This is a genomic window from Klebsiella sp. K47, assembly GCF_051858335.1.
Classification (GTDB): domain Bacteria; phylum Pseudomonadota; class Gammaproteobacteria; order Enterobacterales; family Enterobacteriaceae; genus Klebsiella; species Klebsiella pneumoniae.
The window spans coordinates 113,947-170,672 of sequence record NZ_JBPYUI010000011.1 but is presented as its reverse complement, the minus strand read 5'-3'; the positions used below and the strand labels follow the sequence as shown (position 1 = coordinate 170,672).

At 57.8% G+C, this 56,726-nt stretch carries 54 protein-coding genes (2 of these 54 only partly in view); 40 read left to right on the top strand and 14 right to left on the bottom strand.

The annotated features are described in order from the left end of the window. From RRF55_RS13285 to trxC, 3 genes are all read right to left on the bottom strand, one after another. On the bottom strand, positions 1–2,414 hold the 5' portion of the coding sequence (locus RRF55_RS13285; RefSeq protein WP_004888432.1) for a bifunctional acetate--CoA ligase family protein/GNAT family N-acetyltransferase. Its footprint begins 238 nt before the window's first position; the window shows 2,414 of its 2,652 coding nt (coding positions 1–2,414); the start codon lies at positions 2,412–2,414; the stop codon falls past the left edge of the window. A gap of 34 nt (positions 2,415–2,448) precedes the next feature. Continuing rightward, positions 2,449–3,147 (bottom strand): tRNA-uridine aminocarboxypropyltransferase, encoded by a 699-nt coding sequence (gene tapT, locus RRF55_RS13280; protein ID WP_002914092.1) that lies wholly within the window; start codon positions 3,145–3,147, stop codon positions 2,449–2,451. A 69-nt stretch (positions 3,148–3,216) separates the two neighbouring features. Continuing rightward, positions 3,217–3,642, bottom strand: a complete 426-nt coding sequence (gene trxC, locus RRF55_RS13275) for a thioredoxin TrxC (protein WP_002914091.1) — start codon at positions 3,640–3,642, stop codon at positions 3,217–3,219. Between the two features lie 203 nt (positions 3,643–3,845). Here trxC and RRF55_RS13270 point away from each other — a divergent pair, with 203 nt between their 5' ends. After that, entirely contained in the window at positions 3,846–4,931 is a 1,086-nt protein-coding gene (locus tag RRF55_RS13270; RefSeq protein WP_002914089.1) for a tRNA/rRNA methyltransferase, read from the top strand. A gap of 58 nt (positions 4,932–4,989) precedes the next feature. Here RRF55_RS13270 and ung read toward each other — a convergent pair whose 3' ends face one another. Beyond that, the gene (gene ung, locus RRF55_RS13265; protein WP_002914088.1) at positions 4,990–5,679 is read right to left on the bottom strand and encodes a uracil-DNA glycosylase; all 690 of its coding nucleotides are present in this window, start codon (positions 5,677–5,679) and stop codon (positions 4,990–4,992) included. Between the two features lie 312 nt (positions 5,680–5,991). Here ung and grcA point away from each other — a divergent pair, with 312 nt between their 5' ends. Next, positions 5,992–6,375, top strand: coding sequence for an autonomous glycyl radical cofactor GrcA (gene grcA, locus RRF55_RS13260; protein WP_002914084.1), 384 nt, complete (start codon positions 5,992–5,994; stop codon positions 6,373–6,375). A 45-nt stretch (positions 6,376–6,420) separates the two neighbouring features. Here the strand turns inward: grcA and srmB are convergent, their stop codons facing one another. Continuing rightward, a complete protein-coding gene (srmB, locus tag RRF55_RS13255) occupies positions 6,421–7,752 on the bottom strand; it encodes an ATP-dependent RNA helicase SrmB (protein ID WP_002914082.1) in 1,332 nt (443 codons plus the stop codon). Between the two features lie 131 nt (positions 7,753–7,883). Between srmB and trmN the strand changes: the two genes are divergently transcribed. Next, positions 7,884–8,621 carry a tRNA(1)(Val) (adenine(37)-N(6))-methyltransferase TrmN gene (gene trmN, locus RRF55_RS13250; protein WP_002914079.1) on the top strand — a complete coding sequence of 246 codons (738 nt, stop codon included), beginning with the start codon at positions 7,884–7,886 and terminating at the stop codon, positions 8,619–8,621. On the opposite strand, the gene nadB is transcribed toward trmN, so the two are convergent. Beyond that, entirely contained in the window at positions 8,606–10,225 is a 1,620-nt protein-coding gene (nadB, locus tag RRF55_RS13245) for an L-aspartate oxidase (RefSeq protein WP_064153658.1), read from the bottom strand. The genes trmN and nadB overlap by 16 nt on opposite strands. A 328-nt stretch (positions 10,226–10,553) precedes the next feature. On the opposite strand from nadB, the gene rseD reads away from it, so the two are divergent. The 12 genes from rseD to acpS all read left to right on the top strand — a co-directional run bounded on the left by rseD (position 10,554) and on the right by acpS (position 20,015). Continuing rightward, on the top strand, positions 10,554–10,649 hold the full coding sequence (gene rseD, locus RRF55_RS13240) for a rpoE leader peptide RseD (RefSeq protein ID WP_121980491.1): 96 nt from the start codon (positions 10,554–10,556) through the stop codon (positions 10,647–10,649). Beyond that, complete coding sequence (rpoE, locus tag RRF55_RS13235; protein WP_002914074.1) at positions 10,646–11,221, top strand: RNA polymerase sigma factor RpoE; 576 nt, start codon at positions 10,646–10,648, stop codon at positions 11,219–11,221. The genes rseD and rpoE overlap by 4 nt, the downstream gene beginning before the upstream one ends. Before the next feature lie 32 nt (positions 11,222–11,253). Then, positions 11,254–11,904, top strand: coding sequence for an anti-sigma-E factor RseA (gene rseA, locus RRF55_RS13230; protein WP_002914072.1), 651 nt, complete (start codon positions 11,254–11,256; stop codon positions 11,902–11,904). After that, positions 11,904–12,860: a sigma-E factor regulatory protein RseB gene (gene rseB / locus RRF55_RS13225; protein ID WP_002914070.1), complete on the top strand. Its 957-nt coding sequence runs from the start codon at positions 11,904–11,906 to the stop codon at positions 12,858–12,860. The genes rseA and rseB overlap by 1 nt, the downstream gene beginning before the upstream one ends. Then, positions 12,857–13,336, top strand: coding sequence for a SoxR-reducing system protein RseC (gene rseC, locus RRF55_RS13220; protein ID WP_004144354.1), 480 nt, complete (start codon positions 12,857–12,859; stop codon positions 13,334–13,336). The genes rseB and rseC overlap by 4 nt, the downstream gene beginning before the upstream one ends. Positions 13,337–13,521: 185 nt before the next feature. Next, positions 13,522–15,321 (top strand): translation elongation factor 4, encoded by a 1,800-nt coding sequence (gene lepA / locus RRF55_RS13215; protein ID WP_002914069.1) that lies wholly within the window; start codon positions 13,522–13,524, stop codon positions 15,319–15,321. Positions 15,322–15,336: 15 nt separating this feature from the next. After that, positions 15,337–16,311, top strand: coding sequence for a signal peptidase I (lepB, locus tag RRF55_RS13210; protein WP_002914067.1), 975 nt, complete (start codon positions 15,337–15,339; stop codon positions 16,309–16,311). A gap of 249 nt (positions 16,312–16,560) precedes the next feature. Further along, the gene (rnc, locus tag RRF55_RS13205; RefSeq protein ID WP_002914065.1) at positions 16,561–17,241 is read left to right on the top strand and encodes a ribonuclease III; all 681 of its coding nucleotides are present in this window, start codon (positions 16,561–16,563) and stop codon (positions 17,239–17,241) included. Further along, positions 17,238–18,143 (top strand): GTPase Era, encoded by a 906-nt coding sequence (era, locus tag RRF55_RS13200; protein WP_002914063.1) that lies wholly within the window; start codon positions 17,238–17,240, stop codon positions 18,141–18,143. The genes rnc and era overlap by 4 nt, the downstream gene beginning before the upstream one ends. Before the next feature lie 11 nt (positions 18,144–18,154). Beyond that, complete coding sequence (gene recO, locus RRF55_RS13195; RefSeq protein ID WP_002914062.1) at positions 18,155–18,892, top strand: DNA repair protein RecO; 738 nt, start codon at positions 18,155–18,157, stop codon at positions 18,890–18,892. Between the two features lie 11 nt (positions 18,893–18,903). Next, positions 18,904–19,635, top strand: a complete 732-nt coding sequence (gene pdxJ / locus RRF55_RS13190; protein WP_004180923.1) for a pyridoxine 5'-phosphate synthase — start codon at positions 18,904–18,906, stop codon at positions 19,633–19,635. Then, on the top strand, positions 19,635–20,015 hold the full coding sequence (gene acpS, locus RRF55_RS13185; RefSeq protein WP_004144351.1) for a holo-ACP synthase: 381 nt from the start codon (positions 19,635–19,637) through the stop codon (positions 20,013–20,015). The genes pdxJ and acpS overlap by 1 nt, the downstream gene beginning before the upstream one ends. Positions 20,016–20,027: 12 nt before the next feature. On the opposite strand, the gene RRF55_RS13180 is transcribed toward acpS, so the two are convergent. Beyond that, positions 20,028–20,288 carry a YfhL family 4Fe-4S dicluster ferredoxin gene (locus RRF55_RS13180; protein ID WP_004144350.1) on the bottom strand — a complete coding sequence of 87 codons (261 nt, stop codon included), beginning with the start codon at positions 20,286–20,288 and terminating at the stop codon, positions 20,028–20,030. A 56-nt stretch (positions 20,289–20,344) separates the two neighbouring features. Next, the gene (locus RRF55_RS13175; protein ID WP_064153657.1) at positions 20,345–21,193 is read right to left on the bottom strand and encodes a MurR/RpiR family transcriptional regulator; all 849 of its coding nucleotides are present in this window, start codon (positions 21,191–21,193) and stop codon (positions 20,345–20,347) included. Positions 21,194–21,406: 213 nt separating this feature from the next. Here RRF55_RS13175 and yfhb point away from each other — a divergent pair, with 213 nt between their 5' ends. Both yfhb and tadA read left to right on the top strand, forming a co-directional pair. Next, positions 21,407–22,042: a phosphatidylglycerophosphatase C gene (gene yfhb / locus RRF55_RS13170; protein ID WP_004180922.1), complete on the top strand. Its 636-nt coding sequence runs from the start codon at positions 21,407–21,409 to the stop codon at positions 22,040–22,042. Positions 22,043–22,104: 62 nt separating this feature from the next. Then, positions 22,105–22,614, top strand: a complete 510-nt coding sequence (gene tadA / locus RRF55_RS13165) for a tRNA adenosine(34) deaminase TadA (RefSeq protein ID WP_004185144.1) — start codon at positions 22,105–22,107, stop codon at positions 22,612–22,614. On the opposite strand, the gene mltF is transcribed toward tadA, so the two are convergent. Beyond that, positions 22,611–24,227, bottom strand: coding sequence for a membrane-bound lytic murein transglycosylase MltF (gene mltF / locus RRF55_RS13160; protein WP_004144346.1), 1,617 nt, complete (start codon positions 24,225–24,227; stop codon positions 22,611–22,613). The genes tadA and mltF overlap by 4 nt on opposite strands. Positions 24,228–24,402: 175 nt before the next feature. Between mltF and purL the strand changes: the two genes are divergently transcribed. The 5 genes from purL (at position 24,403) to glnB (ending at position 32,746) form a co-directional block, all read left to right on the top strand. Beyond that, positions 24,403–28,290, top strand: a complete 3,888-nt coding sequence (gene purL, locus RRF55_RS13155) for a phosphoribosylformylglycinamidine synthase (RefSeq protein ID WP_048332258.1) — start codon at positions 24,403–24,405, stop codon at positions 28,288–28,290. 590 nt (positions 28,291–28,880) lie between these two features. After that, positions 28,881–30,302: a sensor histidine kinase gene (locus RRF55_RS13150; protein ID WP_004888415.1), complete on the top strand. Its 1,422-nt coding sequence runs from the start codon at positions 28,881–28,883 to the stop codon at positions 30,300–30,302. 29 nt (positions 30,303–30,331) lie between these two features. After that, a complete protein-coding gene (qseG, locus tag RRF55_RS13145; RefSeq protein ID WP_002914033.1) occupies positions 30,332–31,018 on the top strand; it encodes a two-component system QseEF-associated lipoprotein QseG in 687 nt (228 codons plus the stop codon). Further along, complete coding sequence (gene glrR / locus RRF55_RS13140; RefSeq protein ID WP_064153656.1) at positions 31,005–32,342, top strand: two-component system response regulator GlrR; 1,338 nt, start codon at positions 31,005–31,007, stop codon at positions 32,340–32,342. The genes qseG and glrR overlap by 14 nt, the downstream gene beginning before the upstream one ends. A 65-nt stretch (positions 32,343–32,407) precedes the next feature. Further along, positions 32,408–32,746: a nitrogen regulatory protein P-II gene (gene glnB, locus RRF55_RS13135; protein WP_002914032.1), complete on the top strand. Its 339-nt coding sequence runs from the start codon at positions 32,408–32,410 to the stop codon at positions 32,744–32,746. Between the two features lie 74 nt (positions 32,747–32,820). Here glnB and hmpA read toward each other — a convergent pair whose 3' ends face one another. Continuing rightward, entirely contained in the window at positions 32,821–34,011 is a 1,191-nt protein-coding gene (gene hmpA / locus RRF55_RS13130; RefSeq protein WP_023313485.1) for an NO-inducible flavohemoprotein, read from the bottom strand. Between the two features lie 325 nt (positions 34,012–34,336). Between hmpA and glyA the strand changes: the two genes are divergently transcribed. Further along, a complete protein-coding gene (gene glyA, locus RRF55_RS13125) occupies positions 34,337–35,590 on the top strand; it encodes a serine hydroxymethyltransferase (RefSeq protein ID WP_002914027.1) in 1,254 nt (417 codons plus the stop codon). Between the two features lie 55 nt (positions 35,591–35,645). Here glyA and RRF55_RS13120 read toward each other — a convergent pair whose 3' ends face one another. Together RRF55_RS13120 and RRF55_RS13115 are read right to left on the bottom strand one after the other, a co-directional pair. Continuing rightward, the gene (locus RRF55_RS13120) at positions 35,646–36,068 is read right to left on the bottom strand and encodes a DoxX family protein (RefSeq protein ID WP_020801883.1); all 423 of its coding nucleotides are present in this window, start codon (positions 36,066–36,068) and stop codon (positions 35,646–35,648) included. 73 nt (positions 36,069–36,141) lie between these two features. Continuing rightward, positions 36,142–37,338, bottom strand: coding sequence for an ROK family transcriptional regulator (locus RRF55_RS13115; RefSeq protein ID WP_025367968.1), 1,197 nt, complete (start codon positions 37,336–37,338; stop codon positions 36,142–36,144). A 112-nt stretch (positions 37,339–37,450) separates the two neighbouring features. Here RRF55_RS13115 and RRF55_RS13110 point away from each other — a divergent pair, with 112 nt between their 5' ends. From RRF55_RS13110 to RRF55_RS13095, 4 genes are all read left to right on the top strand, one after another. Then, complete coding sequence (locus RRF55_RS13110; protein ID WP_064153655.1) at positions 37,451–40,726, top strand: DUF5107 domain-containing protein; 3,276 nt, start codon at positions 37,451–37,453, stop codon at positions 40,724–40,726. A 69-nt stretch (positions 40,727–40,795) separates the two neighbouring features. Further along, positions 40,796–42,232: a sugar porter family MFS transporter gene (locus tag RRF55_RS13105; protein ID WP_439419135.1), complete on the top strand. Its 1,437-nt coding sequence runs from the start codon at positions 40,796–40,798 to the stop codon at positions 42,230–42,232. After that, positions 42,232–43,065 carry an aldose 1-epimerase gene (locus RRF55_RS13100; RefSeq protein ID WP_009485449.1) on the top strand — a complete coding sequence of 278 codons (834 nt, stop codon included), beginning with the start codon at positions 42,232–42,234 and terminating at the stop codon, positions 43,063–43,065. Before RRF55_RS13105 ends, RRF55_RS13100 begins: the two co-directional genes overlap by 1 nt. 82 nt (positions 43,066–43,147) lie before the next feature. Beyond that, on the top strand, positions 43,148–44,284 hold the full coding sequence (locus RRF55_RS13095; protein WP_004149349.1) for a 3-phenylpropionate MFS transporter: 1,137 nt from the start codon (positions 43,148–43,150) through the stop codon (positions 44,282–44,284). Here RRF55_RS13095 and csiE read toward each other — a convergent pair. Next, a complete protein-coding gene (csiE, locus tag RRF55_RS13090; RefSeq protein ID WP_002914002.1) occupies positions 44,281–45,558 on the bottom strand; it encodes a stationary phase inducible protein CsiE in 1,278 nt (425 codons plus the stop codon). The two genes, RRF55_RS13095 and csiE, sit on opposite strands and share 4 nt — an antisense overlap. A gap of 124 nt (positions 45,559–45,682) precedes the next feature. Here csiE and RRF55_RS13085 point away from each other — a divergent pair, with 124 nt between their 5' ends. The 3 genes from RRF55_RS13085 (at position 45,683) to RRF55_RS13075 (ending at position 48,228) form a co-directional block, all read left to right on the top strand. Then, positions 45,683–46,321, top strand: coding sequence for a DUF1007 family protein (locus RRF55_RS13085; protein WP_004185124.1), 639 nt, complete (start codon positions 45,683–45,685; stop codon positions 46,319–46,321). Then, positions 46,312–47,292, top strand: a complete 981-nt coding sequence (locus RRF55_RS13080; protein ID WP_064153654.1) for a nickel/cobalt transporter — start codon at positions 46,312–46,314, stop codon at positions 47,290–47,292. The genes RRF55_RS13085 and RRF55_RS13080 overlap by 10 nt, the downstream gene beginning before the upstream one ends. Before the next feature lie 99 nt (positions 47,293–47,391). Beyond that, a complete protein-coding gene (locus tag RRF55_RS13075) occupies positions 47,392–48,228 on the top strand; it encodes a hypothetical protein (protein ID WP_004174831.1) in 837 nt (278 codons plus the stop codon). 46 nt (positions 48,229–48,274) lie between these two features. On the opposite strand, the gene suhB is transcribed toward RRF55_RS13075, so the two are convergent. Further along, a complete protein-coding gene (gene suhB / locus RRF55_RS13070) occupies positions 48,275–49,078 on the bottom strand; it encodes an inositol-1-monophosphatase (RefSeq protein ID WP_002913995.1) in 804 nt (267 codons plus the stop codon). 120 nt (positions 49,079–49,198) lie between these two features. Here suhB and trmJ point away from each other — a divergent pair, with 120 nt between their 5' ends. The 10 genes from trmJ to pepB form a co-directional block, all read left to right on the top strand. Then, a complete protein-coding gene (gene trmJ / locus RRF55_RS13065; RefSeq protein ID WP_002913994.1) occupies positions 49,199–49,933 on the top strand; it encodes a tRNA (cytosine(32)/uridine(32)-2'-O)-methyltransferase TrmJ in 735 nt (244 codons plus the stop codon). Positions 49,934–50,167: 234 nt separating this feature from the next. Then, positions 50,168–50,659, top strand: coding sequence for a Fe-S cluster assembly transcriptional regulator IscR (iscR, locus tag RRF55_RS13060; RefSeq protein WP_002913993.1), 492 nt, complete (start codon positions 50,168–50,170; stop codon positions 50,657–50,659). 178 nt (positions 50,660–50,837) lie between these two features. After that, positions 50,838–52,052, top strand: coding sequence for a cysteine desulfurase (gene iscS / locus RRF55_RS13055; protein ID WP_002913992.1), 1,215 nt, complete (start codon positions 50,838–50,840; stop codon positions 52,050–52,052). Positions 52,053–52,078: 26 nt separating this feature from the next. Continuing rightward, positions 52,079–52,465, top strand: coding sequence for a Fe-S cluster assembly scaffold IscU (iscU, locus tag RRF55_RS13050; RefSeq protein WP_002913991.1), 387 nt, complete (start codon positions 52,079–52,081; stop codon positions 52,463–52,465). 17 nt (positions 52,466–52,482) lie between these two features. Further along, positions 52,483–52,806, top strand: coding sequence for an iron-sulfur cluster assembly protein IscA (gene iscA / locus RRF55_RS13045; RefSeq protein WP_002913979.1), 324 nt, complete (start codon positions 52,483–52,485; stop codon positions 52,804–52,806). Positions 52,807–52,880: 74 nt separating this feature from the next. After that, complete coding sequence (hscB, locus tag RRF55_RS13040) at positions 52,881–53,396, top strand: co-chaperone HscB (protein WP_004174835.1); 516 nt, start codon at positions 52,881–52,883, stop codon at positions 53,394–53,396. A 15-nt stretch (positions 53,397–53,411) separates the two neighbouring features. Beyond that, on the top strand, positions 53,412–55,262 hold the full coding sequence (hscA, locus tag RRF55_RS13035; RefSeq protein ID WP_004149343.1) for a Fe-S protein assembly chaperone HscA: 1,851 nt from the start codon (positions 53,412–53,414) through the stop codon (positions 55,260–55,262). Position 55,263: 1 nt separating this feature from the next. Continuing rightward, a complete protein-coding gene (gene fdx / locus RRF55_RS13030; RefSeq protein ID WP_002913956.1) occupies positions 55,264–55,599 on the top strand; it encodes an ISC system 2Fe-2S type ferredoxin in 336 nt (111 codons plus the stop codon). Between the two features lies 1 nt (position 55,600). Further along, complete coding sequence (gene iscX, locus RRF55_RS13025; RefSeq protein WP_002913954.1) at positions 55,601–55,801, top strand: Fe-S cluster assembly protein IscX; 201 nt, start codon at positions 55,601–55,603, stop codon at positions 55,799–55,801. Positions 55,802–55,871: 70 nt separating this feature from the next. After that, positions 55,872–56,726 carry the 5' portion of an aminopeptidase PepB gene (pepB, locus tag RRF55_RS13020; protein WP_004185110.1) on the top strand. Its footprint extends 432 nt past the window's final position, so the window shows 855 of its 1,287 coding nt (coding positions 1–855); its start codon is at positions 55,872–55,874; its stop codon lies beyond the right edge, outside the window.

Below are 56,726 nucleotides of genomic sequence, written 5' to 3'. Positions count from 1 at the left end.
TTATCGGGATCGGAGATCGCCCGCGTCACGCCGAGGATCTCGCTCTTCTCTGCGCTGGTCCTGACGGCAACGAACGCCATTTCTCGATCGTAGTCGATCTGGGTCATATTGGCTAAGTCGTCATGGGTAAATTCGTTGATCTCACTAAAATAGCGATAATAGAGATCTTCTTTGGTGACCTGGGCGATAAATGCGAGCAACTGTGGCTCATCTTCCGGGAGGATCGGCCGGAACAGACAGCGATCGCCATTTTTCATCACCACCCACTCCTCCAGTTGGTGCGGATAGGGACGAATAGCGAGACGGCTTTCACTGTCGCCGCTGAAGGGAGCAAGCCCCAGGGTAACGTCCAGCGCCGTAAACTCGTTGCCGGAGGCGAGCAGGGGATGAATATCCAGGCGCTGGATCTCCGGGCAGTCGACGATCAGGTTCGAGACCTGAACCAGCAGCTGGCTTAAGCCAGCGATATCCAGCGGGCGCAAGGCGCTGCGGCCGCGGATCTTCTTATTTTTGATCGCCTGGATCACCAGATAACGCGCCAGGTTCATATTCAGCGGCGGCAGCGCCACGGCGGCCTGGTCCTCGGCCCGCCACTCCACGCCGCCCTCGCCCAGCATAATCAACGGGCCGAAGACGGGATCGTGCTCAACCACTACTCTTAGCTCCTGGGCGCCAGCGCGATTGGCCATGCTTTGCACCAGCAATCCATGAATGCGCGCCTGGGGCCAGGCCAGTTTGACGCGATCGATCATCGCATCTGCAGCCTGCTGCACCTCGGCGGCGGTACGCAAATAGAGCATGACCCCCTGTACTTCTGATTTGTGCGGGATATCCGGAGAACGCAGCTTCAGCGCAACCGGATAGCCTATCTGCTCAGCGATATGCACCGCTTCCGCGCTGTCAGCGGCAATCCAGGTTGGCAGCGTGTGGATGCCATAGGCCCGAAGCACCGGGCTGACCTCGTGAGTATCCAGCGTGGTGGCGCCGTCATCTATCGCTTGCTGCAGCAGAGCATGCGCCTCGCTGGTATTGGCGGTTAAGGAGTCTGGTAGCACCGGCGTCTCGCGCAGTTGTTTCTGGTTGCGACGGTATTCCACCATATGCATAAAAGCGGTGATCGTGCCCTCCGGCGTACGGTAGGTAGGGAGGCCGGCATCGCTGAATAAACGTCGCGCTTCCTGCGAGGAAAATTCGCCGCACCAGTTGGTCAGCACGGTGACATATTTACCGCGCGGGTGATGCTTCAGAGCGTCAATCAGGGCCAGGGCACTCTCGGTGCCCGGCGCGGCGGCGCTGGGAGAGTGGATCACCAGCAGCGCGTCATAATCCTGACTGTTGAGCAAAACATTCACCGCCCGCTGATAGTGTTCGCTACTGGCGTCATCGCGTAGATCCAGCGGGTTGGCGATCTCCACGCCAACCGGCAACGCCTGACGCAGGGCGTCGCGCGTCTCCTCGCTGAGAGCCGCCAGCTTACCGTTTCGCAACCAAAGCTCATCCAGCGCCAGCGCTGCCGGCGCCGCACCGTTGCTGACGATCATCAGTTTTTCACCGCGCAGCGGGCGCATGTGGCTGAGCGTTTCCACCGCAGAGAACAGCTCATGGGTATCCTGCACCCGCAGCAGACCAGCGCGCTGAATGGCCGCATCCCATGCCGGGTCCATCCCGGAATTGGCGTGCAATAGCTTCTGCGCCGCCGGACTACGGCCGCTTTTAATCACCAGGATAGGTTTGTTTCGCGAAGCGCTGCGCGCGGCGGAGACAAAGCGGCGCGCGTCGCTGAGATGCTCGAGGTACAGCAAAATGGCGCTGGTCTTGCTATCGCGGGCCAGAAAGTCCAGCAGGTCATCGACATCAATATCCAGGCTATCGCCCAGGGCGATGAAGTAGGAAAAACCCATCTCGCGCTGTTGCGCCCAGTCAAGGATAGTATTGGAGACGGCGGCCGACTGCGAGATAAAGGCCAGTTTACCGCGATGGATCGGCACCGGTGAAAAGCTGGCGTTCAGCCCTTGCCATGGGGCCAGCAGTCCGAGACTGTTGGGGCCGAGCAGACGCATCTGATAGCGCGCGGCGCATTCGAGCAGCGCCGGGTACTGTTCCGGCTGCGAAGAGAGGATGATGCAGGTCTTGCAGCCTTTTTGCCCTAAGGCTTCGAGCAATTCGAGATTACGCCTGGCGTTAGTACAGAGCACCGCCAGATCCGGGGTAAACGGCAGGCTCTCGATGGTAGGCCATGCCAGTACCCCAAGAACCGCCTTCCAGGCGGGGGTGACCGGCATCACCGGGCCATTGAAGCCGCCGGCTAACAGGTTGCGCATCATGAGATAGCCAGCGCGCTGCGGCTTCATTGATGCGCCAATAACGGCGATGGACTTTGGTCGCAGCAGCGCTTCCAGGCCTCGTTGGCTCATACCGGTCTCCTTTCATCCCAGTGACCGAATGATTTTAAACGTTTTCCACCTGGCCCGCTGTGATACTGCCCTTATGCTGGGTTTTTCCCGCCAGATAGCGGGTCCGGAAGCGGGTGAAGTGCTCGCCAAGCGCAGCGGCGGCCGGGGCATCGCCCGCCAGATCCAGCAGGGCGATGGCCACTTCCGCGGTACAATATTGTCCGTCGGCGTGCGCCTCGCGCAGATGGTAGGCAGAGATGCGCGACAGATCGACGGAGATAATCGGCAGCGCGTCGAGATAAGGACTCTTACGGAACATTTTGCGCGCTTCGGTCCAGGTGCCGTCGAGCATGATAAACAGCGGGGGTTTACCGGACGGCGGCGCGCTCAGGACCTGGCGATCCGGCCCGGCATAGGAGGCCGGAAATACGACCATGGGCTGATAATCAGGATGGGCGACCAGATCGAGCAGCGCCTGCGGCGGTTCGGTACGCGACCACTGAAACGCTTCGGTATCTGGCAGAATATCGGCGATGAGCCGGCCAGTGTTGCTGGGCTTCATCGGTTCCGTATCAAACATCACCAGGCAGAAGCGGCTGGCGGCCTGCGCTGAGGTTAACGTGGCGCACAGGCACTGCTTGAGCGGCAGCAGACAGCGCTGGCAGCGGCGGATGCGATTACCGCGCGCAAGGAAAGGGCGGGTAGCTCGCGCGAGACGTTCGGCGCGCAGGCGAAGGACAGCGTTATCAGTCATGGGAGTCGCTAGTGAAAAACGCTATTGTCGCAGAGGTGAAAACGGGGCACAAGCGGTGCCCCGGAAGGGTTATTGTTGGCCGGCTTCGTTAAGCCAGCTATCGAATGGCGCTTTTGGCACTGCGCCATTGAGCATGTCGATCACTTCGCCATTTTTGAACATCATAATGGTCGGGATGCTGCGGATACGAAACCGGGCGCTAAGCTCACGTTCCGCTTCGGTGTTGACTTTCACAAAACGCATCTTCCCGCTACGCTCTTCCGCGACGTCTTCAAAGATCGGCGCGAAGCTACGGCAGGGTCCGCACCATGGCGCCCAGAAATCGACAACGACCGGCAGATCGTCCTTCAAGAGTTTATCCAGCGTTGCCCCGGTCGCGTTGATGACGTCGCCATCAAAAAGATCGTGACCGCAGCGTCCGCACTTTGCGCCATCCGCGCTACGATCGTCCGGGAGGCGGTTCAGAGCCTGACAACTGGCACAAACGGTATTCATAACTAACCTCTGGTTATGGGTTGCAACGTGGCACGTGGCCGATATGTTTCTGTGATGTTACATATTATCGATGAAGTGTTATTTGAGGACAATGCGTTTTGTTCGATGAGTGCAATAGAGGCCGGCTTTTAAACGAAATCATGGCGAAGCGATGGCACATCGGGTAATCTGCGCGCTTCGCGCAGCGCAGGTGGAGAAAATTGATGAGCGACGAACTGAAAAATAAAAGCGGCAAGGTCAAAGTGATGTATGTCCGCAGTGATGATGATTCTGACAAACGCACCCATAACCCACGTACCGGGAAAGGGGGAGGTCGTCCAGGAAAATCTCGTGTTGACGGCCGCAGCCGCCCTGCGCGTGACGAACGAAACAGCCGCGGCGACGATCGCAAACGTGACGACCGTAAGCGTGACGATCGCAAACGCGATGATTTTCATCGCGACGATGCGTCTCCGTGGCGTACCGTTTCCCGCGCTCCTGGCGATGAGACGCCGGTAAAAGAAGATCACGGCGGGATCAGCGGGAAGAGCTTTATCGATCCGGAAGTGCTGCGTCGTCAGCGTGCGGAAGAGACCCGCGTATATGGCGAAAACGCCTGCCAGGCTCTGTTCCAGAGCCGTCCGGAAGCTATCGTTCGCGCCTGGTTTATTCAGAGCGTGACGCCGCGCTTTAAAGAGGCGCTGCGCTGGATGGCGGCCAACCGTAAGGCCTATCACGTGGTGGACGAAGCCGAGCTGGCGAAAGCCTCCGGCACCGAGCACCACGGCGGCGTCTGCTTCCTGATCAAAAAACGCCACGGCACTTCTGTTGCTCAATGGGTCGCGAAGGCCGGGGAAGAAGATTGCGTTCTGGCGCTGGAAGATGTGGGTAACCCACATAATCTCGGGGCGATCATGCGTAGCTGCGCGCACTTTGGCGTGAAGGGCGTGGTGGTTCAGGATGCTGGCGTGCTGGAGTCCGGGGCGGCGATCCGTACGGCGGAGGGCGGTGCGGAGCATGTTGAACCGATCACTGGCGACAGCTTTATCGATACCCTCGATCAGTTCCGCAAAGCGGGCTACGCGATTGTCTCAACGTCCAGCCATAATGGTACCCCGCTGTTTAAAGCCGAGCTGCCGAAGAAAATGGTGCTGGCGTTAGGCCAGGAACGTGATGGTCTGTCCGATGCGGCGATTTCCAGCGCCGATCTCAGCGTTGCCATCGACGGTACCGGTAATGTCGAAAGCCTGAACGTCTCTGTGGCGACCGGCGTCCTGCTGGCGGAATGGTGGCGTCAGAACAAGGCGTGATTCGCCTGCCTGAATGCAAAAAAGCCAGCTGATGCTGGCTTTTTTTTATGGCTGTCAATCACTCGCTTTCAGCGGGAAGGACCGGCATCCAGTCGATCGGCGTTTCGCCGCGGTCAACCAGCCACTGGTTGGTCTGTACGAAATGATTGCAGCCAAAGAAGCCGCGATGCGCAGAGAGCGGTGATGGATGCGGCGCCTTCAGCACGCAGTGGCGCTGACGATCGATAATCGCGCCTTTCTTCTGCGCATGAGAGCCCCACAGCAGAAAAACTACTCCCTCGCAATGCTCATTGATTAAAGCGATAACCTTATCGGTAAAGGTCTCCCAGCCCAGACTGGCGTGCGAGTGCGCCTGTCCGGCGCGAACGGTCAGGACCGTATTCAGCAGCAGCACGCCCTGTCGTGCCCAGCTTTCGAGATAACCGTGGGTGGGGCGGGTAAAGCCGGGGATCGTGGCCTCCAGCTCTTTATACATATTCAGCAACGAAGGCGGGATCGCGACGCCCGGACGAACTGAGAACGCCAGACCGTGGGCCTGACCCGGGCCGTGATAGGGGTCCTGGCCGAGAATGACGACTTTGACATCGCCCAGTTCAGTAAAGCGAAACGCATTGAAGACGTCTTTTTGCGGCGGATAGATGGTGATCCCCGACTGGCGCTCTTCGGCGACGGTCTTCAGAGTATTGAGAAAATAGGGTTGTTGCTTTTCATCCGCCAGCACGTCATGCCAGGTTAAAGGGGTGGTCATCTTGCTCTCCTGCAAAAGGGTCATCGCTATAGCTTAACGGCTTCTTTCTATAGAACAAAATCGGCACGGCCTGATGCCGGCTTTTATGCAAAAAAAATTGAAAATTTACAAAATTATTTATAGCTCACAATGGCGTAACTTGATGTAAAACAATAAAAACCTCCTATACCCACGTTGGGTGAGTGGTTTTTATTGATTTATATCAAGGAATGCCGAGGGGGCGGCTGATATATATACACTTATACAACAATGGTTTTACCAATTGGCCGCGAAGAGGCCAAAATCGAATAAACACTGCCTGGGAGGCATCAAATGATTACTGGTATCCAAATTACTAAAGCGGCAAACGACGACCTGCTCAACTCTTTCTGGCTGCTGGATAGCGAAAAAGGCGAAGCGCGCTGCCTGTGCGCCAAAGGTGGTTTTGCGGAAGATGATGTGGTTGCGGTAAGTAAACTGGGTGAAATCGAATACCGTGAAATCCCGGTGGACGTGAAACCGGAAGTGCGCGTCGAAGGCGGTCAGCACCTGAACGTTAACGTGCTGCGTCGCGAAACCCTGCTGGACGCGGTTGAGCATCCGGAAAAATATCCGCAGCTGACCATTCGTGTTTCCGGCTACGCGGTACGCTTCAACTCTCTGACGCCGGAACAGCAGCGCGACGTTATCGCCCGTACCTTTACCGAAAGCCTGTAAGGCTAACGCCAGATGTGAAAACGCCGGGATATCCCGGCGTTTTTTTTACTCATCGCTGGACGCTGATGGCGTCCCGGCCGCGCTTGGCTTCCGGCGCTTACCGATATTTTTCGTATCGCGGTGGCGCTTCTTCACCCGCGGTTTCTCTTTTTCATCTTTTTTCTTCTGCGCACGCTTCGCCAGCACTTTCTTCGATGGCTTACCCGTCAGCTTCTCGCTCGGCGCACGGGTCGTCGGGCGCAGTTCATCGATAACTCTGGCTTTCAACGGCTCTTCAATATAGCGACCAATCTTACCCAGCAGCAGGTGGTCATGAGCCTCGACCAGAGAAATGGCGGTCCCTTTTTTACCGGCGCGGCCGGTACGACCGATACGGTGCAGGTAGGTATCCGCGGTACGCGGCATATCGAAGTTAAAGACGTGGCTGACGTCCGGAATATCGATACCGCGGGCAGCGACGTCGGTGGCGATCAACACGTTGACGCGGCCGTCGGTCAGGCGCTTGATAGCTTCGTTTCGCTTGGCCTGCACCATCTCGCCTTCCAGCCAGCAGGTGTTAATCCCGGCCTCACGCAGCCAGTTAGCCAGCTCATGCACGCGCTCACGCTTACGCACAAACACGATAGCGCGGGTGGCTTCCGGCTGTTGCAGCAGATTCACCAGCAGTTTGGTTTTATGTTCGATATCGTCGGCACGGTAGTACCACTGATGGATTTTCTTACGCTCGCGGGTTGACGGATTGGCGGAAACTTCAACCGGCTCCTCCAGCAGACGCTCAGCAAAGTCTTTGATCGCATCGCCTTCCAGCGTCGCGGAGAACAGCATAGTCTGCTTGCGCCAGCGAGTTTCACCGGCGATGGTTTCGATATCCTGGGCAAAACCCATATCCAGCATGCGGTCGGCTTCATCGAGGATTAGGGTCTCGACGGCGCGGCAGTCGAAATTCTCTTCTTTAATATATTGCAGCAGGCGACCGGTGGTGGCGACTACGATGTCCTGGTTTTCGCTGAACACTTCCGCGTGGTTCATGTACGCCACGCCGCCGGTAATGGTAGCGATGTCCAGATGGGTATGCTTCGCCAGCTCGCGGGCGTGGTCGGCTACCTGCATCGCCAGCTCACGGGTCGGCGTCAGGATAAGAATGCGCGGCGGGCCGGATTTCTTACGCGGGAAATCGAGCAGGTGCTGCAACGCTGGCAGCAGATACGCCGCCGTTTTACCGGTGCCGGTCGGCGCTGAACCGAGAATGTCACGGCCATCGAGCGCAGGCGGAATAGCGGCGGCCTGAATGGCTGTCGGGCGAGTGAAACCTTTATCCTGGAGGGCTTCCAGCAGGTTTTCGTCGAGTTCAAGTTCGGAAAAAGTCGTTACAGTCATGTTCTACCTCTGAGTGGGCCGCCGATTATAGACGTTACTGACGTAATGTTCATCTGTTTGTAAGGCTATCTGTTCTCCGGTATTGTGCATAGCCTTAGGTTCAGGAGTTTTTGTCGGCAAGGTTATTGAGGATGTCTCAGTCGAAGTTTGCGCTGCCGCGCAATGGTTTTACCTTCAAACGGTTCTTTGTCGCTCACGATCGCTGCGCCATGAAGGTGGGTACCGACGGCATTTTGCTGGGCGCCTGGGCGCCGATTGCCGGAGTGAAGCATGTGCTGGATATTGGCGCGGGCAGCGGCTTGCTGGCGCTGATGCTCGCGCAGCGTACCGGAGATGATGTGCATGTCGAGGCGGTCGAACTGGACGAAGAGGCCGCCGCTCAGGCGCGGGAAAACGCCCTCGCGTCGCCGTGGGCTTCGCGGATTGAGGTCTGGCAGGCCGATATTCATCAGTGGCAGCCGTCGCAAACTCGACGCTATGAACTGATAATCAGTAATCCGCCCTTTTTTGCCGAAGGCGTGCCATGCGCGACCTCGCAGCGAGAGCAGGCGCGGTACACCACGACGCTCGATCACGCCTCCCTGCTGACCTGTGCCGCAGAGCATATTACCGAAGAAGGTTTTTTTTGCGTGGTGTTGCCGGTGGATATTGGTAATGCGTTCATCGAACGGGCAAGGGCGATGGGCTGGCATCTGCGACTGCGTACTGACGTGGCGGAGACCGAGCTGCGACCGCCGCATCGGGTGCTGCTGGCTTTCTCCCCGACGGCAGGGGAGTGTTTCAGCGACAGGCTGGCGATCCGCGGGCCAGAGCAGCAATATTCGGAAGGCTTTACCGCTCTGACCGAGGACTTTTATCTCTTTATGTGAGCCAGGGGCGAGAGTATCGACGGGCCGCTGTCAGGCAGCGGCTGCGGATAGTCGAGGGTATAATGCAGACCGCGGCTCTCCTTACGCAACATCGCGCAGCGTACGATAAGCTCCGCCACCTGCACCAGATTGCGCAGTTCCAGCAAATTATTCGAGACGCGGAAGCGGGCGTAATACTCATCCAGCTCCTGTTGGAGCATGGTAATGCGCCGCAGGGCGCGCTCCAGCCTGCGGGTGGTGCGCACAATCCCCACGTAATCCCACATCAGCAGGCGCAGTTCGTGCCAGTTGTGCTGGATAACCACCAGTTCATCCGGGATCTCCACCTGACTTTCATCCCAAGCTGGCAGCGTGGCGACCTTCTGGGCGAGCGGCAGGCGCCGGGTAATATCCTCCGCGGCGGACCAGCCATAGACCAGGCACTCCAGCAACGAGTTCGACGCCATACGATTCGCGCCGTGCAGCCCGGTGTAGCTGACTTCGCCGATGGCGTATAAACCATCGACGTCGGTGCGGCCATTATCATCCACCATCACGCCGCCGCAGGTGTAATGCGCGGCGGGGACGACCGGCACCGGATCTTTGGTTAAATCAATTCCCAGGCCGAGCAGCTTTTCATAAATCATCGGGAAATGCTGGCGAACAAACGCCTCGGGTTTATGGCTGATATCAAGGAACATACAGTCTACGCCCAGGCGCTTCATTTCATGGTCGATGGCGCGGGCGACGATATCGCGCGGGGCCAGCTCGCCGCGCTCGTCAAAGTCCGGCATAAAGCGGGTGCCATCCGGGCGTTTAAGGTGGGCGCCTTCGCCGCGCAGCGCTTCAGTAAGCAGGAAATTACGCGCCTGGGGGTGATATAGCGCGGTGGGGTGGAACTGGTTAAACTCCAGATTCGCCACCCGACATCCCGCCCGCCAGGCCATTGCAATCCCGTCTCCGGAAGAGACGTCGGGGTTAGTGGTATATTGATAAACCTTCGCGGCCCCGCCGGTAGCGAGTACTACGGCTTTCGCGCTGCAGGTTTCCACCCGCTCTTTATTACGATTCCAGATCCATGCCCCGACCACCCGGCGGGTGCCCGGCAGGCCAATCTTATCCGATACGATTAAATCGACGGCATTGCTGCGCTCAATGATGCGGATATTAGGATGGGCAAGCGCTTTATCGACCAGCGTCGTCTCTACCGCTTTGCCGGTGGCGTCGGCGGCGTGAAGAATGCGCCGATGGCTGTGCCCCCCTTCGCGCGTGAGATGATAGCTCTCTTCGCCATTGGCCTGGACCTGGGTGTCAAACAACACTCCCTGATCGATAAGCCACTGGACGCATGATCGGGCGTTGCTGGCGACGAAGGTGACCGCATGACGATCGCAGAGCCCCGCGCCGGCGATGAGGGTATCTTCGACATGGGATTCAATACTGTCCGTCTCATCGAAGACGGCGGCAATCCCACCCTGGGCGTAGAACGTCGAACCTTCGCTGATCGGCCCTTTACTCAGCACTGTCACCGAACTGTGCTCAGCCAGGCGCAGGGCAAGGGAAAGACCGGCAGCGCCGCTGCCGATAATCAACACATCACAAGAGAAGTCAGGAGTGGTATTCATTGTCTTTGTTTAATTTACTAAACACATTTAGCTCACAATAGCACCGGTCCGTGAGGAATCGTACAATTTTTTTGTCTGCTGTTGTGACGGCTAAACAAAAGGCGAACGGAAACGGCGTCTTGCGCGCTGAAAATGAGACGCGGGGCAGGTTGATGGCATTGGATTTTATAGTGAAATAAACGGCGTGTTACGATACCCTTCAGACGGGCCTGCGCTTTTTCTTATTGACTTACCTATCGTTTAGCAACCTGGGCATATAATGATTGATAACGATCTGCCGCCGTTGCCAGACAAAAAACAAAAAGCGTAACGGAACTTTATTGTTTTCATGCACTCCAACAGTCAGCTTGCTCATAATGCAGATTTTGGGTGGTGTTTTGAAGACGCATGGGAATTGGGTTTGGGGAGACATTACCTCGGATGAGCGAGCAGTTAACGGATCAGGTCCTTGTTGAACGGGTCCAGAAAGGAGATCAGAAAGCGTTTAATTTGCTGGTAGTGCGCTATCAGCATAAGGTCGCGAGCCTGGTTTCCCGCTATGTACCGCCGGGCGATATCGCTGACGTTGTTCAGGAATCGTTCGTTAAGGCATGGCGTGCGCTGGACTCTTTCCGGGGAGATAGCGCTTTTTACACCTGGTTATACCGTATCGCCGTCAACACGGCGAAGAATTATCTGGTTGCTCAGGGGCGCCGTCCGCCGTCCAGCGATGTTGACGCCAACGAGGCGGAAAACTTCGAAAGCGGCGGGGCGTTGAAAGAAATTTCGAACCCTGAGAACTTAATGTTGTCAGAAGAACTGAGACAAATAGTTTTTCGTACCATTGAATCGCTCCCGGAAGATTTACGCATGGCAATTACGTTACGGGAGCTGGATGGCCTGAGCTATGAAGAGATAGCCGCTATCATGGATTGTCCGGTTGGGACGGTGCGTTCGCGTATCTTCCGGGCGCGAGAAGCTATTGATAATAAAGTTCAACCGCTTATCAGGCGTTGACGATAGCGGAATACTGGAAAAGGGTATCAGGCATGCAGAAAGAAAAACTTTCGGCTTTAATGGATGGTGAAACGCTGGATAACGAACTGCTCAACGAGCTGAGTCGTTCTTCTGAGATGCAAAAAACCTGGGAGAGTTATCACCTTATCCGCGATACGCTGCGTGGCGATACCGCTGAGGTGCTGCAATTTGATATCTCCGCCCGGGTGATGGCCGCCATTGAAAATGAGCCCGTTCGTCAGACGGCTCCGCTTATTCCTGAATCTCAGCCCGCACCGCATCAGTGGCGGCAGATGCCGTTCTGGAACAAGGTGCGTCCGTGGGCCAGCTCCCTGACTCAAATGGGCGTTGCCGCCTGCGTATCGCTTGCGGTTATCGTCGGCGTCCAGCACTATAATGGTCAGTCTGATTCCGCTCAGCAGCCAGAAGCGCCGGTGTTCAATACGCTGCCCATGATGGGTAAAGCAAGCCCGGTAAGTCTTGGCGTGCCGGCTGACGCGTCAGCGGGAAGCGGCCAGCAGGCGCAGGTCCAGGAACAGCGCCGCCGAATTAACGCCATGCTGCAGGACTACGAACTGCAGCGCCGCCTGCACGCTGAGCAGCTTCAGTTTGGCCAGGCCCAGACTCAGCAGGCCGCAGTCCAGGTACCGGGCTATCAAACTTTAGGAACGCAATCGCAGTAATGAAGCAACTTTGGTGTGCCATGTCGCTCATGGCAGGCAGCCTGTTGTTCTCTGTCAACGCCTCGGCTGATACATCGTCCGGGGCGTTGTTGCAGCAGATGAACCTGGCCAGCCAGTCTCTCAATTATGAGCTGTCTTTTGTTAGCATCAGCAAACAAGGCGTTGAGTCGCTGCGCTATCGTCACGCGCGACTGAACAACCAACCGCTGGCGCAGTTGCTGCAGCTGGACGGTCCGCGCCGGGAAGTGGTCCTGCGCGGCACGGAAATCAGCTATTTTGAACCCGGTCTCGATCCGTTCACCCTGAACGGCGACTATATCGTCGATTCGCTGCCATCGCTGGTATATAGCGATTTCAAACGCCTCTCCGCGGCGTATGATTTTATCTCCGTGGGCCGTACCCGTATCGCTGACCGCCTCTGCGACGTGATCCGCGTCGTGGCTCGCGACGGCACGCGCTACAGCTTTATCGCCTGGCTGGATGCTGAAACCAAGCTGCCGCTGCGCGTCGATTTGCTCGACCGCGACGGGGAAACGCTGGAGCAGTTCCGGGTCGTCTCCTTCAACGTTGGCGATAACGTCAGCGCCAGCATGGAGACGCTGGCAAAAGCGAATTTGCCGCCGCAGCTGTCGGTGCCTGAAGGAGGCGACAAAGCCAACTTCAACTGGGCGCCGACGTGGCTCCCGCAAGGCGTGACTGAGGTTTCCAGCAGTCAGCGCCGTCTTCCCACCTTTGACGGTCCGGTAGAATCACGTCTCTATTCCGACGGCTTGTTTAGCTTCTCGATCAATATCAACCGCGCCACGGCGGCCAGCAGCGACCAGCTGTTGCGCACCGGCCGACGCACCGTCAGCACGACGGTGCGCGATAACGCGGAGATAACCGTAGTGGGCGAGCTGCCGCCGCAGACGGCGAAGCGTATCTCTGACAGTATTAAATTCAAGGCAGTACAATGATTAAAGAGTGGGCTACCGTGGTTTCCTGGCATAACGGCGTGGCGCAGGTGCACTGCGACGTTAAAGCCTCCTGCAGCAGCTGCGCCTCCCGTGCCGGCTGTGGTAGCCGGGTGCTAAACAAGCTGGGGCCGCAGACCAGCCATACCATTAGCGTGCCCTGCGAGCAGCCGTTGGCCGCGGGGCAAAAAGTGGAGCTGGGGATCGCTGAAAGCAGCCTGCTGGGCTCAGCGATGCTGGTGTATATGGCGCCGCTGGCGGGGCTGTTTGTAATGGCGTCTATTTTTCAGGTGCTGTTTGCCAGCGATATTGCGTCACTTTGCGGCGCGCTGCTGGGCGGCGTCGGCGGCTTCCTGGTGGCGCGCGGTCTGTCGCCGCGACTGGCGGCACGTCAGTCCTGGCAGCCGGTGATTTTGAACGTCGCACTGCCGCCGGATCTGCTGCGTGTTGATACGCCTTCCTCCGACATGGGCCAGTGATTTCACTGGCCCTTATCTTTATTTACCTTTCCTGTTACAACGCCACAATTTCTGCGGGTATGCTGGATCTAACAGCATTTCCTGGTTTCGCGGATGTAGTGTAGAATGCGGCGTTTTCGGATTAAAAAACGTCAGGCACAGTACAGCGGCCTCATGATACTCGTAAGGCATAATTAACTCTAAATATGAAGAATATACGTAACTTTTCGATCATCGCTCACATCGACCACGGTAAGTCGACGCTGTCTGACCGTATCATCCAGATTTGCGGTGGCCTTTCTGATCGTGAAATGGAAGCCCAGGTTCTGGACTCCATGGATCTTGAGCGAGAACGCGGGATCACCATCAAGGCGCAGAGCGTCACCCTGGACTATAAGGCCAGCGACGGTGAGACCTACCAGCTGAACTTTATCGACACCCCGGGCCACGTGGACTTCTCTTATGAAGTTTCCCGTTCTCTTGCCGCGTGCGAAGGCGCGCTGCTGGTGGTAGACGCCGGGCAGGGGGTAGAAGCCCAGACCCTGGCCAACTGCTACACCGCCATGGAGATGGATCTCGAAGTGGTTCCGGTACTCAACAAGATCGACCTGCCTGCGGCCGACCCTGAGCGCGTAGCGGACGAGATTGAAGATATCGTCGGGATCGACGCCCACGACGCGGTGCGCTGCTCAGCGAAAACCGGCGTCGGCGTGACCGACGTGCTGGAGCGTCTGGTGCGCGATATCCCACCGCCGGAAGGCGATCCGGACGCGCCGCTGCAGGCGCTGATTATCGACTCCTGGTTCGATAACTACCTCGGCGTGGTTTCGCTGGTGCGGATTAAAAACGGCACCATGCGCAAGGGCGACAAGATCAAGGTCATGAGCACCGGCCAGGTCTATAACGCTGATCGTCTGGGCATCTTCACCCCGAAACAGGTTGACCGTACCGAGCTGAAATGCGGCGAGGTAGGCTGGCTGGTCTGCGCGATCAAAGACATCCTCGGCGCGCCGGTGGGCGATACCCTGACCGCCGCCCGCAACCCGGCAGACAAAGCGCTGCCTGGCTTTAAGAAGGTGAAACCGCAGGTGTATGCCGGCCTGTTCCCGGTGAGCTCCGATGATTATGAAGCTTTCCGCGACGCGCTGGGCAAACTGAGCCTTAACGATGCCTCTCTGTTCTACGAGCCGGAAAGCTCTACCGCGCTGGGCTTCGGCTTCCGCTGCGGCTTCCTCGGCCTGCTGCACATGGAGATCATTCAGGAGCGTCTGGAGCGTGAATACGATCTCGACCTGATCACCACCGCGCCGACGGTAGTCTACGAAGTAGAGACCACCTCCAAAGAAGTTATCTACGTCGACAGCCCGTCCAAGCTGCCGCCGCTGAATAATATTCAGGAGCTGCGCGAGCCGATCGCCGAGTGTCACATGCTGCTGCCGCAGGAGTTCCTCGGCAACGTGATTACCTTGTGTGTCGAGAAGCGTGGGGTGCAGACCAACATGGTTTACCACGGTAAACAGGTGGCGCTGACCTATGAAATTCCGATGGCGGAAGTGGTTCTCGACTTCTTCGACCGCCTGAAGTCCACCTCCCGCGGCTATGCGTCGCTGGACTACAACTTCAAACGCTTCCAGGCGTCGAACATGGTACGCGTCGATGTGCTGATCAACGGTGAGCGCGTCGATGCGCTGGCGCTGATCACCCACAACGATAACGCGCCGTATCGCGGCCGCGAGCTGGTGGAAAAGATGAAAGATCTGATTCCGCGTCAGCAGTTCGATATCGCGATTCAGGCGGCCATCGGTAACCACATTATCGCGCGCTCTACGGTGAAACAGCTGCGTAAAAACGTCCTGGCGAAATGCTACGGCGGCGACGTCAGCCGTAAGAAAAAGCTGCTGCAGAAGCAGAAAGAAGGTAAGAAGCGTATGAAGCAGGTCGGTAACGTTGAGCTGCCGCAGGAAGCGTTCCTCGCCATTCTGCACGTTGGTAAAGACGGCAAATAACCCTAAGGAGTTGGCATGGCGAACATGTTTGCCCTGATCCTGGTGATTGCAACCCTGGTGACGGGCGTTTTATGGTGCCTGGACAAGTTCATTTTTGCACCGAAACGTCGTGAACGTCAGGCCGCTGCTCAGGCAGCGACCGGCGAGCAACTGGACAAGAAGACGCTGAAGAAAGTCGGCCCGAAACCGGGCTGGCTGGAAACCGGCGCATCGGTTTTCCCGGTGCTGGCGATCGTTCTGGTGGTACGTTCATTTATTTATGAGCCTTTCCAGATCCCTTCAGGTTCGATGATGCCAACGCTGCTCATCGGCGATTTTATTCTGGTGGAGAAATTTGCCTACGGCATTAAAGATCCTATCTACCAGAAAACGCTGATCGAGACCGGCCATCCGAAGCGCGGCGACATCGTGGTGTTTAAATATCCGGAAGACCCGCGTCTGGACTACATTAAGCGCGCGGTGGGGTTACCGGGTGATAAGGTCACCTACGATCCGGTTGCCAAACAGGTCACTATTCAGCCGGGCTGCAGTTCCGGACAGGCCTGCGGCAACGCGCTGCCGGTGACCTATTCCAACGTGGAGCCGAGCGATTTTGTTCAGACCTTCTCCCGCAGCAACGGCGGCGAAGCGAGCAGCGGTTTCTGGCAGTTGCCGAAGGGCGAAACCAAAGCCGACGGCATTCGTCTTACCGAGCGTCAGGAGACATTGGGCGACGTGACGCACCGAATTCTGATGGTGCCGATTGCCCAGGATCAGGTTGGGATGTACTACCATCAGTCCGGTCTGCCGCTGGCCACCTGGATTGTGCCGCCCGGTCAGTACTTCATGATGGGCGACAACCGGGATAACAGCGCCGACAGCCGGTACTGGGGCTTTGTGCCGGAAGCCAACCTGGTCGGAAAAGCAACCGCTATCTGGATGAGTTTTGAAAAGCAGGAAGGTGAATGGCCGACCGGCGTGCGGTTATCGCGCATTGGTGGAATTCATTAATTTCCTCTGCTGAATTCACGTCGCTGCTGTTATCGCAGCGGCGTGAATTATTTAGTATTTAAATCCATTCAAACTAACGACATCCCGTGTCGTTGCGTATAGAATATCCCCCCGAAGTTTTTGGTTGTCGCTCTGCCGGGTGACACTGCACACGAAAGCGTATTGGTCTGTTTCAAATTACTGTTTGAAGCGAATGCTCAGGTCGGTTTCGTGTGCTGCATCTTTGACGCATTCATTTATTGGTAACGCATGAACCCCATCGTAATTAATCGGCTTCAACGAAAGCTGGGCTACACTTTTCATCATCAGGAGCTGTTGCAACAGGCATTAACTCACCGCAGTGCCAGCAGCAAACATAATGAGCGCCTGGAATTTTTAGGTGACTCCATTTTAAGTTTCGTGATCGCGAATGCGCTGTATCATCGCTTTCCTCGTGTCGATGAAGGCGATATGAGCCGTATGCGCGCGACGCTGGTGCGCGGCAACACGCTGGCGGAGATCGCCCGCGAGTTTGAGCTGGGCGAGTGTCTGCGCCTCGGGCCGGGAGAGCTGAAAAGCGGCGGTTTCCGTCGCGAATCGATTCTCGCGGATACCGTTGAAGCGTTAATTGGCGGGGTTTTCCTCGACAGTGATATTCAGAACGTTGAACGCTTAATCCTCTCCTGGTACCAGACCCGTCTGGACGAAATCAGTCCGGGCGATAAGCAAAAGGATCCGAAGACGCGTCTGCAGGAATATCTGCAGGGACGTCATCTGCCGCTGCCGTCTTACCTGGTGGTCCAGGTTCGCGGCGAAGCGCACGATCAGGAATTTACTATCCACTGCCAGGTCAGTGGCCTGAGTGAACCGGTGGTTGGCACAGGTTCCAGCCGTCGTAAGGCGGAGCAGGCTGCCGCCGAACAGGCGCTGAAAAAGCTGGAGCTGGAATGAGCGAAGAAAAAAGTTATTGTGGGTTTGTCGCCATCGTGGGTCGTCCAAACGTTGGCAAATCCACGCTGTTGAACAAGCTGCTTGGGCAGAAGATCTCGATCACCTCCCGTAAAGCGCAGACCACCCGTCACCGCATCGTCGGTATCCATACCGAAGGGCCGTATCAGGCGATTTACGTTGATACTCCGGGCCTGCATATGGAAGAGAAGCGTGCCATTAACCGCTTAATGAACAAAGCGGCCAGCAGTTCGATTGGCGACGTGGAACTGGTCATCTTCGTGGTGGAAGGCACTCGCTGGACGCAGGACGACGAGATGGTGCTCAACAAGCTGCGCGACGCGAAAGCGCCGGTGATCCTCGCGGTCAACAAGGTGGATAACGTGCAGGAAAAAGCGGATCTGTTACCGCACCTGCAGTTCCTCGCCAGCCAGATGAATTTCCTCGATATCGTACCGATCTCAGCGGAAACCGGCACCAACGTTGATACCATCGCGGCGATCGTGCGTAAGCATCTGCCGGAAGCGATCCATCACTTCCCGGAAGATTATATTACCGATCGCTCACAACGCTTTATGGCCTCCGAAATCATCCGTGAAAAACTGATGCGTTTCCTCGGCGCTGAGCTGCCGTACTCCGTCACCGTGGAAATCGAACGTTTCGTCAGCAACGAGCGCGGCGGTTACGATATCAACGGCCTGATCCTCGTCGAGCGCGAAGGGCAGAAAAAGATGGTGATTGGCAACAAAGGCGCCAAAATTAAAACCATCGGTATCGAAGCGCGTAAGGACATGCAGGAGATGTTTGAAGCGCCGGTGCACCTCGAGCTGTGGGTGAAAGTGAAATCCGGCTGGGCCGATGACGAGCGCGCCCTGCGCAGTCTCGGTTACGTTGACGACCTCTGAGTTAACGCAACGTGGATGGATGGCAGCGCGCCTTTGTCCTGCATAGCCGTCCGTGGAGCGAAACCAGCCTGATGCTGGACGTCTTCACGGAAGAATCCGGTCGCGTGCGCCTGGTTGCCAAGGGCGCACGCTCTAAACGCTCTAATCTCAAAGGCGCTTTACAGCCCTTTACCCCCTTGCTGGTTCGCTTCGGCGGGCGCGGCGAAGTCAAAACCCTGCGCAGCGCGGAAGCCGTTTCGCTGGCGCTGCCGCTCAGCGGCATCACCCTCTACAGCGGTCTCTACGTTAACGAGCTTATCTCCCGCGTGCTGGAGCACGAAACACGCTTCTCCGAACTCTTTTTCGACTACCTGCACTGCATTCAGGCGCTCGCCGGGGCCAGCGGCTCGCCGGAGCCCGCGCTGCGGCGTTTTGAGCTGGCGCTGCTCGGGCACCTGGGGTATGGCGTGGATTTTCTCCACTGCGCCGGGAGCGGCGAGCCGGTAGACGACACCATGACCTACCGCTATCGTGAAGAAAAAGGCTTTATTGCCAGCCTGGTGATTGATAACAACACGTTTACCGGGCACCATTTGAAAGCATTGGCGAGTCGCGAGTTTCCTGATGTTGATACGCTGCGCGCCGCGAAGCGCTTTACCCGTATCGCCCTGAAGCCCTATCTCGGCGGCAAACCGCTCAAGAGCCGGGAGTTGTTTCGCCAGTTTATGCCCGCGCGAAAGGCGCGAGCCGATAATACGAATAATGATTAACGAGGATTGTCATGGCTGAATTATTGTTAGGGGTCAATATTGACCATATCGCGACCTTGCGTAACGCCCGCGGCACCGCTTACCCGGATCCGGTTCAGGCGGCTTTCATTGCCGAACAGGCCGGCGCCGACGGCATTACCGTGCATCTGCGCGAAGACCGTCGCCATATCACCGATCGCGATGTGCGTATCCTGCGCCAGACGCTGCACACCCGCATGAATCTTGAAATGGCGGTCACTGAAGAGATGCTGACGATCGCCTGCGAAACCAAACCGCACTTCTGCTGCCTGGTGCCGGAGAAGCGTCAGGAAGTGACCACCGAAGGCGGGCTGGACGTCGCCGGCCAGCGCGACAAGATGCGCGATGCCTGTCAACGCCTGGCGGATGCCGGCATCCTGGTCTCCCTGTTTATCGATGCGGATGAAGCGCAGATCAAAGCGGCGGCGGACGTTGGCGCGCCCTATATCGAAATCCACACCGGCTGCTATGCCGATGCCAAAACCGACGCCGAGCAGGCCAGGGAGCTGGAACGTATTGCCAAAGCGGCCACCTACGCCGCCAGCCTCGGGCTGAAGGTGAATGCCGGCCACGGTCTGACCTACCACAACGTGAAAGCGATTGCTGCGCTGCCGGAAATGCATGAGCTGAATATCGGTCACGCGATTATTGGCCGTGCGGTGATGAGCGGCCTGAAAGAGGCGGTGGCGGAAATGAAGCGTCTGATGCTGGAAGCGCGCGGCTAATGGCCATTCTCGGGTTGGGTACCGACATCGTCGAGATCGCCCGCATCGAAGCGGTGATCGCCCGCAGCGGCGATCGCCTTGCCCGCCGGGTGCTGAGCGACCATGAATGGAGCATCTGGGAGCAGCACCAGCAGCCGGTGCGTTTCCTGGCGAAACGCTTTGCGGTCAAGGAAGCGGCGGCGAAAGCGCTGGGAACCGGGATCCGTAACGGGCTGGCGTTTAACCAGTTCGAGGTTTACAACGACGAGCTGGGCAAGCCGAAGCTGCGGCTATGGGGTGAAGCAAACCTTTTAGCTGAACGCATGGGAGTAAGCGCTATTCACGTTACTCTCGCTGATGAACGCCACTACGCCTGCGCCACGGTGATTGTCGAAAGCTAGCCAGGAGGGCGGTTAAATTTTATCCGCGTGGTGCATCAGCACGAATTTATCCCACAGCTGTTCTTCACTCTCGACGTGTGCCGGATCTTTCAGGATCGTATTCGGGATCGGGCACACTTTCTGGCAGGTTGGCGTGTCGTAATGACCCACGCACTCGGTGCAGCGGTCGCTGTTAATCTCATAAATGCTGTCACCCATCGAAATGGCCTCATTCGGGCACTCCGGCTCGCACATATCGCAGTTGATGCATTTTTTGGTAATTAACAGCGCCATCAGGAAAGTCTCAGAAACAACACAAACAGGGCGGGCATTATACGCCCATTTTCTGCTCAGACCAGCTTTTTCACCAGCGCTTCGCTATGGCGAATGCGCTCCGGCGCCCGCTCCAGATCCTGCTGCACCAGCCCCATAAACAGCAGATCGGTGAGCATCATTTGCGCGCTGGTGGAGGAGATGGCGGCGCTGCGCGTCGCCTGCTCTTCGGCGATAGTATACAGGCAGTGGGTCGCCTGCTGTTGCAGGGCGTTCGGGCTAAACCCGGTGATCGCCAGGATCTTACAGCCGACGCGCAGCGCTTCACCGGCCGCCATATTGATTTCCCGGCGCTCGCCGGAGTAAGAGATCGCCAGCAGAAGATCGTCGCTGGACATGGCCTGCACCGTCGCCAGCAGGGCATGCATATCCTGCTCAGAAACAGCGTTGATGCCGATCTTCATCAGCTTCCAGCTAAAGTTACGCGCCACCAGGCCGGAGGCGCCAATCCCGGTGACGATCACTCGCCGGGCGTTGCGCAGCAGCGTGACGGCTTCCCGTAGCGTCTCTTCAGTGTTGACGTCCAGCGAGGCATGCATGGCGGCGACATTGTCTTTAATGAGTTTCTCGCCGACCAGACGCAGCGGATCGTCACCGCGAATGTGGTTATGCACCGGGACGGAGTGCGGATCCGGGCTACTCGCCAGCGCTTCACTAAGGGCCAGCTTCAGCGCCGGAAAGCCTTTGAATCCCAGCTTCTGGGCAAACTTAACCACGCTGGACTGACTCACACCGGCTTCCGCTGCCAGCTGCTGCGAGCTGAGGTGCCGGGTCTCATCGGGCTGGCTTAGAATATAATCAGCCAACCTTTTGTCGCTCGCCGCCAGGGTGGGATAGCGCTGACGAATACGCGTTAAACAGTTCATTGGAGCTCCGCTGGAGCCGTCCGGCTCGTGACTGACAGAATTTTTATTCGATTATAAGGGGTATACCATGAATTAAAAATTCTTAAGGCACAATTTTTCCTTCGCCTGCTACTTTAATTCTTTCTTAACGGCAGGGGATGTTTTCCCTCGACATGGCGTCAGGCTGTTAAGCTTACCCTAACGAGAAGCGAGTTCTGAGATAAAGGAGGCAGTTTGCAGCACACTGAACGGAGAGTGGTGTTTTTCGATCTGGACGGAACCTTACACCAACAGGATATGTTCGGCAGTTTTCTGCGCTATCTGCTGCGCCATTTGCCGCTGAACCTGTTGCTGGTGGTGGCGATGGGGCCGGTGATCCTTGCCGGACTGGCAGTGAGCGGACGGGCGGCGCGCTGGCCGATGAGCCTCCTGCTGTGGGCGACAACCTTTGGCCGCCGCGAGGCGGTGCTGAAGCGGCTGGAAGCGGAGTTTGTCGGCTGGTTTCGCCATCATGTGACGGCGTTTCCGGTAGTTCATGCGCGGCTTACCGCCTACCTGACCAGCACCGATGCCGACGTCTGGTTGATCACCGGCTCGCCGCAGTCGCTGGTGGAGCAGGTCTATCGCGATACCCTCTGGTTGCCGCGGGTGAATCTGATAGCCAGCCGCACCGCGCGCCGCTGGGGCGGCTGGGTATTGACCCTGCGCTGCCTGGGGCATGAAAAGGTTGTACAGCTGGAGAAAAAGATTGGCGCCCCGCTGCGGCTGTATAGCGGCTATAGCGATAGTGAGCAGGATAATCCATTGCTCGGCTTTTGCCAGCATCGCTGGCGGGTAACCCCTCAGGGAGAGCTTCAGCAGCTGGAGTAATAGTGTGTAATTGATAGCGCCCATGTATAATGCGCCCCGCTTTTTCTGCTGGAGTGGCCGCTGTGTCTGACCTCGAACTCAATGATGAATACTGGATGCGTCATGCCCTGACGCTGGCGAAACGCGCCTGGGAAGAGGGCGAGGTGCCGGTGGGCGCGGTGCTGGTGCATAACAATCAGGTCATTGGCGAGGGCTGGAACCGGCCGATAGGCCGTCACGACCCCACCGCCCATGCGGAGATCATGGCCTTACGCCAGGGCGGACTGGTGCTGCAAAACTACCGCCTGATCGACGCCACGCTGTACGTGACCCTCGAGCCCTGCGTCATGTGCGCGGGCGCGATGGTGCACAGCCGTATCGCCCGCCTGGTGTTTGGCGCCAGGGATGCCAAGACCGGCGCCGCCGGCTCGCTGATGGATGTTCTGCACCACCCGGGAATGAACCATCGGGTTGCGATAAGCGAAGGCGTGCTGGCAGAGTCCTGCTCTGCCATGCTGAGCGACTTCTTTCGCTGGCGGCGGGAAGAGAAAAAAGCGCTGAAGAAAGCCCGGGAGCAGACCGGGGAAAGTTAATACAGGTGGCCGGGGAGTTTCATCCGGGCATTATCCATCTGCTTATCGGCGCGAAACTTGAAAAAGGGCAGGGTGGTCTCCTGCGGCTGTTCGAGCTCATTGGGGAGCACGGCCGGGTAATCCTCCGCCAGGGCCAGCGTTTGCTGCTGCTGGCGCTCCTTCTCTGACAAATAGCCGACAAGGCTTATCTGATATTTGCGGATGTTTTCCACATAGGCGTAGGCCTCATGGCCGCGGGCATAGCCGTATTTTAGTTTGCTGTAATAGGGTTTCTGGCTCAGCAACGGTAAACGCAGCTTAACGTCCGCCCAGCTGTTAGGATTGCCTTTCTGTTTGCGGGTGAGCGCCATGGCGTCCAGCATATGGGCATAACCCATATTATAAGCGGCCAGCGCAAACCAGATGCGTTCATCTTTCGGGATCGAATCCGGCACTTTATCCATCATATCCTGCAGGTAGCGCATGCCGCCGTCGATACTCTGCGCCGCATCGGTGCGGTCGGTTAGACCCAGGCTTTGCGCCGTATTGCGTGTGAGCATCATCATACCGCGCACGCCGGTGGGGGAGGTGGCCTGCGGATCCCAGTGGGATTCCTGCCAGGCGATGGCGGCCAGCAGGCGCCAGTCAATCTCGCGGGCGTATTTTTCAAACAGCGGCTGCACCTCCGGAAGAATATTTTCCACCGCGCGCAGGAAGGTGCGGGTATCGACATAATCGAAATCGTTGCCGTGGCCGAGGTACTTCTCCTCGAGGCGCGCCAGCGTCCCGTCTTCATTGATGTTGTTGAAGAAATCAAGCATTGCCGCCGACAGCGAATTATCGTCGTCCCGGGCGCTAAACCAGGTGACCGGCTGTTCGTCGGTGATATCGAGGGCCACCGCCAGCTCCGGATGGACGCGCTGAAACAGGCTGACGGCCACCGAGTCAGCGATGGTGTAATCAAGTTTACCGTCAATCACCGCCTGCATCAGCGCCGTGGTACCGCGTTTTTCGTCCACGCGCCAGGCAAGATCCGGGTATTTCTCGGCTTTTAAGGTCTGCAGGTCGTTGATCGCCACGTGGCCCGGAGCGATAGTGAGCTGCTCGGCGGTCAGCGCCGCGAGGGTGCGCGGCCGGGTATTGCCGACGCGGTAGACCAGCTGTTGCGAAACAGAATAGTAGGTGGGGCCGGCCTGATAGTTTTTCACTCGCTCCTGGTTATAGACCAGTCCGGCGGCCAGCATATCGGCCTGACCGTCGTCGAGGTCGTCAAACAGCTGGCTGATGTTTTGCCGGACGGTTATCTTAAGCGTTACGCCAAGGTAGTCGGCAAACTGCTTCGCCAGTTCATAATCCAGACCGAACGCTTTATTGTTCATGGTGGCGAAGGTCATTGGCGAGTTGATAGTGCTGATGCGCAGCTCGCCGCGAGCGATAATGCCCGCCACCCGGTTCTCGGGTTTACCAGACCAGGGGATCGACGGCCACAGGGCCGCCGCCAGCAAAAGGGTGACAATGCCGATCAGCAGATAATTAATCTTTAATTTTTTCAGAGAGTTAATCTTCTGCAGCTTCAGGTTCCTCAGCAGGCGATGTCCGGAAAAAACGCAAGGTTGTCGTCGAATGTGCGGCATTCTGCTTAATAATGCGCCAGTTGGCAACTTATTCGCGATGGTCGTCACATTTATTGATAAACAGCATCAATGATTTTATTTCTACGCAAACGGTTTCGTCGGGGCGCAGGATTCACTATAATGACGCCCGTTTCCCCCCCTGGCTCACCCTGAAAGCTTCGAAGACGAGAGACTTATGATGGAAATTTTGCGTGGTTCACCTGCACTGTCGGCATTTCGTATTAATAAACTGCTGGCACGATTTCAGGCGGCCAACCTTCCGGTAAGCGCCATATATGCCGAATATATTCATTTTGCCGATCTGAACGCCCCGCTGAGCGCTGACGATCGCGAGCGCCTGGCGCGACTGCTTCAGTATGGCCCGAGCTTAAGCAGCCATACCCCGAACGGTAAATTACTGCTCGTGACCCCTCGCCCTGGCACCATCTCTCCCTGGTCTTCTAAAGCTACCGATATCGCTCACAACTGCGGTCTGGCGCAGGTTGTGCGTCTTGAGCGCGGCGTGGCGTATTACGTTGAAGCCTCAACCCTGACCGAAGCGCAGTGGGCCGCGGTGGCGGCGGAGCTGCACGACCGCATGATGGAGAGCGTCTTCGACGAGCTGGAAGCGGGCGAGAAGCTGTTTGCTCACCATCAGCCGACGCCGGTCACCAGCGTCGACCTGCTGGGCGAAGGGCGTCAGGCGCTGATTGACGCCAACCTCCGTCTGGGTCTGGCGCTGGCCGACGACGAAATTGACTACCTGCAGGATGCGTTTACCCGCCTGGGACGCAACCCGAACGATATCGAGCTGTATATGTTCGCCCAGGCGAACTCAGAGCACTGTCGCCACAAGATTTTCAACGCCGACTGGATCATCGACGGCGAACAGCAGCCGAAGTCGCTGTTCAAAATGATCAAAAACACCTTTGAAAAAACGCCGGACTACGTGCTGTCGGCCTATAAAGATAATGCCGCGGTGATGGAAGGGTCTGAAGTCGGGCGCTATTTCGCCGACCATCAGACCGGGCGCTACGACTTCCATCAGGAGCCGGCGCACATTCTGATGAAGGTGGAAACCCATAACCACCCGACGGCCATCTCTCCATGGCCGGGCGCGGCAACTGGCTCCGGCGGCGAAATCCGCGATGAAGGCGCCACCGGCCGCGGCGCGAAGCCGAAAGCGGGCCTGGTGGGCTTCTCGGTTTCCAACCTGCGTATCCCGGGCTTCGAACAGCCGTGGGAAGAAGATTTCGGTAAACCGGATCGTATTGTCACCGCCCTGGACATCATGACCGAAGGCCCGCTGGGCGGCGCGGCGTTTAACAACGAATTTGGTCGTCCGGCGCTGAACGGCTACTTCCGCACCTATGAAGAGAAAGTCACCAGCCACAATGGCGAAGAGCTGCGTGGCTACCACAAACCGATCATGCTGGCCGGCGGTATCGGCAACATCCGCGGTGAGCACGTGCAGAAGGGCGAGATTACCGTCGGCGCGAAGCTGATCGTGCTGGGCGGCCCGGCGATGAACATCGGCCTCGGCGGCGGCGCAGCGTCTTCTATGGCCTCCGGCCAGTCCGATGCCGATCTCGATTTCGCCTCCGTACAGCGTGACAACCCGGAAATGGAGCGCCGCTGTCAGGAAGTGATCGACCGCTGCTGGCAGTTGGGCGACGCCAACCCGATCCTCTTTATCCACGACGTTGGCGCCGGCGGTCTCTCCAACGCTATGCCGGAGCTGGTGAGCGACGGCGGCCGCGGCGGTAAATTCCAGCTGCGCGATATTCTCAGCGATGAGCCAGGGATGAGTCCGCTGGAGATCTGGTGTAACGAATCGCAGGAACGTTATGTTCTGGCGGTCGCCCCGGAGCAGCTGCCGCTGTTCGACGAACTGTGCCGCCGCGAGCGCGCGCCTTATGCCGTTATCGGCGAAGCCACCGCTGAGCAGCATCTGAGCCTGAGCGACAGCCACTTTAACGATCAGCCGATCGACCTGCCGCTGGACGTCCTGCTCGGCAAAACGCCGAAAATGACCCGCGACGTGCAGACTCTGAAAGCTCAGGGTAGTGCACTGGATCGCCAACCGATTACCCTTGCCGATGCGGTTAACCGCGTTCTGCATCTGCCGACGGTGGCCGAGAAAACCTTCCTCGTCACCATCGGCGACCGCACCGTGACCGGTATGGTCGCCCGCGACCAGATGGTTGGCCCGTGGCAGATCCCGGTGGCCAACTGCGCGGTGACCACCGCCAGCCTCGACAGCTACTATGGCGAAGCGATGGCGATGGGCGAGCGCGCCCCGGTCGCCCTGCTGGACTTCGCGGCCTCTGGCCGTCTGGCGGTCGGCGAAGCGCTGACCAACATCGCCGCCACGCAGATTGGCGAGCTGAACCGCGTGAAGCTGTCGGCTAACTGGATGGCCGCCGCCGGCCACCCGGGTGAAGACGCTGGCCTGTATGAGGCGGTGAAAGCGGTGGGCGAAGAGCTGTGCCCGGCGCTGGGCCTGACCATTCCGGTCGGTAAAGACTCGATGTCGATGAAAACCCGCTGGCAGGAAGGCAGCGAGCAGCGCGAGATGACCTCCCCGCTGTCGCTGGTCATCTCTGCCTTCGCCCGTGTCGAAGATGTCCGTCATACCGTCACGCCGCAGCTTTCGACGGAAGATAACGCCCTGCTGCTGATCGACCTCGGTAAAGGGCACAACGCGCTGGGCGCGACGGCGCTGGCGCAGGTCTATCGCCAGCTCGGCGACAAGCCGGCTGACGTGCGCGATGTCGCGCAACTGAAAGGCTTCTGGAATGCGATGCAGGCCCTGGTGGCGCAGCGTAAACTGCTGGCCTACCACGACCGCTCCGACGGCGGTCTGCTGGTCACGCTGGCGGAAATGGCCTTTACCGGCCACTGCGGCGTGGAAGCGGATATCGCCGCGCTGGGCGACGACCATCTGGCCGCGCTGTTCAACGAAGAGCTGGGGGCGGTGATTCAGGTCCGCGCCGCAGACCGTGAGGCGGTGGAAGCCATTCTGGCGGTTAACGGCCTGGCGGACTGCGTGCATTACCTCGGTAAAGCGGTTGAGGGCGATCGCTTCGTGCTGACCGCCGGCGGTCAGACGGTGTTCAGCGAAAGCCGCACCACGCTGCGCATGTGGTGGGCGGAAACCACCTGGCAGATGCAGCGTCTGCGCGACAACCCGGCCTGCGCCGATCAGGAGCATGAGGCGAAAGCCAATGATGCCGACCCGGGCCTCAATGTGAAGCTCTCGTTTGATATTAACGACGACGTCGCCGCCCCGTACATTGCCACCGGCGCGCGGCCGAAAGTGGCCGTCCTGCGCGAGCAGGGGGTGAACTCCCACGTTGAAATGGCGGCCGCCTTCCATCGTGCCGGCTTTGACGCCATCGACGTGCATATGAGCGACCTGCTGGCCGGCCGGACCGGTCTGGGCGATTTCCATGCCCTGGTAGCCTGCGGCGGCTTCTCCTACGGCGACGTGTTGGGCGCGGGCGAGGGCTGGGCGAAGTCGATTCTGTTCAACGAGCGCGTGCGCGATGAGTTCGCGACCTTCTTCCATCGTCCGCAGACGCTGGCGCTCGGCGTGTGCAACGGCTGTCAGATGATGTCCAACCTGCGCGAGCTGATCCCGGGCAGCGACCTGTGGCCGCGCTTTGTGCGCAACCAGTCTGACCGCTTTGAAGCGCGCTTTAGCCTGGTGGAAGTGACGCAAAGCCCATCCCTGCTGCTGGAAGGCATGGTTGGCTCACGGATGCCGATTGCGGTCTCCCACGGCGAAGGTCAGGTGGAAGTGCGCGACAGCGCGCATCTGGCTCAGCTTGAGAGCAAAGGTCTGGTGGCGCTGCGCTTCGTGGATAACTTCGGCAAAGTGACCGAAACCTATCCGGCGAACCCGAACGGTTCCCCGAACGGTATCACCGCGGTGACCAGCGAAAGCGGGCGCGCGACCATCATGATGCCGCACCCGGAACGCGTCTTCCGCACCGTAAGCAACTCCTGGCACCCGGAGAACTGGGGCGAGGATAGCCCGTGGATGCGTATCTTCCGTAACGCGCGTAAACAGCTGGGTTAATCTTCCCGCCGCGCTTCACGCGAACGTATCAGCCCCCTGCCTGACAGGGGGCTTTTTTTTATCTGTGATGGTCGGCACGCCAGGGTGTCGGGAATTGCCGACAACTGCGATATTGCAGTGTCGTCAATAGGCGACACTTAAGTTATTGATTTAAATGATGAGTAATCGGTAGCCTATTTGGTGTCGCTAAATAGCGACAATGCGGGTGAAAAATAAACAGTGGTAGTACGACTGTTCCTGCGGTTAAAGCCATATATATCAATATGTTAATAAAATGTTTTGAGAGCTGGCATAGTTCATGCATAATATTAACCAGTGGCTCATTCACCTTCTTATGTCAGCCCCTTCGGGACGCGCTACATAAACTTCGAATGACGCACAAACAGGTGCCTGCCGTCCAACTCCTGATAACAGCCTGGCTTTATCAGACATCGGGCGAAACGTCGAGTAAGGCACCGCCTCATTCCTGAACAAAGCCAGGCCTTGCGCCTGGCTTTGTTGTTTCTGCGGCGCAGTAACCAGCGGTAGCGCTTTTCTCCGGCGCGCTCCTCAGTTAGCATCGACCAGAGCTAATGATTGAGACAACATCCTTGAAGCGACTCTCTCTTTTCCCCCGTTCGCTGCGTCAGCTGGTGACGCTCTCTTTTGTGCTGATCCTGCTGCCATTGCTGGTGCTGGCCTGGCAGGCCTGGCAGAGCCTGAACGCCCTCAGCGCCCAGGCGGCGCATATTAACCGTACCACCCTGGTCGACGCCCGACGCAGCGAGGCGATGATCAATGCCGCACTGGAGATGGAGCGCAGCTATCGCCAGTACTGCGTGCTGGACGATCCGACGCTGGCGCGCGTCTATCAAAACCAGCGGCAGCGCTACAGCCAGATGCTGGACGCCCACGCCGGCGTGCTGCCGGACGAGAAGCTCTGGCAGGCGCTGCGTCAGGATGTCAGCGATCTGGCGCAGCTGCAGTGTAAAAATAGCGGACCCGATGCCCAGGCAGCCGCCAGACTGGAAGTTTTCGCCAGTAATAACAGCGATATGGTGCAGGCGACCCGGGCGGTCGTCTATTCTCGTGGCCAACAGCTGCAGCAGGAGATAGCCGAACGCGGCCAGTTTTTCGGCTGGCAGGCGCTGGTGCTGTTTCTGCTGAGCCTGGCGCTGGTGCTACTCTTCACCCGCATGATTATCGGCCCGGTGAAAGGCATCGAAAGAATGATCAATCAGCTGGGGGCAGGAAAGTCGCTGGACGACGCCGCATTGTTTACCGGCCCGCGCGAGCTGCGATCGGTGGGCAAGCGCATCATCTGGCTCAGCGAGCGCCTGGCGTGGCTGGAGTCGCAGCGGCATCAATTTCTTCGCCATCTGTCGCATGAGCTGAAAACCCCGTTGGCCAGTATGCGTGAAGGTACCGAGCTGTTGGCCGACCGGGTCGCGGGGCCCCTGACCCCTGAGCAGCAGGAGATTGTCGAGATCCTCGACAGCAGTAGCCGTAACCTGCAAAAGCTGATTGAACAGCTGCTGGACTATAACCGAAAACAGGCCGACGGCCCGGTGGCTCGCGAAGCGGTGGACCTGGTGGAACTGGTGGAAAACGTCGTGGCGGCGCACAGCCTGCCCGCGCGGGCTAAACTGATGCATACCGAACTGACGCTGCAGGCGCGGCGTTGCCTGGCAGAGCCTGCGCTATTGATAAGCGTAATGGATAATCTCTACTCCAATGCGGTGCACTATGGTGCTGAATCCGGTAACATCCGTATCCATAGCTACCGGCACGGAGATCAGGTGCGTATTGATGTCGCCAACAGCGGCGAACCGATCCCGGCCGCGGAAAAAAACATGATATTCGAGCCTTTTTACCAGGGGAGTCACCAGCGTAAAGGGGCCGTTAAGGGCAGTGGACTGGGGTTGAGTATCGCCCGCGACTGCGTCCGGCAGATGCAAGGGGAGCTCAGCTTAGTTGATGCGCCCGCCGGGCAGGTCTGTTTTCGCATTACGCTTCCCTCAGCGCCGGAATAATCCAACTTATGAATCGATATCGGGGAACTATGTCCCAATTCCTGGCCTGGCGCCGTTCCCTCAGCGGATGGCTGCTTTCAGGCATTGCTTGTCTGACGCTGGCGGGGTGTTCCGCCGGCTTTTCACCGCATACCGCGGAAGGTACCGCCGCCCCCGGGCAGGCGCAGCATCAGGTGGCCGATTTTGTCGCGGTAGACTGCGCGGATATCTGGGCGCACAGCAGCGATGCCAGCGACAAAAATCCCCTCTACTGGCTGCGGGGCATTGACTGTGCCGATCGCCTCGCGCCGGCGCAGGCGCGGGCGGAGGCGAAACGCCATACCGACGACAGCTGGCAGGACGCGTTTCGTCGCGGCATCCTGCTTGCTGATGCTAAAATTACCCCTGAGGAGCGCCGCGACCTGGTGGCGCGTCTCGATACCTTCAGCCCGCAAATCGCCGTTCAGGTCCGCCCGCTGTATCAGCTCTGGCGCGACGGTCAGACCCGTCAGCTGCAGCTGGTGGAAGAGCGTGCCCGTTACGCTAAGCTTCAGCAGTCCAGCGATAGCGAACTGGAGACACTGCGGCAGCAGGAGCTGGCGCTGCGCGAGCAGCTGGAGCTGACCACCCGCAAGCTGGAGAACCTGACGGATATCGAACGCCAGCTCTCCAGCCGCAAGCCGGGCGGCAATTTCGGCAGCGAAAAAGTGCCGGAGGTGATCCATGACGATCCGTAAACCGGCGCGTTTACTGCTGGTGGATGACGATCCGGGACTGTTGAAGCTACTGGGCATGCGCCTGATCAGCGAAGGCTACAGCGTGGTCACCGCCGAGAGCGGGCCGGAAGCGCTGCGCGTGCTGGGGCGTGAGAAAGTGGATCTGGTGATTAGCGATCTGCGGATGGATGAAATGGACGGCCTGCAGCTGTTTAGCGAGATCCAGAAGGGCCACCCCGGCATGCCGGTGATCATTCTCACCGCTCACGGTTCGATTCCCGACGCCGTGGCGGCTACCCAGCAGGGGGTGTTCAGCTTCCTGACCAAGCCGGTCGATAAAGATGCCTTATATAAAGCCATTGATGAGGCGCTGGAGCAGCGCTCGCCGGCCACCGACGAAGCCTGGCGCCAGGCGATTGTAACCCGCAGCCCGCTGATGCTGCGCCTGCTTGAGCAGGCCGGGATGGTGGCGCAATCGGATGTCAGCGTACTGATTAATGGCCAGAGCGGGACCGGGAAGGAGATCGTCGCCCAGGCGATCCACAACGCCAGCCCGCGTCATGATAAGCCGTTCGTGGCGATCAACTGCGGCGCGCTGCCGGAACAGCTGCTCGAATCCGAACTGTTTGGCCATGCGCGGGGCGCTTTTACCGGCGCGGTCAGTAACCGTGAAGGATTATTCCAGGCCGCTGAGGGTGGTACGCTGTTTCTCGACGAGATCGGCGATATGCCTGTCGCCCTGCAGGTGAAGCTGCTGCGCGTCCTGCAGGAGCGCAAGGTGCGCCCGCTGGGCAGCAACCGCGATATCGAAATCAACGTGCGGATTATCTCCGCCACCCACCGCGACCTGCCGAAGGCGATGGCCCGCGGCGAGTTTCGTGAAGACCTGTTCTACCGCCTCAACGTAGTGAACCTGAAAATACCGCCGCTCTCCGAACGCACGGAAGATATTCCGCTGTTGGCCAACCATCTGCTGCGTCAGTCCGCCGATCGCCATAAGCCGTTCGTGCGGGCATTTTCCAGCGATGCGATGAAGCGGCTGATGGCCGCCAAATGGCCGGGCAACGTGCGCCAGCTGGTGAACGTGATCGAGCAGTGCGTGGCCCTGACTTCGTCGCCAGTGATCGGCGACGCGCTGGTTGAGCAAGCGCTGGAGGGCGAGAACACGGCGCTGCCGACCTTCGTGGAGGCGCGCAATCAGTTTGAGCTGAACTACCTGCGCAAGCTGCTGCAAATTACCAAGGGCAACGTCACTCACGCCGCGCGGATGGCAGGGCGCAACCGCACCGAATTCTATAAGCTGCTGTCGCGCCATAAGCTCGACGCCAACGACTTTAAAGAGTAGCTCCGCACTATAGCGCAAGTTATGATACGGTAAGCAACCGGTTACGCGATTAAGACAGGAACCCCATGAAAAAGATTGATGCGATTATTAAACCTTTCAAACTGGATGACGTGCGTGAAGCGCTGGCCGAAGTCGGCATCACCGGGATGACGGTAACGGAAGTGAAAGGCTTTGGCCGCCAGAAAGGGCACACCGAACTGTACCGTGGTGCCGAGTATATGGTCGATTTTCTGCCGAAAGTAAAAATTGAAATTGTGGTGACCGACGATATCGTCGATACCTGTGTGGATACCATCATCCGTACCGCACAGACCGGTAAAATCGGCGACGGTAAAATCTTTGTCTTCGACGTGGCGCGGGTCATTCGTATTCGTACCGGCGAAGAAGACGACGCGGCGATTTAACGCTCGCCGCTCGCTGCAGTATTGCCGGGTGGCGCTGCGCTTACCCGGCCTACAGATCCCCGCGTCGTCGGGGCTTACAGCACCTTATGCGGGCCGAAGCATTCGTAATGAATGTTTTCTTTGTTGACCCCTAATTCGACCAGCTGCTTCGCTGCAAACTGCATAAACGCTACCGGGCCGCAGAGATAATACTGCATCTGCGGGTCGCGAATATTGTCCGCCACTGCTGCTAAATCCATCAAACCTTCGCTATCAAAACGTCCAGCCTGACGGTCGGCCTCAGTCGGGGTGCGATACCAGACGTGAGAGGTAAACGCCGGCAGCGCCGCGCCGAGCGCCTTCACTTCATCGGCAAAGGCGTGAACGTCGCCATTTTCCGCCGCATGGAACCAGTTCACCTGACCCTGATGACCGCTCTTCGCCAGCGCATCCAGCATCGCCAGCATCGGCGTTTGCCCGACGCCGCCAGAGAGCAGGGTGACCGGCGTCTGTGGCTTAACGTTAAGGAAGAAATCTCCCGCCGGGGCGGCCAGATAGACCACATCGCCTTCGCTGGCATGGTTATGCAGCCAGCTGGAAACCTGACCGCCTTCCTCGCGTTTAACCGCAATGCGGTAGCCTTTGCCGTCCGCTTTGCGGGTCAGGGAATACTGGCGGATTTCCTGATATTCGAAGCCTTCCGGTTTCAGCCAGATGGCCAGGTACTGGCCAGGCTGGTAATCGGCGACCGGCTGGCCATCAACCGGTTCGAGCTCAAAGCTGGTGATAAGCTGGCTGCGCGGGGTTTTCTTCACGATGCGAAACGCGCGGGTCCCTTCCCAGCCGCCGGTTTTACTGGCGTTTTGCTGATAGATCTCGGCTTCACGGCCGATAAAGACGTTCGCCAGCACGCCGTAGGCTTTACCCCAGGCATCGAGCACTTCCTGGCCCGGACTGAACATTTCATCGAGGGTCGCCAGCAGATGGCTGCCAACAATATTGTACTGCTCCGGTTTGATCTGGAAGCTGGTGTGTTTCTGGGCGATCTTTTCCACCGCCGGCAGCAGGGCAGGCAGGTTATCGATATTGCTGGCGTAGGCGGCAATAGCGTTGAATAACGCTTCACGCTGATCGCCGTTGCGCTGGTTGCTCATGTTGAAGATCTCTTTGAGCTCCGGATTATGCGCGAACATACGATCGTAGAAATGGGCGGTTAATTTCGGGCCGGTCTCTACCAGCAGGGGAATGGTGGCTTTTACCGTGGCGATGGTTTGAGCGTCAAGCATAGCGTGCTTCCTTATGTGTTATCTTAATGATGCATTTTAAATGCATCTTAAAGAAATAACCCTGCGTTGTAAATGGTTCTTTAACACATTCCCCCGATCCAGTTACAACATGAAGAATTTGCATCACAAACCTGAAAAGAAATCCGTTGATACTGAGAGAGGCGTTATTGCTCAAAGCCTTGTGTCATGCGGAGCCAATCGTTTGCGTAAAATCCTTTGTCAAGACCTGTTATCACAGAATGATTCGGTTATACTGTGGGCCGTTGTCCAATCGGACCGCCTTTTTAGGCCGAAATTTTATTGTTAGCTGAGTCAGGAGATGCGGATGTTAAAGCGTGAAATGAACATTGCCGATTATGATGCCGAACTGTGGCAGGCTATGGAGCAGGAAAAAGTACGTCAGGAAGAGCACATCGAACTGATCGCCTCCGAAAACTACACCAGTCCGCGCGTTATGCAGGCGCAGGGCTCTCAGCTGACCAACAAATATGCTGAAGGGTATCCGGGCAAGCGTTACTACGGCGGCTGTGAATACGTCGACGTGGTTGAACAGCTGGCAATCGACCGCGCGAAAGAACTGTTCGGCGCTGACTATGCTAACGTCCAGCCGCACTCCGGCTCCCAGGCTAACTTTGCCGTCTACACCGCGCTGCTGCAGCCGGGCGACACCGTGCTCGGTATGAACCTGGCGCAGGGCGGCCACCTGACTCACGGCTCTCCGGTTAACTTCTCCGGCAAACTGTACAACATCATCCCTTACGGTATCGATGAGTCCGGTAAAATTGACTATGACGACATGGCGAAGCAGGCTCAGGAACACAAACCGAAGATGATCATCGGTGGTTTCTCCGCTTACTCCGGTATCGTTGACTGGGCGAAAATGCGTGAAATCGCTGACAGCATCGGCGCTTACCTGTTCGTCGATATGGCGCATGTGGCAGGCCTGATTGCCGCTGGCGTGTACCCGAACCCGGTTCCGCATGCTCACGTTGTGACCACCACCACCCACAAAACCCTGGCGGGTCCGCGCGGCGGCCTGATTCTGGCGAAAGGCGGTAGCGAAGAGCTGTACAAAAAACTGAACTCTGCCGTGTTCCCAAGCGCGCAGGGCGGCCCGCTGATGCACGTTATCGCGGCGAAAGCGGTGGCGCTGAAAGAAGCGATGGAGCCAGAGTTTAAAGTTTACCAGCAGCAGGTTGCGAAAAACGCTAAAGCGATGGTGGAAGTGTTCCTGAACCGCGGCTACAAAGTGGTGTCTGGCGGTACTGAGAACCACCTGTTCCTGCTGGACCTGGTGGATAAAAACCTGACCGGTAAAGAAGCTGACGCTGCCCTGGGCCGCGCCAACATCACCGTCAACAAAAACAGCGTGCCGAACGATCCGAAGAGCCCGTTCGTAACCTCCGGTATCCGTATCGGTTCTCCGGCAGTGACTCGCCGCGGCTTTAAAGAAGCGGAAGTCAAAGAGCTGGCTGGCTGGATGTGTGACGTGCTGGACAATATCAATGACGACGCGGTCATTGAGCGCGTGAAAGGTAAAGTGCTGGATATCTGCGCCCGCTTCCCGGTATATGCGTAAGCGTTAGCGTTGACATCAAAAAGGCCGCGTATGCGGCCTTTTTTGCGTCTGGAGATTAGCGGCGGTCGAGGGAGATCGCCCCGGGGCCGGTTACCGCCAGCAGCAGGAAAGCGCCGGCGATGCTGACGTTTTTCCAGAAGTTAATCATGTTCGGCAATACCGCATCGCCAGTCATATCCCAGTAGTGATGGCCAATCACCGCCGTGCCCAGGGTGTAGAAAATAAAGATGACCGCCAGCGGGCGGGTGAAAAAGCCGAGCACAATCAGAATCGCGGCAGGCACTTCCATAATGACGGCGATAATCGCCGCCAGGGTCGGCATCGGCGCGCCGGAGGCGGCCATGTACTGCACCGTACCGTCAAAGCCCAGCAGTTTGGGGTAGCCAAAAAGAATAAACAGAATCACCACGGCGATGCGGGCGATAAGCAGCAACAGAGAGCGGGAAGCGCCAAAATCAAAATAGCGGAGTGAGTTCATAATCAGCTCGTTATGAGAGACGTGTGATTTAAACGTAATACACAAATTTGCGCTCCGCCACGTTCGTTTATGACTAAACCAGCGTCTGCAATTGCTCCTCAACGTACAGATAACCTATCCCCATCAGCTGCTGGGCGCGCGTCAGCTGGCCAAAGCCTATTTGGGTGGCGTGCGCTCGCGGCGTATCCCGGTGGTCAAAGGGGTTAAAACCCGTTTGTTTGACGATACTTTCCAGCCACTGCTCACCGAAGGCGCAGCTGCGCCCGTAAAGCCAGATTTGATTAATATTTAATATATTCAGGAAATTATAGAGGCTTAAGCCAATCGCGTTGGCAGCGTTATCAACCCATGCGCGAATTTGCACATCTCCCTCTTTCCAGGCCTCAATGAGCGACGCCGTGGTTAACTGCTCAGGGGAGAGCGTTGCTTCAGGCTGCGTTTTGAGCCACATTCGGGCCTGTTTTTTCAGCGCGCTGAGAGAGGCGACGGTTTCGAGGCAACCGTATCTTCCGCAGTCGCAGGCGTTGCCGTCAGGATTGACAATCGTATGCCCAATCTGCCCGCTGCCGTACAGACTGCCGCGATAAATATGATCGTTAATCACAAATGACGAGCCGATACCGTAGTCGACGTTGATCACGCAAAAATCCTGCTGTGTACCCTGATGCTGCCACTTCTCCGCCAGCGCCAGCATCACGCAGTCGTTATCCACCCGAACCTGCACGCCAAGCCGCTCCTCAAGCAGATACTTTATTTCGATCGGTGTTTTCCAGCGTGCCTGGGGCATGGTTTGTGAAACGCCGGTAATCGGATCAACCTGTCCATGCACGCCAAGGGCGAGATTGATGCTGTGCTGCGGGTAGCGGCGGTGGATATGCCGCCAGCATTCAACGATGGCCTCAAGCAGGGCCTGAGGAGTGGGCGCGTTGACCGGCAAATGCTGATGGCCATCCACTGCCAGCAGGCGGGCGTCGGCAAGCTGATATTCAATGCTGGTCGGGGTGATATTCATGCACAGTGTCCAGGCGCCGTGCTCGGGGATCTGGTAGCTGCCGCTGTTCACGCCCCGTTTGCTCAAGTGTTCCGTTGAGTGACCGATCAATCCCTCGCTAAGCAGCTCGGCCAGAATATTGCTCACCGCCGGAATGGAGAGACCGGTGAGTTGAGAGAGCTGTGATTTACTGAGCTGCTTTTCCCGCCACAGATGGGAAAGAAAAATCGACTTATTGGCCTGCCGGACCCGGGCGTTATTAAAGCCAGTACGCTGCATACACTTAACTCCCTTAACTATATTGCGTGAGCATTGCGCATTTTAACAGCGAATTGGCGATATAGACTCCTGTTATTGCAACTTTTACTTCGTTTTGTTTAGTGGAGGCATCATGTACGGTTCGGTTAAGGTCTGGCAGGAAATCATTTCATTACCAACGTGGACAACGGGAGCGGAAGATCCGAACCCTATGTTTCTGGAAAAACGTGTTTATCAAGGATCTTCCGGCAGCGTCTATCCCTACGGCGTGATTGATACCCTGACCGGCGAACGCGAAATGCGCGATTATCAGGCAGTGTGGATGGAGAATGATTTCCTTCGGGTCATGCTGCTACCGGAGCTTGGCGGCCGTATTCACCGGGCATATGACAAAGTCAAACAACGTGATTTCGTCTATTACAATGAGGTGGTTAAGCCAGCCCTGGTAGGGCTGCTCGGGCCCTGGATCTCCGGCGGAATCGAATTTAACTGGCCGCAACATCACCGGCCGACGACCTTTAAGCCGGTCGATTTTTCTATTCAGCAGGGAGAAAACGGCGCGCAGACCGTATGGATGGGGGAAGCGGAGCCCATGCGCGGTTTGCAGGTTATGGCCGGGTTTACGCTCTATCCTGACCGCGCGCTGATTGAAATCACTGGCAAGATCTTCAATGGTAACGCCACGCCGCGTCATTTCCTGTGGTGGGCCAACCCTGCAGTAAAAGGCGGCGATGCCCACCAGAGTGTATTCCCACCCGATGTCACCGCTGTATTCGACCATGGTAAGCGTGATGTTTCCGCTTTCCCGATTGCCACCGGTACCTACTACAAAGTGGACTATTCTGCGGGGGTTGATATCTCCCGTTATAAAAACGTCCCGGTACCCACTTCGTATATGGCGGAGAAGTCGGATTACGATTTTGTCGGCGCTTATCATCATGACGAGCGAGGCGGGTTACTGCATGTTGCCGATCACCATGTCTCTCCTGGCAAGAAACAGTGGAGCTGGGGGTACGGGGATTTTGGCCAGGCCTGGGATCGAAATCTGACCGATGAAAATGGCCCTTATATTGAGCTGATGACCGGCGTCTTCACCGATAACCAGCCTGACTTTACGTGGCTTGCGCCTTATGAAGAGAAGGTGTTTGTACAAAATTTCCTTCCCTACAGCGAGTTAGGGATGGTGCAAAATGCCAATACACAGCTGGCACTGAAGCTGGTTCGCGAGTCTGGGCAACTGCTGCTTGGCGTATATGCCATTGCTCCGCTAAATCATATCGTGGTTGAACTCAGCGCTGACCATCAGCCATTGTACGAAACTCAGCTGACGCTGAAGCCCGGTGAGAGCTGGCAGCAGACGCTGCCGGAAAATAGCGTCGGGCGCTTAACCCTCAAAGTGAAAACCGCCGAGAACCAGCCGCTGCTGGATTATCAGGAACATATTACCCAACAGACGCCGCTGCCCGAACCAGCTATAGCGCCCGCGTTACCGGAAGCGATCCACAATGGCGACGAGCTCTATTTTATCGGCCAGCACCTTGAACAATACAACCACGCAAGCCGCTACGCCGGGGATTACTATCGTCGGGCGGTTGAGCTCGATCCGCAGGATTATCGCAATAATGTTGCCCTCGGTACCCTGGCGTTCAACAGTGCCGACTGGGCGCTGGCGGAACAGTGTGCCCGTGCTGCGCTACAGCGCGCGCATCGTTTGAATAAGAACCCGCGAGATGGCGAAGCCAGTATGCTGCTTGCCAGCGTGCTGGAAAGGATGGGGGATGATGCAGGCGCCTGGGATCACTATTACAAAGCCTCCTGGAGCGGTAACTGCCGTGACGCCGCCTGGTGGTCGCTGGCGCGGCTGGCGATGAAGCGCGGTGATGTTGCCGATGCGCTGGAAAAAGTAAACACCAGTCTGCGGTTCAACGCCAGCAATCCTCTGGCGATGGGGTTGAAAGCGCTGGCATTAGCCAACAGTGGGCAGAAGAAAGCAGCGCTAGAGTTTATTTTCGCCTCTCTTGAGCAATACCCATTGAGCTATCCGCTGCACTGCGCGCGCTGGATGATTGAGCGGAGCGACGACGCGCGAGAAACCCTGCTGCGCATCACGGGGCGCAGAGGGGTCAACGCCAGCCTGCTGGCGGGTTGGCTGCTCTCTATCGGACAGACGTCGGCGGTGAAAGAGGTTCTTGCGGTTCTGGACAGTCAGGAAGCGCTGCCGATGCTCTGGCGTGCGTCGCTAAGTGATGATGCCAATGAACGCCAACAGTTTATTGCCGCCGCCGAGCACTGCCATGCGCACAATGTTCGTTTCCCTAACTCGCTCGATGAAGTTCAGATGCTGCAGTCGCTGGGCGACAGCGCTTTTGCCCGCTATCTACTCGGTTGCTTCTGGTACAGCAAACGTCGCTATGACGAGGCGGTGAGCTGCTGGCGCGAGACGCTCGAAAAATCTCCCGATTATGCGCCCGCTCATCGTCTGCTGGGCGTTTACTCCTGGAATAAACAGCAGGATGCAACGCAGGCGCTGGCTTATCTGCAGCGCGCCGTAGCGCTGGAGCCGGACAATGCGCGCTTCCTGTTTGAACTCGATTTTTTGCAAAAATTACTGGCCAGGCCGGTACATGAGCGACTGACGACGCTGGTGGAACGTAAAGCCGTGGTGCTGAAGCGGGACGACCTGACCGCTGAGCTGCTAAGCCTGTGGAACGCGTCCGGTCATTATGCCGATGCCGCCGCGATTCTGGATACGCGCGTATTCCATCCCTGGGAAGGAGGAGAAGGGAAAATCACCGGCCAGTATTTGCTCAATCAGCTCCATCGGGCATTACAGTTCATCGAGCGTGGGGCGTTTAAACAGGCCACGGACTGTCTGAAAGCCGCATTACGCTATCCCGACAATCTGGGGGAGGGGCGACTGCCTGGGCAAACGGATAACGATATCTGGTATTTGCTGGGCTACTGCGCAGAACAGGCTGGGGATGCGCAGCAGGCGGCGGAATATTACCAGCTTGCCCGGCAAGGGGGCTCAACGCTGGACGCCGGGCGGTACTACAACGATCAACCCGCCGATTACCTTTTCTGGCAGGGCATTGCGCTGCGTAAGAGCGGTAACCCAGCGCAGGCCGAGCAGCACTTCCGCCATTTTATCGACTGGGCCGCGCAGTATCGGGATGACGTTCCGCAAGTCGATTTTTTTGCCGTCTCTCTTCCGGACCTGGTGGTTCTCGATGTATCAGCGCAGCAGAGACATCAGCAGCACTGCTTGTTTATTGAAGCGTTGGGCCATCTGGGGCTGGGCAACGTATCCGCCTGCCAGCAGAGGATGCAGCAGCTTCTGCAAATAAATCCGGCTCATGATAAGGCGCATCTGATTCGCCATGCCCTGCAAAGCGGCATTTTTTCCTGAACCTCAATGGGCGGGCTCGGCCCGCCTGAACCCTACTGTTCCCTGCGTTTCCCTTATAGAGGAATCATTATGAACAACGCGCAGACACATCTCAAAATGGGCTACGTCTGGACGATTTGTCTGGTCGCCGCCTGCGGTGGTTTACTGTTTGGCTATGACTGGGTGGTGATTGGCGGCGCTAAGCCATTTTATGAAGCCTGGTTTTCAATTACGGACCCGGCGCAGTCCGGCTGGGCGATGAGCTCAGCGCTGTTGGGCTGTATTTTCGGCGCATTAATTTCGGGATGGTGCGCAGACAAACTGGGGCGCAAGCTGCCATTAATTCTTTCCGCTGTGCTGTTCAGCGCGTCGGCCTGGGGGACGGCGGTCGCCAGTCATTTCGATATGTTTGTGGTTTACCGCATTGTGGGCGGCGTAGGGATTGGTCTGGCTTCCGCTCTCAGCCCGCTTTACATTGCCGAAGTCAGTCCGGCAGAGAAAAGAGGGCGTTTTGTCGCGGTCAATCAGCTCACCATCGTGATTGGCGTACTGGCCGCTCAGTTAATCAATCTGATGATTGCTGAACCGGTGGAGCCGGGGGCGACGCAGCAGATGATTGTGGACAGCTGGAATGGGCAGATGGGCTGGCGCTGGATGTTCGGTGCGGAACTGGTGCCGGCGCTGGCGTTTCTGGTCCTGATGTTTTTTGTCCCCGAGTCGCCGCGCTGGCTCATGAAGGCCGGTAAACCGGAGCGCGCCCGGCCTGCGCTGGAACGCATTGGTTCTGCCGACTATGCCGACAGGATCCTGCGTGAAATCGCGCATACCCTGGAAAAGGATAACAATAAAGTCTCCTATGGCGCGCTGTTGGCTCCCCAGGTGAAACCGATTGTGATCATTGGCATGGTGCTCGCCATATTCCAGCAGTGGTGTGGGATTAACGTCATCTTTAACTACGCGCAGGAGATTTTTGCCTCGGCGGGGTTCGATATTAACAGCACGCTGAAATCGATCGTCGCGACGGGCGTCGTTAATCTGGTCTTTACCATTGCGGCGCTGCCGCTGGTGGATAAAATCGGTCGCCGTAAATTAATGCTGCTTGGCGCTTCGGGATTGACGCTGATCTATGTGCTGATCGCCGGCGCTTACGCCATGGGCATTATGGGGTGGCCGGTACTGTTGCTGGTGCTGGCGGCGATTGCTATTTATGCGTTGACCCTGGCGCCGGTGACCTGGGTGCTGCTGGCGGAGATTTTTCCCAACCGCGTACGTGGACTCGCGATGTCTTTAGGTACCCTGGCGCTGTGGATCGCCTGTTTCCTGTTAACCTATACTTTCCCGCTGCTTAATGCCGGTCTGGGCGCGGCAGGAAGCTTCCTGCTGTATGGTGTCATTTGCGCTGCCGGCTACCTCTATATCCTGCGCAACGTCCCGGAAACGAAAGGTATCACCCTCGAAGCGCTGGAAGAGCAGCTGGCGCAGCGTCATACGGGCGTGAATGCGGCGAAGCAGGAGCAGATGCGCTAATGGCGGAAGAGTGGATTCTGGAGAACGCGCATCTGCGGATGTGCGTCTCTTCTCTGGGCGGCAAAGTGCAAAGTTTATTCTCGCGGCAATATCAAGCGCCGGTGCTATATGAAAATCCCGCCGGCGGCATGTTTCCGATGCTGCCATTGGCCAATCGCGTCGCCGGCAACCGTTTTATTTTTCATGGGCAGGAGATTGTCCTGCCTCGCCACCATGCCGACGAGTATTTCTTTCTTCACGGTGACGGCTGGTTACAGCGCTGGGATATTATTGAGTGCGGCGCCGAGTATTGTGTATTACAGCTGCGTCGGCAGCATGCCTGCGGTTTCGATTATCTGGCGCAGCTCCGCTACCAGTTGCTGCGTAACCAGCTGATAGCGGAGCTAACGCTTACCCATTATGGGGAGGTCCCTGCGCTTTACGGCTGCGGCTTTCATCCCTTTTTCCCTTTCGATGAACGCAGCAAGGTCCAGTTCCAGGTCAGCGGTTACTGGCCGGAAGGGGAGAATCACTTACCTCTCAACTGGCAAGGAAACTTGCCCGACTATGCCAATTTCAGCGTGGCTCAGTTCGGTGAAGATCGTTGGCTGAACGTGGGTTATTCCGGCTGGGGCGGGCGGGCGAGGGTAAGCAATGACGTGATGAATATCACAATTCTATCGCAAACTCCGTGGTTGATGCTGTTCAGAATGCAAGGTGAATCATTCCTTTGCCTCGAGCCGCAAAGCCATCCGGTAAACGCCCACAACATGGACGGGCAGCCGGGGCTGCGAGTTTTAGGCGCGGGAGAGAAGCTCAATTTTTCGCTGAAAATCATCATCGAGGGGGCATAAATAACGAGCTATCAGCAGACAAGAGCATCTTGCGCCCGCCGGGGTTTATCGCCAGACTATCGCCACCATTCGGGAGGAAATCATGGTCTTGCACTCCACGCGCTGGCTGGCGCTCAGTTATTTCACCTACTTTTTTAGCTACGGTATTTTTCTGCCCTTCTGGAGCGTCTGGCTGGCCGGAAACGGGCTGACTCCGGAAACCATCGGCATTTTGCTTGGCGCCGGTCTGGTGGCCCGTTTTCTCGGCAGTCTGCTGATTGCCCCGCGGGTGAGCGATCCCTCCCGGCTGATCGCCGCGCTGCGCGTGCTGGCGCTGTTAACCTTGCTCTTCGCGCTGGCCTTCTGGGCCGGCAGCCACGTAGCATGGCTGCTGGCGATCATCATCGGCTTCAACCTGTTCTTTTCGCCGCTGGTGCCGCTGACGGATGCTCTGGCCAACACCTGGCAAAAGCAGATCACCATGGACTATGGCCGGGTGCGGCTATGGGGCTCTATTGCCTTTGTGATTGGTTCGGCGCTGACCGGCAAGCTGGTGAGCCTGTTCGATTACCGGGCGATCCTGCTGATGCTAAGCCTGGGGGTCGCCTCGATGCTGCTCGGCATGCTGCTTAAGCCGTCGGTGATGCCCCAGGGGGAGTCGCGCCAGCAGCAGGGGGCCGGAATGGCGGCCTGGCTGACGCTGGTGCGCCAAAGCTGGCGCTTTCTCGCCTGCGTTTGTCTGCTGCAGGGAGCGCATGCTGCCTACTATGGCTTTAGCGCCATCTACTGGCAGCAGGCCGGCTATTCCGCCTCGGCGGTAGGTTATCTGTGGTCGTTAGGCGTGGTGGCGGAAGTGGTGATCTTCGCGTTGAGTAAAAAGGTGTTCCGCCGCTTCAGCGCCCGCGACCTGCTGTTGCTCTCCGCCGTCTGCGGGCTGATTCGCTGGGGACTGATGGGCTGGACCACGGCGCTGCCGGGACTCATCCTTGCGCAGATCCTTCACTGTGGCACCTTCACGGTGTGTCATCTGGCGGCGATGCGCTATATCGCCGCCCGTCAGGGTAGCGAAGTGATCCGTCTGCAGGCCGTCTACTCCGCGGTGGCGATGGGCGGCAGTATTGCCATCATGACCGTCTTCGCCGGTTTCCTCTATCAGCACCTGCACCAGGGCGTATTCTGGGTGATGGCCCTGCTGACGCTCCCGGCGATGGCTATACGGCCAAAAGCGGTGGCGGCCTAGTCCTCGAGCATGGCGCAGATATGCTGCTGCTGGCGTTCAGTGAAGTAGTTCTCCGCGTGGATAAGCGGCGGCGAAAACAGCGGCAGCGCCGTCGCATAGGGGGTGACGATAAGCGTCACCCCTTTGGGCGCACCTTCCTTCTGAAAGCGCTCTACGCTCTGGTATTTGATATTCAGCGGCAGCAGCGTTAGTTCGCGCAGCTGTTGTTCCAGGGCCTCTTCAATAGCTGGGTTGTCATCGGTTAGCAACAGCACCTGTTTCTCGTGCAGGTCGCTTTTCTGCATCAGCCAGGCGCCAAAGATCACCGCGATTAAACCGGTCTCTTCCTCATTAAAACGGATGTGCCAGGCCTCCTCGAATTCGCTCAATGCCGCCTGGGTGGTACGCAGTAAGCGAGGGTAGAGCCGGGTCACTTCCTCTGTGAGCGTGCTGTCGATGCCGATAGCAAACACGCTGCGGATCAACGCCTGCGACAAATGAATATAGAGTTGATCGCTGAGCCCCTGCTCATCACTGAACGCTCTGCCAGCGAGGATCTGAAAGCGGTGGATCAGGCCGGAGATAGCCAGCCGCAGGCGGCGATCGTGCGGGTGACCGTCGCGGACCGGGTCGGGGGTTTTGAGCAACATAAACAGCAGCGAGAGGAAAAAAGGTTCTCCGACATGGGGCGGAGCGCCGACCCGACGCTGCCAGTGGCGGACAATCTCCTGCGCCAGGGTGAACTCGGCGGCGGTTTGAGCCCAGCGTTGCTGTTCCTCATTGAAGTCCGGAGAGTATCCCCGGTGATGTTCGAGCAGACAGTACTGCAGGTACAAGCGCAGAAACTGCACGTCGCGGCAGTCAAACTGGCGATTGAGCGCCCGCGCGCAGCGGTTCACCAGCGCCTGCAGATTGGTATCATCGTATAAGGTGCGGGCAATGCCTTCCTGTTTAAGCTGCGTTTTCAGCGCCGGGGTAAAATGATGATTAACGAACTGTGGGCAGAGGCGCAGCCCCCGCCGCAGCGCATGCAGCAGACATAAACGTTGGTCGAGCGCGGCGCCTTCAATCCGATAGCTGCCGTCCACCTGTGACTGGAGGGTCAAACGGTGGTAACGCTGAATTTCGCGTCCGGTCTCCTCAATATCCTGCCGGGCCGTGGTCTCATCAACGAGGTTGATCCTGCCAAGCCGTTCAGTCGTCACCGACTGTCCGGGCAGATAAAACATCAGGAGCACCTGGCTACGGCGCTGTGGACTGGAAAGCGCAGATGGTGGTTCAATGACGGTCATCATCTGGTAAGTTCCAGTTAGGGTTTCCGCTAAGGATAGACAATGACCGCGGCGTGGGCAGGGAAGAGCGTCCGCTTTTACTCAGGATTGCTGGCGAAGTTCACAGAATTTTTCACGTGAGGAACAGATGAACAGAGTGAAACAATGCACAAGCGCGGCGTTTTTCATGGTTTTATCATGGTCGGCCGCTGCGCATCCGCATAGCTTCATCAGCCTGCAAAGCGAGCCGGTGGTCAAGGATGGTCTGCTGAGCGCCTTTAAAATGCGCTGGACGATGGATGAAATTACCTCATCGGATCTGCTCTATGATGCCGGAAACGCCAAACCGGGCAGCGAAGTCTGGAAAAAGCTGGCGGCGGAGGTGATGGCCAACGTGCTCGGTCAGCACTATTTCAGCGAGCTGTGGCATAACGGTCAGCGGGTTAAATTTGACAATCGTCCCGACGGTTACGGCCTCGAACGTGACGGACTGCAGGCGGTACTCACCTTTACTCTGCCGCTGGCGACGCCGCAACCCGTTGCCGGGCAGACGTTTACCTTTTCCACCTTCGACCCGACCTACTACGTCGATATGTTTTATGACAAGGATAGCGATTTTTCCCTGCCCGCAGGGCTGCGGGCCGCCTGTAAGGCAACGGTGATGACGCCAAAACCGAACGACAAAATGCTCTCATACGCCCAGTCGCTGGATAAAGCGGATGCGCCGCCGGAGGATATGGCGCTGGGAAGCTATTTTGCCCAGAAGGTGACCCTGACATGTCAGTAATTTTTACTCCGCGTGCGCGATCTTCGCGCTGGAAAGCGCTGTGGCCGCTGGCGCTGTTGCTGGCGGTGAGCATCATCGGCGGCATCTGGCTGTGGCGGGCGTGGCCGCAGGTGCTGATGCAGAGCGCAGTCTGGCAGCGTTCGCTAAACCTGGAACTCAGCCGCCTGCTGCAGGCGGTGGCGGAGAACCCGGCGGCGGCAGGGCTGTCGCTGCTGGGGTTTAGCTTCGTTTACGGGGTGCTTCATGCCTTAGGGCCCGGACACGGTAAAATTGTCATTACGACCTGGCTTGCCACCCATCCCGCGCAGCTGAAATCAAGCATTGGCCTGACGCTGGCCGCCTCTTTATTACAGGGGCTGGTGGCCATCGCGCTGGTGGTCGTGGTGCTGGCGCTGCTGCAGCTGCCGGCGCGCCAGCTGCACCTCAGCAGTTTCTGGCTGGAGAAGGGGAGCTATTTGCTGGTGGGTGCGTTAGGGCTGCTGCTGTGCTGGCGGGCGTTAAAAAAGCTGCGTCTGCTGCTGCGCCGGCCAACGTTTACCGCTTTTACCCCGCATCATGTTCATAACGAACACTGCGGCTGCGGGCATCAGCATCTCCCGGCCCCGGAGCAGCTGCAGGCCGGCGACGACTGGCGGGCTCGCGCCGCGATTGTCCTGTCGATGGGCATGCGTCCCTGCTCGGGGGCGATCATGGTTCTGCTGTTCAGCAAGGTAATCGGCGTTTTTGGCTGGGGGATGGCGGCGGCGCTGGCGATGGCGGCGGGAACCTCGTTGACTATCACGGCGCTGGCGCTGTTGGTGCATGGGTTCCGCCAACTGGCGATCCGCCTCAGTCGCCATCAGGCGCCAGCGTTATGGAAGCAGGTTAGTTGGGCGACGCTGGCGCTGGCCGGCGGCGTCATATTGCTGGCGGCGGCAGGGGTGATGTGGCTCAGCGCCGTCCCTGCCGGCGGTGGGATCCGTCCGTTTTAGACAGACGCCGGGCGCAAATCCTAAAGTGGGCGCCAGCGCTTGCCGCTGGCGAAGCGATGCTCTAGTTTTCCGCTTTTCGGCGGATGACAAGGAGTCGCTATGGCCGCAAATATCGTTTCTCCCGCGCAGAGCGGGCGGTTCTATTATGGCTGCGCCGGCGCCGCCGGGCTGCTGGCGGGCCTGGCGATCGTATTCTGGTTTCCAGCCCTGGCCAGCTGGTGGCCGTCAGATCTGGTGCGTGTCTACCACGCTATGCCGTATGTTATGCGATTCGGGGTGGCGAGTGTCGCGGATATTCCGCTGGTGGCCTACGCCACCCTAACGCTGTCGGGCTTCGTGCTGGCCTTTTGTCATCCCGGTCACAGTAAACTGCCCATTGTTGCCTGGGCTGTGCATAACCAGCCCTCGCCGCGGGAGATGGTCGACTGGATCCTGCGCAGCTGGGTGTTGCAGTTCGGTTTTCTGGTGATCATTTTCTGGCGTTTCGCGTTTATGGGTAAGCTAAGCAGCGACAGGCTAATGCAGATCGTGGGCATCTTTAACGACGTATGCTATCTGGCCACGCTGGTGCTGGCTGGAATACTGCTGCGCGACGGCTGGCGCGACTTTCAGGGCGTTGCCGCACCGGCAGGCAATATTCGCATTCCGCTGATCTTTGCCCTGAGCTTTTATCTGCCGTTTCAGCTGGTATGGATTTTACTCAGTGCGCAGCAGTATGAGCTGCCGCTGTGGGGATGGCTGCTGCTGGTTCCGGCGATGGTCGGCGTGCTGTTAGCCCGCCTGGCGACGGTAGGGATAGCGCTGTGTTTCCGGCGCTGGCTGGGGACGCAGGGCTGTCTGCGCTGGCGCGGACCGCTGGCCTTATTTAGCGGCCTGACGGTGCTCTGTATTGGCGGTAATGCGGTGATTCGCCAGATCCTCAACATGATAAAATGACATAAAAAAAGGAAGCCGCGGCTTCCTTTTTGACATCAGTAAGAGATTAACGCTTCAGCGCGTCGCTCAGCTGCTCGCGCATGTTCGCCAGCATCGCTTTCACCACGCGCGGGTTACCGGCAACGATGTTGCCCGTCAGCATATAGTTATGACCGCCGGTGAAGTCGCAGACAATCGCGCCAGCTTCACGGGCGATCAGCTCGCCTGCGGCGAAATCCCATGGTTTCAGGGCGATCTCAAAGTAACCGTCAACGCGGCCGGCGGCCACATAGGCCAGATCCAGCGCGGCAGAGCCGGTGCGACGGAAGTCGGCACATTCGGTAAACATGTTGCCGAGAATATTCATGTAGGTGGTGGCGTGCTGCTTCGCTTTGAACGGGAAGCCGGTCGCGATAATGGTGCCGTCGAGGTCGCGAGCGTTGCTGCCGCGCAGACGGTAGCCGTTCAGCTGCGCGCCCTGGCCGCGGGTCGCGGTAAACAGTTCGTTACGCATCGGATCGTAGACCACCGCGACTTCAGTACGCCCTTTGATGCGTACGGCGATGGAAACAGAAAAGTGCGGCAGACGTTTAACGAAGTTGGTGGTGCCATCCAGTGGATCGATAACCCATTGAACATCCTGCTCTTCGCCAGCGTGTTCACCGCTTTCTTCGGTGATAATGGTGTGCTGCGGGTAAGATTTGCGAATGGTTTCGATAATAATCGCTTCGGCGGCTTTATCGACGTTGGTCACAAAATCATTGCTGCCTTTCTGGCTGGTTTCTACGGTGTCTGGCGTTTCGTAGTGTTTGGCAATTAAATTACCCGCCTTGCGCGCGGCGCGCACGGCGATGTTCAGCATCGGATGCATCGGTCTCTCTCACTGGATGTTAAAGAACGGGAAAAAACGGCGCATATAATAGCAGCCAAATCTGCTTATGTCTCCGTTTTATGGTAGCATGCACGAATAATCTTTAGCCGAAGAACCATAATGCTGCAAAATATTCGAATCGTACTGGTAGAAACCTCCCATACCGGCAACATGGGCTCCGTAGCCCGCGCGATGAAAACCATGGGCTTAACTAACCTGTGGCTGGTCAATCCGCTGGTCAAACCCGATTCGCAGGCGATAGCCCTGGCCGCGGGCGCCAGCGACGTGATCGGCAACGCGCAGATTGTCGATACCCTTGATGAAGCGCTGGCAGGCTGTAGCCTGGTGGTTGGCACCAGCGCGCGCTCCCGCACGCTGCCGTGGCCGATGCTCGACCCGCGCGAATGCGGTCTGAAAAGCGTCGCCGAAGGTCAGCATGCGCCGGTGGCGCTGGTCTTTGGCCGCGAGCGCGTTGGTCTGACCAACGATGAACTGCAGAAGTGCCACTATCACGTGGCGATCGCCGCCAACCCGGAGTACAGCTCGCTGAACCTGGCGATGGCGGTGCAGGTTATCGCCTATGAAGTGCGGATGGCCTGGCTGGCGGCGCAGGAGCAAGCGCAGCCGGCGGTTGAGCATGAAGAGGCGCCGTACCCGCTGGTGGACGATCTGGAGCGATTCTACGACCATCTTGAGCAGACGCTGCTGGCGACGGGCTTTATCCGCCCGAATCATCCGGGGCAGGTGATGAACAAGCTGCGTCGTCTGTTCACCCGCGCGCGTCCGGAAAGCCAGGAGTTGAACATCCTGCGCGGCATGCTGGCGTCTATTGAGCAGCAGAATAAAGGTAAGTAACCGCGTTAACGCCGGATGGCGTTTCGCTTATCCGGGCAACGAATCGGGCTCGCCTGGCGGGATGAAGGTATCAGGCTATGCGGAAGTAAAACGGCACGGAAAGCCAAATACCTGACTAAAACAGTCAAGTAAATAGTTGACCAAATTACTCGGGAATGTCAGACTTGGCCCTGCTATGCAATACCCATATTAATAAAAAGCCCGGCCAGGGGCGAGTTTGAGGTTAAGTAAGACATGAGACTGACATCTAAAGGGCGTTATGCCGTGACCGCGATGCTTGACGTTGCGCTCAACTCTGAAACGGGCCCGGTGCCGTTGGCAGATATTTCAGAGCGTCAGGGAATTTCGCTTTCCTATCTGGAACAGCTGTTCTCTCGCCTGCGTAAAAATGGCCTGGTTTCCAGCGTTCGTGGCCCAGGTGGTGGTTATCTGTTAGGTAAAGATGCCGGCAGTATCGCCGTCGGCGAAGTCATTAGCGCCGTGGACGAATCCGTTGACGCCACCCGTTGCCAGGGCAAGGGCGGCTGTCAGGGCGGCGATAAATGCCTGACTCACGCGCTGTGGCGCGACCTGAGCGAGCGCCTGACCGGCTTCCTGAACAATATCACCCTCGGGGAACTGGTGAATAACCAGGAGATCCTCGATGTTTCCGGTCGTCAGCATCAGCACGAAACCCAGCGCAATGCGCGCACCCAGGACGCGATTGACGTTAAACTGCGCGCCTGAGTGACCCGTCCCGTTTCGGGCTGCGGCTGACAGGGCAAGGCGGCGCGAAACGGCGGGACAACGATTATAAAGAGCTTTCAGAATCAGGCCGGGATGCTCCGACATTCCGTGTACTCGGTCGTACATCAAGCCGGTTGCCTGATTCCTTGCATTGAGTGATGTACGGAGTTTAAGAGCAATGAAATTACCGATTTACCTCGATTACTCCGCAACCACGCCGGTGGACCCGCGTGTTGCCGAGAAAATGATGCAGTTCCTGACCATGGACGGGACCTTTGGTAACCCGGCCTCCCGTTCCCACCGTTTTGGCTGGCAGGCTGAAGAGGCGGTTGATATCGCCCGCAATCAGATTGCCGAGCTGGTCGGCGCCGACCCGCGCGAAATCGTCTTTACCTCTGGTGCGACTGAATCCGACAACCTGGCGATCAAGGGTGCAGCCAACTTTTATCAGAAAAAAGGCAAGCACATCATCACCAGCAAAACCGAGCATAAAGCGGTTCTGGATACCTGTCGTCAGCTGGAGCGCGAAGGCTTCGAAGTGACCTACCTGGCGCCGCAGAGCAACGGGATTATCGATCTGAAAGAGCTGGAAGCGGCGATGCGTGACGACACCATCCTGGTTTCCATCATGCATGTGAATAACGAAATCGGCGTGGTGCAGGATATCGCTACCATCGGCGAGATGTGTCGCGCCCGCGGTATCATTTACCACGTAGACGCCACCCAGAGCGTGGGCAAGCTGCCTATCGATCTGAGCCAGCTGAAAGTTGACCTGATGTCCTTCTCCGGTCACAAAATCTACGGTCCGAAAGGCATCGGCGCGCTGTACGTGCGCCGTAAGCCGCGTATTCGTATCGAAGCGCAAATCCACGGCGGCGGCCACGAGCGCGGTATGCGTTCCGGTACTCTGCCTGTTCACCAGATCGTCGGCATGGGTGAAGCTTACCGTATCGCCAAAGAAGAGATGGAAAGCGAGATGGCGCGTCTGCGCACGCTGCGCAACCGACTGTGGAACGGCGTGAAGGATATGGAAGAAGTGTACCTCAACGGCGACCTCGAGCAGGGCGCGCCAAACATTCTTAACGTCAGCTTCAACTATGTTGAAGGCGAGTCGCTGATTATGGCGCTGAAAGACCTGGCGGTTTCCTCCGGTTCAGCCTGTACTTCCGCGAGCCTTGAGCCATCCTACGTGCTGCGCGCGTTAGGCATGACTGATGAACTGGCGCACAGTTCTATTCGTTTCTCTTTAGGTCGTTTCACTACCGAAGAAGAGATTGACTATGCCATCGATCTGATTCGCAAATCCATTGGCCGTCTGCGCGAGCTTTCTCCGCTGTGGGAAATGTTCAAACAGGGCGTGGATCTGAACAGCATTGAATGGTCACATCACTAATTCGGCACCAATAAGGAGAATTCATCATGGCTTACAGCGAAAAAGTTATCGATCATTACGAGAATCCGCGCAACGTCGGCTCTTTTGACAACAGCGACGAGAACGTCGGCAGCGGCATGGTCGGCGCGCCGGCCTGCGGCGACGTGATGAAGCTGCAGATTAAAGTCAACAATGAAGGTATCATTGAAGACGCGCGCTTCAAGACCTACGGCTGCGGTTCCGCTATCGCTTCCAGCTCCCTGGTTACCGAGTGGGTGAAGGGCAAATCGCTGGACGAAGCGCAGGCGATCAAGAACACCGATATCGCCGATGAACTGGAACTGCCGCCGGTGAAAATCCACTGCTCGATCCTGGCGGAAGACGCGATTAAAGCCGCGATTGCGGATTACAAAAGCAAACGTGAAGCAAAATAATTAGTTGAGGTTTTGTTATGTCGATTACTCTTAGCGACAGTGCAGCAGCGCGAGTCAATGCCTTCCTGGCGAACCGCGGTAAAGGGTTTGGCCTGCGCCTGGGCGTAAGAACCTCCGGCTGCTCGGGTATGGCCTATGTACTGGAGTTTGTTGACGAGCCGGCGGCTGAAGACACCGTGTTTGAAGACAAAGGCGTGAAGGTCGTGATCGACGGCAAAAGTCTGCAATTCCTCGACGGCACTCAGCTGGACTTCGTCAAAGAAGGCCTCAACGAAGGGTTCAAATTCACTAACCCTAACGTCAAAGATGAGTGCGGCTGCGGCGAAAGCTTTAACGTATAATCGGTACTCCTCAACCCCACCGCGGTCACGCCGCGCGTGGGGTTTTAATTTAGATGCATGACCCTGAGGTTACTATGGACTATTTCACCCTCTTCGGGTTACCAGCCAGCTATACCCTCTCGCTTGAACAACTGGCTGTCCGGTATCAGGATCTGCAGCGCCAGTACCATCCGGATAAATTTGCCAGCGCGCCTGCGGCGGAACAGCTTGCGGCGGTTCAGCATTCCGCCACTATAAACCAGGCCTGGCAGACGCTGCGCCATCCGCTGACTCGCGCAGAATATCTCCTTTCGCTGCATGGCTTCGATCTGGCCAGCGAGCAGCATACCGTTCGCGATACCGCGTTCCTGATGGAACAGCTGGAATTGCGCGAAGAGCTGGATGAGATCGGCCAGGCGAAAGACGACGCGCGGCTGGAAGGTTTTATCAAACGGGTGAAAGCGCTGTTTGATACCCGTCAGCAGCTGATGGTTGACCAATTGCATAATGAGAGCTGGGAGGCGGCGGCGGACACGGTTCGTAAGCTCCGTTTCCTCGATAAACTGCGCAGCAGTGCTGAAGAACTCGAAGAAAAACTGCTCGATTTTTAATTTTCGGAAGCAATTATGGCCTTATTACAAATTAGTGAGCCCGGCCTGAGCGCCGCGCCGCACCAGCGTCGTCTGGCGGCCGGTATCGACCTGGGCACCACCAATTCTCTGGTGGCTACCGTGCGTAGCGGCCAGGCCGAGACTCTGCCCGATCATCAAGGCCGCTATCTGCTGCCGTCGGTGGTGAACTACCACGCTTCGGGGCTGACCGTCGGCTATGACGCCCGGCTTAACGCCGCTCAGGATCCTGCCAATACCATCAGCTCCGTGAAGCGGATGATGGGGCGCTCTCTCGCCGATATTCAAAACCGTTACCCGCATCTGCCGTATCAGCTGCAGGCCAGTGAAAACGGCCTGCCGATGATCCAGACCGCCGGCGGCCTGCTGAACCCGATTCGCGTCTCCGCCGATATCCTCAAAGCGCTGGCCGCCCGGGCGACCGAAGCGCTGGCCGGCGAACTCGACGGCGTGGTCATTACCGTTCCCGCTTACTTCGATGACGCTCAGCGCCAGGGAACCAAAGACGCGGCGCGTCTGGCGGGCCTGCACGTGCTGCGCCTGCTCAATGAGCCGACCGCGGCGGCTATTGCCTACGGCCTCGACTCCGGCCAGGAAGGGGTCATTGCGGTCTACGATCTCGGCGGCGGCACCTTTGATATCTCCATTCTGCGTTTAAGCCGCGGGGTGTTTGAAGTGCTGGCCACCGGCGGCGACTCGGCTCTCGGCGGCGATGATTTCGATCACCTGCTGGCTGACTACCTGCGCGAGCAGGCGGGCTTCAGCGACCGCAGCGATAACCGTCTGCAGCGTGAGCTGCTGGATGCCGCCATCGCGGCGAAAATCGCCTTGAGCGATGCCGAGGCAGCGCACGTCGAGGTCGGCGGCTGGCAGGGCGATATCACCCGCAGCCAGTTTAACGATCTGATTGCCCCGCTGGTAAAACGTACCCTGATGGCCTGCCGTCGGGCGCTAAAAGACGCTGGCGTTGAAGCGCAAGAAGTGCTGGAAGTGGTGATGGTCGGCGGTTCGACCCGCGTGCCGCTGGTGCGTGAGCGCGTTGGCGAGTTCTTTGGTCGCACTCCGCTGACCTCCATTGACCCGGACAAAGTTGTCGCCATCGGCGCGGCGATCCAGGCCGATATCCTGGTGGGCAACAAGCCGGACAGCGAACTGCTGCTGCTCGACGTTATCCCGCTGTCGTTAGGCCTGGAAACCATGGGCGGCCTGGTGGAGAAAGTGATCCCGCGTAATACCACCATTCCGGTGGCCCGCGCGCAGGAGTTTACCACCTTCAAAGATGGCCAGACGGCGATGTCCATTCACGTGATGCAGGGCGAGCGTGAGCTGGTCCAGGATTGCCGTTCGCTGGCGCGCTTTGCGCTGCGCGGTATCCCGGCGCTGCCGGCGGGCGGGGCGCATATTCGCGTTACCTTCCAGGTGGATGCCGATGGCCTGCTGAGCGTTACGGCGATGGAAAAATCGACCGGCGTGGAAGCCTCCATCCAGGTGAAACCGTCTTACGGTCTGACCGATGGCGAAATCGCCACCATGATTAAAGATTCGATGAGCTACGCCGAACAGGATATTCAGGCGCGCATGCTGGCTGAACAGAAAGTGGAAGCCGCGCGCGTACTGGAGAGCCTGACAAGCGCGCTGGCCGCCGACGCCGCGCTGTTAAGCGCCGCGGAGCGTCAGGCCATCGATGCCGCTGCGGAGCAGGTACGCGCCGCAGCGGCAGGCGACGACGCTGACGCGATTAAAGAAGCGATTAAAAATATCGACACACAAACCCAGGAATTCGCCGCTCGCCGTATGGATCAGTCGGTCCGTATCGCGCTGAAAGGCCAATCCGTGGACGAGGTTTAAAATGCCAAAAATTGTATTTCTGCCCCACCAGGACCTGTGTCCGGATGGCATCGTTGTGGAAGCTGAGACCGGTGAAACCATTCTCGATGCCGCGCTGCGTAGCGGTATCGAAATTGAACACGCCTGCGAAAAATCCTGTGCCTGCACCACCTGCCACTGCATCGTGCGTGAAGGTTTTGACTCGCTGGCGGAAAGTAGCGAAGATGAAGACGACATGCTGGATAAAGCCTGGGGGCTGGAACCTGACAGCCGTCTGAGCTGCCAGGCGCGCGTCACCGACGAAGATCTGGTCGTTGAGATCCCGCGTTACACCATCAATCACGCACGCGAGCACTAATATGGCACTGAAATGGACCGACAGCCGTGAAATCGGCGAAGCGCTGTACGACGCTTACCCGGATCTCGACCCGAAAACCGTTCGCTTTACCGACATGCATCAGTGGATTTGCGATTTGGAAGAGTTTGATGATGATCCAAACGCATCCAATGAAAAAATTCTCGAGGCGATTCTGCTAGTCTGGCTAGACGAGGCCGAATAATTTCGCGTTAAGCGAAAACATTTTAACGGGCTGCCATAGGGTGGCCCGTTTGCTAAGAAGGATAATGATAATGACCGAAGCTATGAAGATTACGCTTTCTACTCAGCCAGCCGATGGACGCTGGGGAGAAAAAGCGACCTGGAGCATCAATAACGACGGCATCGCTCTACATCTCAACGGTAAAGACGACCTCGGGCTTATCCAGCGCGCGGCGCGCAAAATTGACGGCATGGGCATCAAGCACGTCGCCCTGAGCGGCGAAGGCTGGAACACCGATCGCGCCTGGGCCTTTTGGGCCGGCTATAAAGGGCCGAAAGGTCAGCGTCAGGTCGAATGGCCATCCCTTGACGACGCGCAGCGCAGCGAGCTGGATAACCGCCTGACGATCATCGACTGGGTGCGCGACACCATCAATGCGCCGGCGGAAGAGCTGGGTCCGGAGCAGCTGGCGCAGCGCGCTGTCGACCTGCTGTGCGGCGTGGCGGGTGAGAAGATAAGCTATCGCATCACCAAAGGCGAAGATCTGCGCGAGCAGGGCTATCTTGGTCTGCATACCGTGGGCCGCGGCTCCGAGCGCCCGCCGGTCCTGCTGGCGCTGGACTACAACCCGACCGGCGATAAAGAGGCGCCGGTATACGCCTGCCTGGTGGGCAAAGGCATCACCTTTGATTCCGGCGGCTACAGCATCAAGCAAAGCGCCTTTATGGATTCGATGAAATCCGATATGGGCGGTGCGGCGACTATCACCGGCGCGCTGGCTTTCGCCATTACCCGCGGTCTGAACAAACGCGTGAAGCTGTTCCTGTGCTGCGCCGACAACCTGATCAGCGGTAACGCCTTCAAACTGGGCGATATTATTCATTATCGCAACGGCAAAACCGTTGAAGTTATGAACACTGACGCGGAAGGCCGCCTGGTGCTGGCG

Coding starts and splice junctions, on each gene's coding strand:
- RRF55_RS13175 (WP_064153657.1), bottom strand. CDS start 21,193: ATGAACTGTTTAACGCGTATTCGTCAGCGCTATCCCACCCTGGCGGCG.
- mltF (WP_004144346.1), bottom strand. CDS start 24,227: ATGCCGCACATTCGACGACAACCTTGCGTTTTTTCCGGACATCGCCTG.
- trxC (WP_002914091.1), bottom strand. CDS start 3,642: ATGAATACCGTTTGTGCCAGTTGTCAGGCTCTGAACCGCCTCCCGGAC.
- RRF55_RS13095 (WP_004149349.1), top strand. CDS start 43,148: ATGGTCTTGCACTCCACGCGCTGGCTGGCGCTCAGTTATTTCACCTAC.
- RRF55_RS13110 (WP_064153655.1), top strand. CDS start 37,451: ATGTACGGTTCGGTTAAGGTCTGGCAGGAAATCATTTCATTACCAACG.
- RRF55_RS13270 (WP_002914089.1), top strand. CDS start 3,846: ATGAGCGACGAACTGAAAAATAAAAGCGGCAAGGTCAAAGTGATGTAT.
- pdxJ (WP_004180923.1), top strand. CDS start 18,904: ATGGCTGAATTATTGTTAGGGGTCAATATTGACCATATCGCGACCTTG.
- nadB (WP_064153658.1), bottom strand. CDS start 10,225: ATGAATACCACTCCTGACTTCTCTTGTGATGTGTTGATTATCGGCAGC.
- lepA (WP_002914069.1), top strand. CDS start 13,522: ATGAAGAATATACGTAACTTTTCGATCATCGCTCACATCGACCACGGT.
- RRF55_RS13075 (WP_004174831.1), top strand. CDS start 47,392: ATGGCCGCAAATATCGTTTCTCCCGCGCAGAGCGGGCGGTTCTATTAT.
- RRF55_RS13080 (WP_064153654.1), top strand. CDS start 46,312: ATGTCAGTAATTTTTACTCCGCGTGCGCGATCTTCGCGCTGGAAAGCG.
- RRF55_RS13085 (WP_004185124.1), top strand. CDS start 45,683: ATGAACAGAGTGAAACAATGCACAAGCGCGGCGTTTTTCATGGTTTTA.
- RRF55_RS13105 (WP_439419135.1), top strand. CDS start 40,796: ATGAACAACGCGCAGACACATCTCAAAATGGGCTACGTCTGGACGATT.
- iscS (WP_002913992.1), top strand. CDS start 50,838: ATGAAATTACCGATTTACCTCGATTACTCCGCAACCACGCCGGTGGAC.
- ung (WP_002914088.1), bottom strand. CDS start 5,679: ATGACCACCCCTTTAACCTGGCATGACGTGCTGGCGGATGAAAAGCAA.
- iscX (WP_002913954.1), top strand. CDS start 55,601: ATGGCACTGAAATGGACCGACAGCCGTGAAATCGGCGAAGCGCTGTAC.
- rseD (WP_121980491.1), top strand. CDS start 10,554: ATGCACTCCAACAGTCAGCTTGCTCATAATGCAGATTTTGGGTGGTGT.
- glnB (WP_002914032.1), top strand. CDS start 32,408: ATGAAAAAGATTGATGCGATTATTAAACCTTTCAAACTGGATGACGTG.
- RRF55_RS13100 (WP_009485449.1), top strand. CDS start 42,232: ATGGCGGAAGAGTGGATTCTGGAGAACGCGCATCTGCGGATGTGCGTC.
- tapT (WP_002914092.1), bottom strand. CDS start 3,147: ATGACTGATAACGCTGTCCTTCGCCTGCGCGCCGAACGTCTCGCGCGA.
- rseC (WP_004144354.1), top strand. CDS start 12,857: ATGATTAAAGAGTGGGCTACCGTGGTTTCCTGGCATAACGGCGTGGCG.
- hscB (WP_004174835.1), top strand. CDS start 52,881: ATGGACTATTTCACCCTCTTCGGGTTACCAGCCAGCTATACCCTCTCG.
- csiE (WP_002914002.1), bottom strand. CDS start 45,558: ATGATGACCGTCATTGAACCACCATCTGCGCTTTCCAGTCCACAGCGC.
- rseB (WP_002914070.1), top strand. CDS start 11,904: ATGAAGCAACTTTGGTGTGCCATGTCGCTCATGGCAGGCAGCCTGTTG.
- fdx (WP_002913956.1), top strand. CDS start 55,264: ATGCCAAAAATTGTATTTCTGCCCCACCAGGACCTGTGTCCGGATGGC.
- hmpA (WP_023313485.1), bottom strand. CDS start 34,011: ATGCTTGACGCTCAAACCATCGCCACGGTAAAAGCCACCATTCCCCTG.
- RRF55_RS13115 (WP_025367968.1), bottom strand. CDS start 37,338: ATGCAGCGTACTGGCTTTAATAACGCCCGGGTCCGGCAGGCCAATAAG.
- RRF55_RS13180 (WP_004144350.1), bottom strand. CDS start 20,288: ATGGCGCTGTTAATTACCAAAAAATGCATCAACTGCGATATGTGCGAG.
- trmN (WP_002914079.1), top strand. CDS start 7,884: ATGTCTCAGTCGAAGTTTGCGCTGCCGCGCAATGGTTTTACCTTCAAA.
- iscA (WP_002913979.1), top strand. CDS start 52,483: ATGTCGATTACTCTTAGCGACAGTGCAGCAGCGCGAGTCAATGCCTTC.
- glyA (WP_002914027.1), top strand. CDS start 34,337: ATGTTAAAGCGTGAAATGAACATTGCCGATTATGATGCCGAACTGTGG.
- iscR (WP_002913993.1), top strand. CDS start 50,168: ATGAGACTGACATCTAAAGGGCGTTATGCCGTGACCGCGATGCTTGAC.
- era (WP_002914063.1), top strand. CDS start 17,238: ATGAGCGAAGAAAAAAGTTATTGTGGGTTTGTCGCCATCGTGGGTCGT.
- rseA (WP_002914072.1), top strand. CDS start 11,254: ATGCAGAAAGAAAAACTTTCGGCTTTAATGGATGGTGAAACGCTGGAT.
- RRF55_RS13120 (WP_020801883.1), bottom strand. CDS start 36,068: ATGAACTCACTCCGCTATTTTGATTTTGGCGCTTCCCGCTCTCTGTTG.
- lepB (WP_002914067.1), top strand. CDS start 15,337: ATGGCGAACATGTTTGCCCTGATCCTGGTGATTGCAACCCTGGTGACG.
- acpS (WP_004144351.1), top strand. CDS start 19,635: ATGGCCATTCTCGGGTTGGGTACCGACATCGTCGAGATCGCCCGCATC.
- glrR (WP_064153656.1), top strand. CDS start 31,005: ATGACGATCCGTAAACCGGCGCGTTTACTGCTGGTGGATGACGATCCG.
- qseG (WP_002914033.1), top strand. CDS start 30,332: ATGTCCCAATTCCTGGCCTGGCGCCGTTCCCTCAGCGGATGGCTGCTT.
- rpoE (WP_002914074.1), top strand. CDS start 10,646: ATGAGCGAGCAGTTAACGGATCAGGTCCTTGTTGAACGGGTCCAGAAA.
- trmJ (WP_002913994.1), top strand. CDS start 49,199: ATGCTGCAAAATATTCGAATCGTACTGGTAGAAACCTCCCATACCGGC.
- suhB (WP_002913995.1), bottom strand. CDS start 49,078: ATGCATCCGATGCTGAACATCGCCGTGCGCGCCGCGCGCAAGGCGGGT.
- grcA (WP_002914084.1), top strand. CDS start 5,992: ATGATTACTGGTATCCAAATTACTAAAGCGGCAAACGACGACCTGCTC.
- hscA (WP_004149343.1), top strand. CDS start 53,412: ATGGCCTTATTACAAATTAGTGAGCCCGGCCTGAGCGCCGCGCCGCAC.
- purL (WP_048332258.1), top strand. CDS start 24,403: ATGATGGAAATTTTGCGTGGTTCACCTGCACTGTCGGCATTTCGTATT.
- srmB (WP_002914082.1), bottom strand. CDS start 7,752: ATGACTGTAACGACTTTTTCCGAACTTGAACTCGACGAAAACCTGCTG.
- iscU (WP_002913991.1), top strand. CDS start 52,079: ATGGCTTACAGCGAAAAAGTTATCGATCATTACGAGAATCCGCGCAAC.
- rnc (WP_002914065.1), top strand. CDS start 16,561: ATGAACCCCATCGTAATTAATCGGCTTCAACGAAAGCTGGGCTACACT.